Source organism: Micromonospora sp. CPM1 (assembly GCF_023896895.1).
Taxonomy (GTDB): domain Bacteria; phylum Actinomycetota; class Actinomycetes; order Mycobacteriales; family Micromonosporaceae; genus Micromonospora; species Micromonospora tulbaghiae.
In genome coordinates, this window is record NZ_JAMHIU010000015.1 from 56,099 (window position 1) to 110,821 (window position 54,723).

A 54,723-nucleotide genomic window follows, 5' to 3' on the forward strand; every position below is an offset into this window, starting at 1 on the left:
GCGCCACCGACTACGTGCGCAAGCCGGTACGCGCCGAGCGGCTGGCCGAGTCGCTGCGCCGGGTGGTCGGCTCCCGGGTGGTGCCGTCGCATCCGGCCGCGCTGGCCCGGGCCGAGGAGGATCCGACCATCCCGATCGAGCTGGCCGGCACCACCCGGATGCTGCCCCGCTCGGCGGTGCGGTGGGTGGAGGCGCAGGGCGACTACGCGCGGCTGCACACGGCGGAGGGGTCGCACCTGGTCCGGGTCTCGCTGGCGACGCTGGCCGAGCGCTGGGCCGACGCCGGGTTCGTCCGGATCCACCGTTCCTACCTGGTGCAGCTGCGGCTCATCGCCGAGCTACGGCTGGTGAACTCCGGCTACGTGGTGGTGATCGACGGATCCGAGCTGCCGGTGAGCCGGCGGCACACCCGGGAGCTGAAGGACAAGCTGGTCCGCGCCGCGAAACAGGACTGGAGTCGCTGACGGGCGGGGTCACCGTCGACGCTGACGTACAATGTACGGCAGACCGTACGACAGGGTGGAGGACCGCATGTCCGACGACCGCTTCGACGCCGCTACCGAATTCGACCGCCAGCTCGACCGCCTCGTCCAGCTCGGCTACCCGGCGCTGGCCGGACAGACCGAGGAGGAGTTCCGGACGCTGCTCACCCCACTGCGCGACGCGGCCGTGACCGGTGCCGCCGAGCTGGCCGGCCCCACCGACGCGCGGGTGCCGTTCCTGCTGGTGACCACGCGGGAGCTGGTGCCGGTGCCGGAACGGATCGCGCTCACCACGCTCGCCGGCAAGCGCAAGACCGGCGTCCTCGACCGGAACTTCCCCGCCGACGACCTGCCCACCTTCGACCCGATCAAGGAACTGGAGGTGCCGCCCGGGCCCGCGTACCTGCTCTTCGACGTGGACCGGGGCGAGGAGTACCGCAACGTGCCGCCGTCGGCCGCGCTCGAGGACATGACCGCGAAGGACCGGCTGCCGATCACCATCGACGAAGGGCTGGCGTTCGTCACGCTGCACCCGCAGGCGCTGGCGAGCAACAGGTGCTTCTCGCTCGTCGGGTCGCGCTGCGGCGACCGGCGGGTGCCGGCGCTCTGGATCAGCCAGGGCGCGCCGAAGCTCGGCTGGTGCTGGTTCGGCAACCCGCACACATGGCTCGGCTCGGCGACCGCGAACCCGGTACGGGTGGGGCTGGACTGACGCTGTCCACAACGACTCCACGCCATCCACCGGGTTATCCACAACCGTGAAGCGTTATCCACAGGTTGTGCACAGGGCTCGGAGCCGTGCTCTTGACAATCCCGCTGAGCGGGCGAGACTGCCGGGGGTGACCGGAGCCGAGGAACAGCAACCTTCGGGGCGGCCCGTCGGGGCCGCCCCGGTTCCCGGCCCGCGCGCGTCCCCACCCACCGCCGAGCCGGGAAGCGCTTCGGCGCCGGCCGCCGCGCCGAAGCGGACCCGGATCGTGCTGGCCGAGGTCTCGCGGACGGGCGACCCGGCCGACCGCACCCGATCCGAGCTGACCCAGCAGACCCCGGTCGGCGAGACGCTCGTGCAGGGGCTGATGCGCGCCCAGCTCTCCCTCGCCCTGCGGCTCAGCCTGCTGGTGCTGATCGGCCTCGGCGGCCTGCCCTGGCTGTTCGCCATCGCGCCCACCGTCGGCCGGGTCACAGTGCTCGGGGTCAACCTGCCGTGGCTGCTGCTCGGCGTGGTGTCCTTCCCGTTCCTGATCGTGGTCGGCTGGGCGTACGTGCGGCTGGCCGAACGCAACGAGCAGGACTTCGTCGACCTGATCCGACGGCCGGAACACTGATGTCCAACGGCTACGTGGTCCCGGCGATCGTCGCCGTCACCCTGGTCACCGTCGGCATCGGGTTCTACGGGCTGCGGCTGGCGCGGACCACCTCGGACTTCCTGGTCGCGTCCCGGGCGGTCAGCCCGACCTGGAACGCCGCCGCGATCGGCGGGGAGTACCTGTCGGCGGCGAGCTTCCTCGGCGTCGCCGGACTGATCCTCAAGTACGGCGTGGACGTGCTCTGGTACCCGGTCGGCTTCGCCGCCGGTTACCTCGCGCTGCTGCTGTTCGTGGCCGCGCCGCTGCGCCGCTCCGGCGCGTTCACGCTGCCCGACTTCTGCGAGGTGCGGCTCGGCTCGCGCCGGCTGCGGACGCTCGCCACCGTCTTCGTGATCTTCATCGGCTGGCTCTACCTGGTGCCGCAGTTGCAGGGCGCCGGGCTGACGCTGGCCACGCTCACCGGCTCGCCGTACCCGCTCGGCGCGCTGCTCGTCGCCGTGGTGGTGACCGCGAACGTGGCGCTGGGCGGCATGCGGGCGATCACCTTCGTGCAGGCGTTCCAGTACTGGCTGAAGCTCACCGCCCTCGCCGTACCCGCGATCTTCCTGGCGTTGCAGTGGCAGGCCGACGCCCGCCCGGCGGTGACCCCGCCCGACGGCCCGACGTTCCGGACCGCGACCACTGTCGTGGTCGAGCACCGCGCGACGCTCACCCTGCCCGACGGCGACATCCGGGAGGTACGCCCCGGCGACCGCCTGGAGTTCGCCGCCGGTGACCCGGTGCCGGAGGTGTCCGGCGCGGCGACCAGCGCCACCGAATGGCTGCTGCCGGACACGGCGGGCGAGGACGACCGGGGACTGTTCGCCACGTACTCGCTGATCCTGGCCACGTTCCTCGGCACGATGGGCCTGCCGCACGTGCTGGTCCGCTTCTACACCAATCCCGACGGCGCCGCCGCCCGCCGCACCACGCTCGTGGTGCTGGCGCTCGTCGGCGTCTTCTACCTGCTGCCCACCGTCTACGGCGTGCTGGGCCGCATCTACACCCCGCAACTGCTCGTCAGCGGCCAGACCGACGCGGTGGTGGTGCTGCTGCCCGGCGCGGCGCTCGGCGACGGCACCACCGGCCGGCTGCTCGCCGCGCTCGTCGCCGCCGGCGCGTTCGCGGCGTTCCTGTCCACCTCGTCCGGCCTGCTCACGAGCGTGGCCGGGGTGATCTCCACCGACGTGCTGGGCCGCGGCTCGGTACGCGGCTTCCGGATCGCCACGGTGATCGCCGGCGGGGTGCCGGCGGTGCTCGCCCTGAACGTCTCCGGGCTGGACGTCTCGCAGGTCGTGGGGCTGGCGTTCGCTGTCGCCGCGTCGAGCTTCTGCCCGCTGCTGGTGCTCGGCATCTGGTGGCGCGGCCTGACCGACCTGGGCGCCGCCGCCGGGGTGCTGGTCGGCGGCGGCGCGGCGGTCGGCGCGGTGCTGCTCACCGTGCTCGGCCCGCCGCTGACCGGGTGGCCGGCGACGCTCACCACCCAGCCCGCGGCGTGGACGGTGCCGCTGGCGTTCACCGTCATGGTGGTGGTGTCGATGGCGAGCCGGCGGCGGCTGCCCCGCGACGTCGGCGCCACAATGCTCCGCCTGCACACCCCGGAGTCGCTGCGTCTGTGACGCGGGCAGACCGGTCAGCAGCTGTCGGTGCCGACGCAGAGGCGGTTCACCACCCATCCGACGACGCGCCGGGCCTCGCGGGGCGTGGTCTGGTGGTCGACCCGCAGTTGAGCGACCAGGTCGCCCTGCCGCACCACGACCCAGCGGGCGGGCGTGCCGTCGATCTCGCCGCCCACGAGCACCGCGTCGTCGCCGCCGAGCGACTCGGCCAGGACGGAGAACGAGTCGTCCGGGTGCGCCGGCTCGCAGTCCGTGACCAACTGGCGGACCCGCTTCATGACGGTGGTGGCGGAGGTGCCCGAGTGCCGCGTCACCCGCTCGACGATCCAGTCGCTGGGCGAGTCGAACTGCACCGACCTGCTCGCCACCTGCCCGGTGTCCAGCGCCGGCGACTCGTTGTCGCAGTGGACGGTCGCGGACTCCAGGGACCAGTCGCCGTCCACCTTCGCCGGCGTCGTGAAGCCCTTCGGCAGATCGGCGAGCTGGAGCATCGCCGCCGCCGGGATCGTCCGGCTCGGCGGACGCCCGGTCGACCCGCCGGTCGTGCCGGACGGCCGTCCGATGGTGCGGTCCGGCGTCGGCGTCCCGCTCGCGGACGGCTCCGCGGACGGCGTGACGCTGCGCGTGGGCGCCGGCGTGCTGGGAACGACTGTGGCCGGAGGCACGGGTGGCGGTGCGACGTCGGGACGGGCCAGCGCCACCCCCGACGTGACGACACCCACCGCGACCGCGGCGGCCAGAGCGGCGGCGATCCGGGTACGCCTCGTCCGCTGCCGGCCGCGACGGCGCACCTGCTCCGTGGGGGCCCAGACGAGGTGCTCGGTGTCCCGGTACAGGTCCGAGAAGATCGGCTCAGGCATTGCGGATCTCCTCCGGCAGGGTCATGTCGAGCAGGGCGGCGAGGGCCTTGCGGCCCCGGGAGAGGCGAGCCTTGACCGTGCCGCTGGGTACGCCGGTCTGCGCGGCTATCTCCGCGACCGACAGGTCCGCCAGGTGATGGAGGACCACCGCCTGCCGCTGGTCCGCGGAGAGCTGCCGCAGCGCGGCGACCAGCGCCACCGTGTTCTCCGAAGGTGGCCGCACGGGCGGTGGTGGCCCGTGCCGCCGGTAGGCGACGACGCTGTTGCGGACCTTGCGCCACCGGTTGACCAGCAGGCGGTGCCCGACCGTACGCACCCACGCCTCCGGATCGTCGTACTCGCTCACCTGCGACCAGCGCTGCCAGGCCCGCGCGTACGCCTCCTGGGCGGCGTCCTGAGCCTCGGCCCGGTCGCCGCCGAGCGCGTACAGCACCGTCACCACGCGTTGTCTGCTGTTCCGGTAGAACTCCTCGAACCCACTGTCCGGATCCATGTCTCTCCCCGCTGCCGTCCCTGGGACTGACACCCACCGCCCCGGTCGCCGGTTGCCGGCCGTCGGTGATCCGACTCGTACCTCTCAGGGATGACGCGAGATCATCCTGGCGTCCGAGCAGCCGCTGGCCGGAGCCCGATACGGTCGGACCATGACCGATCAGCACCCGGCGCTGTCCCTCCGTGGTCTGGCCAAGCGCTTCGACACCAAGGTCGCGGTGGCGGGCGTCGACCTCGCCGTGCCGACCGGCTCGTTCTACGGCCTGCTCGGACCGAACGGAGCGGGCAAGACCACCACCCTCTCCATGGCCGTCGGCCTGCTGCGGCCCGACGCCGGTGAGGCGCGGGTGCTCGGGTACGACGTCTGGGCCGACCCGGTCCGCGCCAAGAGCCTGCTCGGCGTGATGCCGGACGGCGTACGCCTCTTCGACCGGCTGAGCGGGGCGGAGCTGCTGGCGTACCACGGTCTGCTGCGCGGCATGGACCCGGCGGTGGTCGACCAGCGGGCGGCGGAGCTGCTGGACGTGCTGGCGCTCTCCGACGCCGGCCGCACGCTGGTGGTCGACTACTCGGCGGGCATGAAGAAGAAGATCGGGCTGGCCTGCGCGCTGCTGCACGGTCCGCGCCTGCTGGTGCTGGACGAGCCGTTCGAGGCGGTCGACCCGGTCTCGGCGGCGCTGATCCGCGACATCCTGCACCGGTACGTCGGCGGCGGCGGCACGGTGATCTTCTCCAGCCACGTGATGGAGGTGGTCGAGCGGCTCTGCTCCCACGTGGCGATCCTGGCCGAGGGCCGGATCAAGCGGGTCGGCACGCTGGCCGAGGTGCGCGGCGACCGGTCGCTGGAGGACGTCTTCGTGGAGGTGGTCGGCGGCCGGACCGCGACCGGCGAGGAGCTGTCGTGGCTGTCCCGGTGACCGTCCCCGACCGTCCGGCCCGGCGGGTGTCGCCCTGGCACTTCGTCCGGCTCAAGCTGCGGGTGCTCGGCAACAACTTCCGGGGGCAGACCTGGCGGGTCGCGCTGTTCGTCCTCGGCCTGCTGTTCGGGCTCTGGTTCGCCGCCGTCGGGTTCTTCCTGCTGGCCGCGCCGGGGCTGGCCGGCGAGTCCCGGTACGCACTGATGATCGCCGCGTTCGGCGGTGGGCTGCTGACGCTCGGCTGGCTGCTCCTGCCGCTCGTCTTCTTCGGCGTGGACGAGACGCTCGACCCGGCCCGGTTCGCGCTGCTGCCGCTGTCCCGCCGCACCCTGGTCACCGGCCTGCTGGCCGCCGCCCTGGTCAGCGTGCCGGCCCTGGCGACGGCGATCACGGCGGCCGGGCTGGTGGTCACCGCCGGCGCGCTCGGCGGCTGGGCCGCCGCCCTGGCCGGCGCGCTGGGCGTGGTCCTCGGGCTGCTCGTCTGCCTGGCCGGTGCCCGCGCGATCACGAGCGCGTTCGCGACGATGCTGCGCTCCCGCCGGGTACGCGACCTGGCCGCCGTGCTGCTGGCGGTGCTGGCCGCCCTGCTCGGGCCGTTGCAGTTGCTGGTGCTCGCCGCGGTACGGCAGACCGACTGGGACCGGCTGGACGGCGTGGCCCGGGTGGTCGGCTGGACGCCGTTCGGCGCACCGTGGACCGCCGGTGTCGACGTGGCGGAGGGCCGCGCCGGCGCTGCCGTGGTGAAGCTGCTGATCGCGGTCGCGACGCTCGGCGTACTCCTGGTCTGGTGGTCGCGGTCGCTGGAGTCGGCGATGGTGGGCACCGCGAGCAGCGGCCCCGCGCGGACGCCGCGCGGCGTGGCCGGCGGCGCGGTCGCGCAGCTCTTCCCCCGCGCGGTGGGCTGGACCCGGCGGGACCGGTTCGGCGCGCTCGTCGCCCGCGAGTGCCGCTACTGGTGGCGGGACGCCCGTCGCCGGGCCAACCTGATCACCGTCGCCGTGGTCGGCGTGTTCGTGCCGCTGATGGTCAACCTGGGTGGCCCCGCGTTCCTGTCCGAGGGCGGCGCCGCGTTCGACCAAGCCACCGCCGACTCGTCGCCGGCGATGGTCAGCCTCACCATGGTCTTCGTCGGGGCGCTGGCGTCGTTGACGCTCGCCAACCAGTTCGGCTTCGACGGCAGCTCGTACGCCGCGAACCTGGTCGCCGGTGTGCCCGGGCGGGTGGAGCTGCGGGCCCGGATGGTCGCGTTCTCGATCTACGTGGTGCCGATGCTCGTCGTGATCGCGGTCGCGCTGGCGATCGTCCTCGGCCGGCCCGAATGGCTCGGCGTCATGGGCGGCGCGTTGTTCGCCGCGTACGGCTGCGGGCTGGCGATCAACGCGTTCGTCTCCGTGCTCGGCGCGTACTCGCTGCCCGAGTCGAGCAACCCGTTCGCCATGAACAGCGGCGCCGGATTCACCAAGGGGCTGCTCACCCTGGTCTCCATGGTCGGCTCGGCGGTGGTGGCGGTGCCGTTCGTGGTGGCCGCCGCGCTGCTCGGCGACGTGTGGCTCTGGCTGGCGCTGCCGGTCGGCCTGGCGTACGGCGGAGGCGCGGCACTGCTCGGCGCGTACATGGCGGGGGACACGCTCGACCACCGGCAGCCGGAGCTGCTGGCCGCTGTCACGCCGAGGCGCTGATGCCTGTCGTCGAAGCGGTCACCACGGTCCCGGTCCCGCCGGAGCTGGCGTTCGCCGTCTCCCAGACCACCGCCCCGGTGCGGTACCGCTGGGATCCGTTCGTCCGCGAGCAGCACTTCGTCGACGGCGCGACGCGGCCCGGCCGGGGCGTGCGCACGTACACCCGGTCCCGGCACGGCCTGGTCATGGTCAGCGAGTACGTCTCCTGGTCGCCGCCGACCAACGTCGGCATGAAGATGGTGCGCGGACCGTGGTTCTTCGAGCGGTTCGGCGGCGGCTGGCGGTTCGCGCCCGGCCCGGATCCCGGCACCACTGTCGCGACGTGGCGGTACAACTTCCGCTGCCGGCCGGCGTTCCTGCGCCCGATTGCCGAGCGGATCGGGGAGTGGTTGCTCGGGCGCGACATCCGCCGCCGGATCGCCGGGTACGCGGCCGGCTGCGCCGACCCGGAGGTGCTGGCCGCCGCCCGCCGCCTGCTCACCGACGACTGAGCCGCGCGTCCCGGGCTGCCGTCAGGCGGTGCGGCGCATCGCCGCGTAGACGTGGTGGCCGTCGCCGACGCTGGTCATGGTGACCAGCTCCCAGCCGTAGTTCGACAGGTGCTCCACCGCTTCCATCAGCGGCTGGAACGCCCTGCGGCCCCAGGTGTTGTTCGCCCTGACCAGCAGGTGCCGGTGTGGATAGGCACGCAGGTCGACCTGGCCGCCCAGGATGGCGTCGGCGGCGACGACCCGTTCCTGGGCGAGCTGCTGCGCGGGAATGAGAGCCATGCCCGGCAGGGTAGGGCGTTCCGTCGAACCTCGCGCGGGGACGGGCGGCACAATGTTTCACGTGAATCCAGAGCCGGGCGCGCAGATCCACTCCACCGATCCGTTCGCGGCGCCGGCCGCGCAACGCTCGCCGGTACGCCGGCTGCGCGGACGGCTGGCCGCCCCGGTGACGCTCTGGACCGCACCCGGTCCGGCCGGGCTGACCGTCTCCTCCACCCTCGTGGCCGAGGGCGAGCCGGACCGGCTGCTCGGCCTGGTCGACCCGGAGTCGGACCTGTGGGCGGCCGTCGAGGAGGCGGGGCGGTTCGCGGTGGCCCCGCTGGGCCCGCAGCACCGGCAGCTCGCCGACCGCTTCGCCGGCCTGTTCCCGTCGCCCGGCGGCCTGTTCGCGCTGGACGCCTGGACCGAGACGCCGTACGGCCCGGTGCCCGCGGACGCCGGCGGCTGGGCGGGCTGCCGCCTGGACACCGCCCGCGAGTACGGCTGGGGCCTGCTGGTCGAGGCCACCATCGAGTCGGTGGACCTCCCCCGGGACACACCCCCGTTGCTGCACTACCGAGGCCGCTACCACGACCTCCCCGGCTGACCCCCTCGCGCCGACGATCATGAAGTTGGCCGCGTTCGGCGTCCGATTTGTCGCCGTCAACCTCATGATCGACGAGGTCGGGGTGACCGGTTAGCGGAGTGATGTGGGTCACTGGGCGCAGTGGGGGTGCCGTTCGGCGCAGCCGTCCGCCGCCCGGCGGCGGAGCCTTCCCGGGTCGGGAGCGCGCTCTCTACCGTGCGCGAAACTCCCCCACGCCTGCGAAGGTGGTGATCCACAGATGTCCACGGACACACCCGCGTCCGCACCCGCCGAGTCGGCGGCGGAACGGTACCTAGCCGTCCAGCGGTCGGACGAGTTCGCCGGGTTGCGTCGCGCGCTGCGCGGCTTCGTCTTCCCGATGACCGTCGCGTTCTTCCTGTGGTACGCGCTCTACGTCATCCTCTCCGCGTACGCGCGGGGATTCATGGGCACGAAGCTGATCGGCAACATCAACGTCGCCCTGGTCTTCGGCCTGCTCCAGTTCGTCTCCACGTTCCTCATCGCCTGGCTCTACTCGCGGTTCGCCAGCCGCCGGATCGACCCGGTCGCCGACCGGATCCGCGACGAGATGGGGGAGGTGACCCATGAACACGGTCCTCGCGGCTGAGGCGGGCAGCACCACCGCCCGGAACCTCACCATCACGCTGTTCCTGGTCTTCGTGGCGATCACGCTGGCGATCACCGTCTGGGCCAGCCGGCAGACCAAGACCGCCACCGACTTCTACGCCGGCGGCCGGTCCTTCTCCGGCTTCCAGAACGGCATGGCGATCGGCGGCGACTACATGTCGGCGGCGTCCTTCCTGGGCATCGCCGGCATCATCGCGCTCTACGGCTACGACGGCTTCCTCTACTCGATCGGCTTCCTGGTCGCCTGGCTGGTGGCGCTGCTGCTCGTGGCCGAACTGCTGCGCAACTCCGGCCGGTACACGATGGCGGACGTCCTGGCGTTCCGGATGCGGCAGCGGCCGGTCCGGACCGCGGCGGCCGTCTCCACAATCACCGTGTCGATCTTCTACCTGCTGGCCCAGATGGTCGGCGCCGGCGCGCTCGTGGCCCTGCTACTCGGCATCAAGCCGGGCACCACGTTCCTCGGCATGGACGCCGACACCGCCAAGGTCGCCACCATCATCATGGTCGGCGCCCTGATGATCATCTACGTGACGGTCGGCGGCATGAAGGGCACCACGTACGTCCAGATCGTCAAGGCGTTCCTGCTGATGGGCGGCGCGCTGGCGATGACGCTGCTGGTGCTCGCCAAGTACAAGTTCAACCTGTCCTCGCTGCTCGGCGACGCGGCCAGCGCCTCGGGCAAGGGAGCGGCGTTCCTCGAACCCGGGCTGCGCTACGGCGTGGAGACACCCGGCGACGCGCTGAAGACGTTCTACAGCAAGATGGACCTGCTCTCGCTGGGCATCGCGCTGGTCCTCGGCACGGCCGGCCTGCCGCACATCCTGATCCGCTTCTACACCGTGCCGACCGCACGGGCGGCCCGTAAGAGCGTGCTCTGGGCGATCGGCATCATCGGCACGTTCTACCTGCTCACCCTGGCGCTCGGCTTCGGCGCTGCGGCGATCGTCGGCGGGTCGGAGATCACCGCGCAGGACAAGGCGGGCAACACCGCGGCACCACAGCTCGCCGAGAAGCTGGGGATTGACTTCCTCGGCGGGGACCTGGGCGGCGCGACACTGCTGGCGATCATCGCAGCGGTCGCGTTCGCCACGATCCTCGCCGTGGTCGCCGGCCTCACCCTGGCGTCGTCGTCCAGCCTGGCGCACGACTTCTACGCCAACGTGATGAAGAACGGGCAGGCGTCGGAACGGCAGGAGGTGAACGTCGCCCGGATCTCCGCGCTGGTTATCGGCGCGGTCTCGATCGTCCTGTCGATCTACGCGCAGAGCCTGAACGTGGCGTTCCTGGTCGCGCTGGCGTTCGCGGTCGCCGCGTCGGGCAACCTGCCGGCGATCCTCTACAGCCTGTTCTGGAAGCGGTTCAACACCTCGGGCGCGGTCTGGGCCATCTACGGCGGCCTGCTCGCCGCCGTGGTGCTCGTCTTCTTCTCGCCGGTCGTCTCCGGCGCGCCGACGGCGATGTTCCCCGACCACGACTGGCACTGGTTCCCGCTGTCGAACCCGGGCATCATCTCGATCCCGTTCGGCTTCCTGTGCGGCTGGCTCGGCACGATCCTGTCCAAGGAGAGCGACGAGGAGAAGTACGCGGAGCTGGAGGTGCGCTCGCTCACCGGAGCCGGCGCCCACTGAGCACCACCGTCGAGCGGGGCCCCTGCCTTACGCGGGGGCCCCGCCTCGCGTGTATAGGCTGGCCGCCATGAAGGTCGCTCCCCGCTTCGGTACCGGACACCGCATCCTCGTCACCGGCGGCGCCGGTTTCGTCCCGTCCCACCTGGTCGACCGGCTCGTCGAGCGCGGCTGCGACGTCGTGGTGCTGGACAACTTCGTCACCGGGTCCAAGGACAACGTGGCCCACCTGCTGGACAAGCCGACCTTCACGCTCGTCGAGGCGGACATCTCCGACGGCCTGCCGAACCACCCGGCGATGACCGAGCGGTTCGACGCGATCCTGCACATGGCGTCCCCGGCCAGCCCCACCGACTTCGAGAAGCTGCCGGTGGAGATCCTCCGGGTCGGCTCGGTGGCCACGCTGGCGCTGCTGGAGCGGGCCACCGACGACGGCGCCCGGTTCCTGATGGCCTCCACCTCGGAGGCGTACGGCGACCCGAAGGAGCACCCGCAGCGCGAGACGTACTGGGGCAACGTCAACCCGATCGGCATCCGCAGCGTCTACGACGAGGCGAAGCGCTTCTCCGAGGCGGCCACCATGGCCTACCACCGGAGCCGGGGCACCGACACCGCGATCGTACGGATCTTCAACACGTACGGTCCGCGGATGCGCCCGGACGACGGCCGGGCCATCCCGACGTTCATCTCCCAGGCGCTGCGCGGCGAGCCGATCACGGTGCACGGCACCGGCAACCAGACCCGCTCGATCTGCTACGTCGACGACCTGGTGCGCGGCATCCTGCTGCTGCTCGACTCGACCCAGACCGGCCCGATCAACTGCGGCACCGAGCACGAGATGTCGATGCGGCAACTGGCCGAGACGATCGTGTCACTCACCGGAAGCACGTCCGAGGTGAGCTACATCACTCGCGCCTCCGACGACCCGGAGATGCGCCGCCCGGACCTGACCCTCGCCCGCGAACTGCTCGGATACGAGCCGAGCGTCACGCCCGAAGACGGCCTCCGACGCACCATCGAGTACTTCCGCGGGCGGCTCGGGTACTGAACCCGACGGGAACGCGGCTGACACTGGCGCGCGTACGAGGGCGACGGTGGCCCGGCCGACCTACCCTCGGTTACATGTCAGCGACCTCGTCTGCCGGCGCCCCGATCCCCCGACACCTGAGCCGGGGCGCGGGTCGCGCCCAGGTTCCCGGCTCCGGCCGGGCCGCCACCGGGCGCGCCCGGCCCTCGGAGACCAGGTGGTACCCCGACCACGACGAGGCACCCCGCTCGGGCGGGCCCGGCGGCCCGGTGGGACCGACCGGTCCCGGTGGTCCGGGCGGCGGCGGTCCGGGCGGGTCCGGCCGGCGTGGTCCGCGGCCGCGCTGGGGGCGCATCGGCCTGGTGGCCGGCGTGGCGGTGCTGGTGCTGGCGCTGCTCGGCGGCCTCGGCGCCTGGTTCTACGCCCGCAACCTGGACGACGACCTGGCGCGCACCGACCCGTTCGCCGGGATCACCGGGGGGCGGCCGGTCAAGCAGGTCGACGGCGCGTTCAACATCCTGCTCGTGGGCAGTGACTCGCGGGATCCGGACGCCCCGGTCGACGGGAGCGGCAAGTGGCGCGCGGACACCGTGATCGTCATGCACATCCCGGCCGACCACAAGAGCGCCTACCTGGTCTCGGTGCCGCGTGACCTGTACGTGCCGATCCCGGAGAGCGCGGGCGCGTCGTGCGACTCCAGCTCGCGCAACAAGATCAACGCGGCGTTCGCGTTCGGCGGCCTGCCGCTCGCGGTGAAGACCGTGGAGTGCTTCACCGACGTACGGATCGACCACGTCATGGCCATCGACTTCGGCGGCTTCAAGGAGGTCACCGACGCGCTGGGCGGGGTGGACCTCAAGGTGGAGCGGACCATCACCTCGATCCACAAGCCGTACCGGACGTTCACCAAGGGCGTGAACCACATGAACGGCGCCGAGGCGCTGGACTGGGTCCGGCAGCGCAAGCAGTTCCCGGACGGCGACTTCGCCCGGATGCGGCACCAGCAGGAGTTCCTGAAGGCGCTGATGGACAAGGCGGCGAGCACCGGGACGCTCACCAACCCGAAGAAGCTGAACGACTTCCTCAAGGCGGTGACCGCCGCCGTCACGGTCGACCAGGGATTCTCGTTGACCGACATGGCAGTGCAGTTCCGCAGCCTGCGGGGCGAGAACCTCACGTTCGTCACCAGCCCGCACCTGGGCGGCCAGACCATCGACGGCCAGTCCGTGGTGGTCTCCGACCGGGAGAAGGCGCTGGCGATGTACAAGGCCATCGCCGCGGACCGGATGGCCGAGTGGATGCAGGCCAACCAGAAGGGTTCGGGCGACAACGCGGGCGGCTGACGCCGGCACGACATGACCGGTCTCGCGCTCTACGACCTCGCCACCACGGAGGCCAACCGCCGACCGGCTCCTTACCCCTGCCCGTTCGGCCACAACCCAAAGGTGTTGGCCGGTATTGACGGGAATTGCGCCCCTACGAGGTCGCGAGAACGGGAACAGATACGTAAAGTGGTCCCGCCCCCGATCACCGAGCTGGAGCACGCATGTCGGTCCAGACCAGCCGTCGCCCGCAGTCACCGGCACCCGGATCATCCGGGCGGGTCCCTCCGGTCATCCCCACACAGCCCGGTTCCGGCGGTCGCGGTCCCGGCGGTGGCAAGAAGAAGCGCACCAAGCGCAAGGACCCGCTCTGGGCGAAGCTCACGCTGGTGCTCGGCGCCGTGCTGATGGTGACCAGTGGTGTCGCGATCGTCGGCAGCAAGGCGGTCATCGGCCAGGCCACGGACAACATCGCCCAGCGCAACCTGCTCGGCGGGGCGGGCAAGAGCGAGGCCGAGGGCGGCAACAGCCTCGAAGGCCCGATCGACATGCTGCTGCTCGGTGTGGACGCCCGCGAGCGCTGGGCCGCCGATGACGTCCGGTCGGACACGATCATCATCCTGCACATCCCGGCCAGCCACGACCAGGCGTACCTGATCTCGATCCCCCGGGACACCGAGGCGCGTATCCCGGCGTTCGAGAAGAGCGGTTACAAGGGCGGCACCGACAAGATCAATGCGGCCTTCTTCCACGGCGCCCAGAACGGCGGCGGCTGGGAGGGCGGCGCCCAGCTGATGGCCAAGACGATCAAGTCGATGACCGGCATCGGCTTCGACGGCGCCGCGATCATCAACTTCGGCGGCTTCAAGAGCGTGATCGACGCGCTCGGCTCGGTGCGCATCTGCGTGAGCCACGAGGTCAAGTCGCACCACATGTCGTACGTCGACGGCAAGGCGATGTGGAACGCCGACGCGAAGAAGACCGGCAAGCCGTACAAGGCAGTGGTGCACAAGAAGGGCTGCCGGGAGATGGAGGGCTGGGAGGCGCTCGACTACTCCCGCCAGCGCTACGGCCTGCCGAACAGCGATTACGACCGGCAGCAGAACCAGCAGCAGCTGATCAAGGCGATGGCCAAGAAGGCCACCGAGGGCGGCATGCTGACCAACCCGCTGAAGCTCAACTCGCTGATGAAGGCCGCGGGCAAGGCGTTCGTCCTGGACACCGGCGGCGTGCCGATCGCCGACTTCATCTTCACGCTCAAGAACCTCAACGGGAACGACCTGGTCACGCTGCGGACCAACGGCGGCACCTTCGCCGGCAACGGCAACGGCCGGGAGACGTTCAACGAGACGACGATGGACATGTTCCAGGCGGTCAAGAGCGACAAGCTGGCCGACTTCGTGGTGAACAACCCGGACGTCCTGTCCACCCGTAAATGACCTGCTGACCTGCACGAAAGCGGTACCGGTCGGCCGATCCCCCCGTAGCCTGACGTGAGCGGGTCTCATGTCGCGGCTACGGGGGGATCGTCACGTCCAGACCAGCACGGAACCGACGCGGGCGGGGTGGACCCGCCCGCTGGGCCCGGTTCCTGCTCGGCGCCGGGCTCGTGCTGGTCCTGCTCGCCACGCTCGGCGTCGCCGGGCTGCACTGGCTCACCTCGCGCTACGACCGCACGGTGGCCAAGGAGCAACTGCTCGACCCGGCCGCCCGGAACAAGCGGACCGACCTGGACGGCGCGCTCAACTACCTGCTGATCGGCTCGGACCACCGGCCCGGTGCGAACCCGGAGGACCAGCGCTCCGACAGCATCCTGATCGTGCACGTGCCGGCCGGGATGCGGCAGGCGTACCTGATCTCCGTGCCGCGCGACCTGCTGGTGGCGCTCCCCGCGGCGCCCGGCTTCCCCGGCGGCCAGGACAAGGTCAACGCCGCGTACGAGCACGGCGGCGGCGGTGAGGGCGGTGCCCGGCTGCTCAGCACCACCCTGAGCCGGCTCACCGGGATCCGCTTCGACGGGGCGGCACTCGTCGACTTCTCCGGCTTCAAGCAGGTGATCGACCAGCTCGGCGGCATCCGGATGTGCGTGGACACGCCGGTGCGCTCGATCCACACCCGGCACCAGTTCGACGCCGGCTGCCAGCAGATGGACGGCGCGCGGACGCTCGACTACGTGCGGCAGCGCTACGACCTGCCCGGCGGCGACTACGACCGGCAGCGGCACCAGCAGCAGATGCTGCGGGCGGTGCTCGACCGGGCGGGCGAGACGCGGCTGCGCAGCGACCCGGTCAAGCTGGACCGGGTGCTCCGCGCGGCCGGCGGGGCGCTGACCGTCGACACCAACGGCGTACCCCTGGACGAGCTGTTGTTCGCGCTGCGCGGCCTGCCCGCGGACGCCCTGCGCGGGGTCCAGGTGCCCTCCTACCCGCAGACCATCGACGGCGTCTCGTACGTGGTGCTGGACAACGGCGGCGGCGGGCTGTTCACCGCGCTGCGCGACACGCGCGTGCCGGAATGGGCCGGCGCCAACCCGCGCTGGGTCAACCGGCTCTGAGCGACGAGGGCGACTAGGCTTGGTGACCGTGTTCGGAGCCTCACTACCCAGCGTCCCCGCGTCGGCCGTGCCCGACGACGTCTACCTGCTCGACGTCCGCGAGGACGACGAGTGGGCCGCCGGCCACGCGCCGGCCGCCCATCACCTGCCGATGACCGAGCTGCCCGCCCGGCTCGCCGAGATCCCGCAGGACCGCGACGTCGCGGTGATCTGCCGCTCGGGCGGACGTTCCGCCCAGGTGGTCGGTTACCTCATGCGCAACGGCTGGGACCAGGTGCGCAACGTCGACGGCGGGATGGGCGACTGGGCCGCCGCCGGCCGTCCGGTGGTCACCGACGACGGGCAGCCGGGCCGGGTCGCCTGAGTCGGTGACGCGGCCATGACCGTCCCCCTGGTCTTCGCCCATCGCGGCGCCTCGTACGACCTGCCGGAGCACACGCTCGCCGCCTACCTGCGCGCTCTCGACGAGGGCGCGGACGGGCTGGAGTGCGACGTCCGGCTGACCCGCGACGGGCACCTGGTCTGCGTGCACGACCGCCGGCTGGATCGCACCAGCAACGGCCGTGGGCTGGTCAGCGCGCGGACGCTCGCCGAGCTGGAGGCGCTCGACTTCGGCTCCTGGCACCGGGCCGCGACGCTCGCCGAGGACGACGCGCCGCTCGACGAGTCGCACACCCGGCTGCTCACGCTGGAGCGGCTGCTCGACGCGGTGCTGGCCGCCGGGCGCCCGGTCCGGCTGCTGATCGAGACCAAGCACCCGTCCCGCTATCGGGGCGAGGTCGAGCGCCGCCTGGTCGAGATGCTGCGCCGGTACGGGCTGGCCGAGCCCCGCCCGGGCCATCTCGTCCAGGTGACGGTGATGTCGTTCTCGCCGCTCGCCGTACGCCGGGTCCGGGAACTCGCCCCGGCGCTGCCCACGGTGCTGCTGCTGGAGGTGCTGCCGCGTCTGCTGCCGCTGGGCCGGCTGCCGTTCGGCGCCCGGATCGCCGGCCCTGGTGTGGATCTGGTCCGGACCCGCCCGCGGCTGGTCCCCGCGCTGCGCGCCGCCGGCAACGCGGTGTACGTCTGGACCGTCAACGAACCGGAGGACCTGGAACTCGTGCTGGAAGCGGGCGTGGACGGGGTGATCACGGACCGGCCGGCCCACGCGCTGGCCCGGTTGGGCCGGTGAGTCCCGTCGATCGGTACCGGGGACGGTCGACCGGCCGGGGGTGTCACGGACGCGGACGGCGCGGCACACTCGGGACATGCCGGAGCGAACCGACTACCCCGCCTTCATCGCCGGCCACACCGCAGTGATCAACATGATCAACTCGGGCGAGTCGGGTCTCGCCGTGCTCACCCGTCTGCTCCGCGAGGTCGAACCGTCGGTCGGCGCGGCCGGCCTGGTCTTCGTGGAGTTCACCCCGGCCGGGGGCCGGGTGATAGCGGCGACCGGCAGCGCCGAGTTCGTCCTCGGCCGCCCGCTGCCCGCCACCGATCCGGCCACCGTCTGCCTGCTCGCCGGCCCGCCGGTACGGGAGGTCCGGGTCGACGCGATCCCCGGTGCGCTCGCCGACGAGGTCGCCGGCCGGGGCCTCTGCCGGATGATCGTGGCGCGCGCCGAGATCGGCGGGCTCACCATCGGCAGCCTGCACGCGCTCTACCCGCTGGGCGAACCGCTGCAACCCTCGCAACGTGCCGTCATCGGCTACATCGCCGCCTGCATCGCCCACATGTACGGCGACCAGACCGGCCTGCCCGTACACGGGGACGGCCCGGTCGTGGCGGCGCTCGCCGACGGCCTCGCGGTGGTGGACCGGGACGGACGGGTCCGGCTCTGGAACCCGGCCGCGGTCGAGGTGACCGGCCGGCCGGCGGAGGAGGCGCTGAGCCGTCCGCTGCCGTTCCCGCTGCCGCCGCCCGGCCAGGTGCTCGACCACCGGCTGCCGGACGGCCGCTGGCTGCGGATCACCTCCGGCGAGCTGCCCGGCCCGAACGCGCTGCGGGTGGTCAGCTTCCGCGACACCACCGACCAGCAGCGGCGCGACCACGACCGGGACCTGTTCGTCGCGGTGACCAGCCACGAGCTGCGTACCCCGGTCACCGTGATCAAGGGGTACGCGGACACGCTCACCGACCACTGGGACTCGCTGAGCGACGGCGACCGGAGGCAGGCCGCCCGGATCATCGGCCAGCGCGCCAACGAACTGGCCCGCCTGGTGGACCGGCTGCTGACCGCCGCCACGGAGAACCGCCCCGGCGGTGAACCGGCCGCGCCGTTCGACCTGGTCGACGCGCTGCGGTCGGCGGTGGCCGACCTGCCGGCCGACGTCCGGCACCGGGTCGTGCTCGACCTGCCCGCCGACCTGCCCAAGGCGCTCGGCGACCGGCACAGCCTCGCCACGGTGCTCACCGAGCTGGGCACCAACGCCGGGAAGTATTCGCTGCCGGACACGCCGATCGAGATCACCGCCGAGGCGAACGAGCGGACCGTCTCGTTCCGGGTGGCCGACCGGGGCATCGGCATCCGGCCGGAGCACGTGGAGCGGGCCTTCGACCGGTTCTGGCAGGGCGAGTCCGGCGACCGCCGCCGGTATCCCGGCGCGGGGCTCGGTCTCTATCTCGTCCGCCAGATCGTTGAACAGCAGAATGGATGGGTATCCCTCCGGCCCAGAGCCGGTGGCGGTACGGTCGCAGAGGTGCGGCTGCCCCGGGGTTGACCGGGGCGCTCACGGGCGGGGAAGGAACGACGTGTCGACTGGTCCGGCCGAACGGTCGTGGTGCGTGGTGGTGCCCCACGACGCCACCGGCGCGCGCCTGGCCCGGCACCGGCTCGCCGACGAGCTGGCCGGTGTCGTACCCCCGGTCCTGGTGGCCGACCTGGTCGCGGTCCTCGCCGAACTGGTCGGCAACGCGGTCCGGCACGCCGACGCGCTGCCCGGCGGCGTCGTCCGGGTCGCCTGGCGGCTGCGGACGACCGAGCAGGGGCCGAGTGTCGAACTCCGGGTCACCGACGGCGGTGCCGGCGCCGGCCCGTGCATGCGTACCGCCTCGCCGGACGCGGCGGACGGGCGAGGGCTGCACATCGTCGCCGGGCTGGCCAGCGGCTGGGGCGTGGAGCGCGACGGCCTGGGCCAGAGTGTGTGGGCCCGGTTCGACCCGGTCCCGGTGCAGCGGACGGATCTGGTCGCCGCCGGCTGACCGACGCGGCGGGCGGGTCCGGCACCCACCGCCGAGACCCGGCATCTAGGCTGTCTCGCCATGGGCGAGCGGAGCGGAGCGGGCGCATGAGCAAGCGTCGGAAGAACCAGCGGGCCGGTGAGGCCACCCCGAAGCGGGAGAAGGTGCGCGACGTCTTCGTGCCCCGGCCGTTCGAGGGCCTCGCCGACGAGCCGGAGTGGATCGCCCTGCGCGAGCTGGTCCCGGCCGCCTCCGCGCCGCTGCGGCTGACCCCGGAACTGATCGAGGAGTACGGCGACCGGCCGGTCACGCTGGCCACCGTGCTGCCGATGGCCGCCCCGGCGATGACCAAGCCGGACGGGCGGGTCTTCATCGGCCTGCAACGGCACCAGCAGTCCGGCGACGTCTCCCGTGACCTGGCCGACGCGCTGATCTCCGCGCTGCGGACCGAGCCGGGCGGCCAGGTGAGCGTGCCGCCGCTGCCCGGGCCGGGCCCCCGCCTCCAGGACATCCTGGTGGACGGCCCGCTGGAGATCAGCATGCACGAGGGGTTCGACTTCTGGCTCGACCCGGGCGCCGCCGACGACCCGAACGTCCAGGCGTCTCTGGAGCGGGCCAACTCGGCGATCTACCCGACCGTGAAGCTGGCCGCGGCGCGGGCCGCCTACTGGTGCCAGGTGCCGGAGAAGGCCCACGTGCGCCTGGTCCTGCCGGAGGACGAGGACACCGCGCTGGACGCGCTGTCCCGGCTCGCCGCCGCGGGCGCGCTGACGCTCGGCGACGACACGAAGTTCGCGGGCATGTTCCGGGCCCACGGGCGCCTCGCGCCGGTGTGGGACCTGCCGGAGGACACCCCGGCCGCCGAGTGGGAGGCGCCGGTGGCGGAGTTCGCCAAGCGCTACGCCGAGGCGGTCGCGGAGCGGGAGCCGCTCGACGCGGCCGGCCGCCGGGCCCGCCAGGGCCTGCTCGGCCGCCAGCTGACGCTGCGCTGACGTCTCCGGGTCAGGCGGCCCCGCCCTTCTCCCGCACCAGCGGGCAGGACATGCAGCGCGGGCCGCCCCGCCCGGAGCCCAGCTCCGACCCGGCGATGGCGATCACCTCGATGCCGGCCCGTTCCAGTTGCGCGTTGGTCTCCACGTTGCGCTCGTACCCGACGCAGAGCCGGGGCGCGAGCGCGAGCGTGTTGTTGCCGTCGTCCCACTGCTCGCGTTCGGCGGTGACCGGGTCGAGGCCGGTGTCGATCACCCGGAGTTGGTCGAGGTCCATCGCGTCGGCGGCGGCCCGCAGGAACGGCGCCGGGCCGTCGACCCGCAGGTCGTCGCCGTCCGCGCCGGCGATGACCGTGTACGCGGACAGCTGGTCGGCGACGTTCGCGTACATCAGGACGGCGTCGACGTCGACCATGGTGCAGATCGTGTCCAGGTGCATGGTGGCGCGCTCCTGGGCGATCGGAACCACCAGGATGGTGTGCGCCAGCCCGGCCGCGAACACCTGCCGGGCCAGCCGTTCCGCGCCGGCCGGGGTGGTGCGCTCGCCGACGCCGACGGCGAGCACCCCGGGCGCGAGCAGCAGCACGTCGCCGCCCTCCAGGTGCTCCAGCCGGGGGTGGTAGACGAACTCGGTCCCGACGAAGCGCGGGTGGAAGCGGTAGATCGCGTCGGTGAGCGTGGTCTCCCGCCGTCGGGCCGGCATGGCCAGGCTGGTCACTCCGACCCGGTCGCCGATCCAGACCGACGAGTCGCGGGTGAACAGCAAATTGGGCAGCGGGTCGATGACGAAGTCGTGCCGGTCCATGAGCGTCCAGACCAGACCGCCGGGGCGGTCGGCGCCGATCCGCAGTTCCTCGTGGGCGAGCCCGGCGGTGAGCACGTCGGCCAGCCCGGCCGGGTCGAGGTACGCCAGATGGTCGGCGACCCGGCGCCGCAGGGTGTGGCCGAGCCGGCGGGACCGCAGCACCTGGTCGGTCAGCTCGGCCCGGGCGTCCGCCACGGCGAGCGTCTCGACCAGCAGGTCGGCCAGGTAGAGCACCTCGACCCCGCGGGACCGCAGCGCCGCCGCGAACGCGTCGTGCTCCTCCTGCGCGCGTCCCACCCATGGGATAGCGTCGAACAGGAGACTGTCGTTGTTCCGCGGGGTGAGGCGGGCCAGTTCCGGTCCCGGGCGGTGCAGCAGCACCGTCCCGAGCCGGGCGACTTCGCTGTCCACATAGTGGGTCACTCCCGCAGCCTAGGGCAGGCTTGCGCACCATCCGGAAAAGAAGTGTGAATGAATATGGCATTCATCCACACTCACTCCGGCGGTCCAACTTGCCGAGCCCCCGGGGGCGCAACGTAGGGTAGTGGAGACATAACTTCGAGAGACCTTTTGCCGGAGGTCGCGATGACTGTCTTTCCCGCTCGTCGAGCCGTACCGAGCAGGGCACTGCCGCCCCGCACGGTGCCGCACTCCCGGGTCGAGCCCACCTCGGTGCTCGAGCCGGCCCGACCGACTCCATTGGAGTGGGCCCGGCGTCGCCGGGCGGAGCGGGGGGCCCGCCGGTTGGAAGCGGCAGGGGCCCGCGCCCTGGGCCAGCTCGATCACCTCGGTCCCGCCTGGCACGTCATCGAGTGGCCCCGGACGGACCCGGCGGACATGCTGCTCGACCGCGGCCGCGACGACCGGGCCGGGTTCCTGGCCATCGGCCCGAGCGGTCTGTTCGCGGTCACCATCGCCGACCACGGCCGGGCCCGGGTGCTCGTGGCCGGAGACGTGGTCCAGATCAACGGCAAACGCCCGCCGTACGTGGCGGAGGCGCGCCGGGACGCCAAGCGGGCCAGCAAGGCCCTCTCCGACGCGGTCGGCCTGCCGATCCCGGTGACCCCGGTGCTGACGTTCGTCGGCTCCGGGGTGATCAGCGTCTACGGCCTGCCGAAGGACTGCCTCATGGCCACCCACCGCGAGCTGGACCGCCTGCTCGTGGCCGGCGGGAACCGGATCAGTCCGGCCACCGCCGAGAAGCTCTCCCGCGTCGCGCAGGCGCCGGCCACGTGGTTCAACGGCACGTACCGTCCAACCGCCGACTACCGGTGGTATGACGAGGGCCGAACGGCCGCTGACAAGCGAGCCGCCCACCGGTAACGTCTCCGGCGACGCCACGCGGCCCACGGCACCGCCCCCGACTGGTTCCGTCGGTCCGCGCCGTCGCCGGCCGCCCGGCAGCCGATGCTTCCGCCGCACCGACCGGCTAGCGTGGACAGACCGTCGGTGTACATAGGAGGCGCGGTGGCCCACGTCGAACTCTCACTCTCGGAAGTGTTCGCGCCCGCGGCATCCACCGAGCAGGAGTCCGACAACTTCGGGCAGTGGTCCGGCATGGTCTCCCGGGCCGCCGAACCGTGCCTGCTGATCGACGAGGGCACCACCGTCGTGGCGATCTCCTCGTCCGGCTGTGACCTGCTCTGCCTGGGCGCCCCGGAGGACGTGATCGGCCTGCCGCTGCTGGAGGGCGGCCTGCGCCTGGTCGACTTCACGGCGAGCCCGAGCGAGCTGACCGAGCAGGAGACCGACAAGATCCCGCCGCTGCTCGCGCTGCACTCCGGGCGGCTCGCCCGCGGCCTGCTGCGGGTGCAGGGGCCCGGCTCCGACGCGGGCCGCACGGTCGACGCCATCTCCACGCCGGTGCTGACCGACGGCGCGGTGGCCGGCTCGCTCACCTTCCTCTCCGCGGTCTGACCCCCTCGCGGTCCGACCGGCGCGCTTCACCCCGGGCCGGTCCTGCTCCTACGATGGCCTCGGTCCCACCACACGACGACACCCCTCGATGCCCGAGGACGCCCCCGTGCCCCGCACCCCACACCCCCGACGCCGCCACCGCCCGCTGGCGCTGCTGACGCTGCTCGCCCTCGCCGCCTGCGGCACCCCGCCGGAGCTGCGCGCGCCACCCGCCGCCGCCACGCCCGTCCCGGTCCCGTCCACGTCCGCCACGCCCAGCCCGAGCGCCACCCCGACCCCATCGGCGCCGGTCCTCCCGCCCACGCCCTCGCCGTCCGCGCCGTCCTCGGCGGCGCCCTGCCGGGGGCGACCGTCCGGCGACCGGATCGTCGCGCTCCTGCGCGGCTCGGCAGGCGTGCTGCCCCGCGACGTCAAGGTGACGGTGGCGACCGGTCCGCTCTGCGCCGAGGGCTGGCAGTACACCGTGCTGACCGTCACCGGGCACGAGGAGTTGCAGGTGGTCACGCGCGGCGAGACCGGCACGCCGAGGCTGGTCACCGCCGGCACGGACGTGTGCGGCGTCGAGGTACGGACCGTGGCGCCGGCCGGCATCCGTACCCTGGCCTGCGACGGCACGCCGGGTGCGTAGGCTGGTCGGCATGCCGGGAACACCGCCGACCCGCTTCGTCTACCTGGGCCCCGAGGGCACCTTCGCCGAGCAGGCCCTGCGTACGGTGCCCGCCGCCGAGCGCGGGGACCGCACGCCGGCCCGCAGCGTCGGTGAGGCGCTCGACGCGGTACGCGCCGGGGAGGCGGACGCGGCGCTGGTGCCGCTGGAGAACTCCATCGGCGGCGCGGTCGGGGTGACGCTCGACGAACTGGTCGAGGGCGACCCGCTGGTGATCACCCGCGAGGTCGTCCTGCCGGTGGAGTTCGTGCTGGCCGCCCGCGCCGGCACCACACTGTCCGACGTCCGCTCCGTCGCGGCCCACCCGCAGGCGTCCACCCAGTGCCGGGGCTGGCTGCGGGAGCACCTGCCCGACGCCACAGTGGTCGACGTGCTCTCCAACGGCGCGGCCGCGGCCGGTGCGGCGAGCGGCGAGTACGACGCCGCCATCTGCGCCCCGATCGGCGCGACCCGGCACCGGCTCGCGGTGCTGGCCGACAAGATCGCCGACCACCCGGACGCGGTGACCCGGTTCGCGCTCGTGTCCCGCCCCGGGCCGCCCCCGCCGCCCACCGGCGACGACCTCACCTCGCTCGCGGTGTGCCTGGCCCACGACCGGGTGGGAGCGCTGCTGGCGGTGCTGATGGAACTGGCGGTGCGCGGCGTGAACATGACCCGGATCGAGTCCCGCCCGACCGGCGAGGCGCTCGGCCGCTACGTGTTCTTCCTGGACTGCGCCGGACACGTCGCCGACGTACGCCTCGGTGAGGCGTTGCAGGGGCTGCGCCGGGTCTGCGCCGACGTGCGGTTCCTGGGGTCGTACCCCCGGCACCGCTGGAGCACGGCGGCGGGTGACCAGCAGACGCCGGTGCCGCCCGGGCTCACCGACGCCGACTACGCCGACGCGGCGGCCTGGGTGGCCCGGCTGCGGGCCGGCGAGCTGAGCTGACCGGCCCGGGGCGACCTCGGCGGACGCCCCGGGCACCGGAAGGTCACTGAAGCAGGCCGCCGAGCACGCCGCCCTGCTGCTGGGAGCCGCTGCCGGCCACCGGAGGCTCCTCCGAGGGCTGGACCACGACGAAGCCCTGACCGGCGAAGCTCATCGTGAACGCCTCACCGGTGCTGCGGCCGAGCAGCGTGCCGAGCCCGAGCTGCTCGGCGCGGTGGTAGCCGGTCTGGAGGTTCGCCGACCAGCAGACCGCCGCCTGCGGGTCCACGTACGTCGGCGCGTCCACGTTGAGCACCACCGGGGTGCCCTTGGTGGTGATGGCGATCCGGCCGTGGCCGGTGAAGACGCAGTTGAACAGGCCGGACGAGGACGCGAAACCGGCGCCGCCGACCATCTTGATGTCGTACTGGAGCGTCGAGTCGAACGCCAGCACGCTGGAGCCGTTGATGGACAGCGCGTCGCCCGGCTCCAGGTCGATGACGTGCACGTCCTTGGCGAAGTCGGCGAGGAAGACGTCGCCGCGCCCGGAGACCTTCATCAGCGGCACGCCCTCGCCGGTGAGCCGCTGCTTGATGAACTTGCCGATGCCGCCGGAGCCGAGCGCCTGGAACTGCACCTGCCCCTGGTAGGCGACCATCGACCCGACCCGGGCCATCGCCTCGCCGTTCAGCTCGATCTTCAGCATCTTGGAGTTCTGCAACCGCATGCCCGGCTGCTGGGACTCCTTCTCAAGGTTCTCCGCGGAGAACAGCGCGCTGCGCATGGGTTTTCCTCCTGCATCAGGATCTGCCTGATCCGCAGGTTAGGGGACCGGCGCAACCGCCGGAATCAGCCGGGCGGGGACGCGCCGGAGGCCGGTCAGCCCCAGCCCAGGGCGTGCAGGCGCTCGTCGTCGATGCCGAAGTGGTGGGCGATCTCGTGCACCACGGTGATCGCCACCTCGTCGACGACGTCGTCGTCGGTGTCGCAGATCGCCAGGATCGGGTTGCGGTAGATCAGGATGCGGTCGGGCAGCACGCCGGAGTAGTCCCAGCCGCGAGAGGTGAGCGAATGCCCCTCGTACAGGCCGAGCAGGTCCTCGCCCGGCGGCGGGTCGTCCTCCACCAGGATGACCACGTTGCTCATCAACCCGAGCAGTTCCTCGGGCACCTCGTCGAGCGCCTCGCCGACCAGTTCCTCGAACCGGTCCCGGCTCATCTCCACGGCCACGCGGCCCGGTCACTCCCTCCGGATCGGGCACACCGCACGGCGAGGGCGCCCCGCAGGACACCCCCGCCGTGCCGTACGCGATGTCAGGCCAGACGGGCGTTCAGCGTGATCTGCGCGCCCGGCGACAGCAGCCGGGAGATCGGGCAGTTCTCCTTGGCCGCCTCGGCGAGCTTGGTGAACTCGGCCTGGTCGATGCCCGGAACCTGGCCCACTGTCTCCAGGTCGATGCGGGTCACCGTCATGCCGGCGTCGGTCTTGTCGAAGTGCACCTTGGCGGTGGTCTCCACCGCCGTCTCCTGGGCGCCGGCGTCGGCGAGCTGCTTGGAGAGAGCCATCGAGAAGCAGCCGGCGTGTGCGGCGCCGATCAGCTCCTCGGGGTTGGTGCCCTCGCCCTCCTCGAAGCGCGACTTGAAGGAGTAGTTGCCGGACAGGCCGCCCTTGCCGGTGCGGACGGTGCCGGACCCCTCGGTGAGGTTGCCCTGCCAGCGAGCGGATGCGGTACGGATAGGCATGGCACCGACGCTAACCGAAAGCGGGCCGCCCCGCACCGGACCTCGGGGTCGCGATCCCGGCCGTCGGGAGCGGGCTGTGCCATGATTCGACGCAGGCCCGCGTACGGGAAGGGTGGCCATGTCGCAGGATCTCCCCGTTCCCCGGCAGGACAAGCGAATCCCCCTGCAGGACAACCGGTCCGACGACACCACGATCGTCGAGTGGGGCGACGCCGAGCCGGAGTCGTCCGGCCGGGCCGCGCGCTCGCTCGCCGCGCTGGGCCGGGACCGCCGCCTGCCGCCCGTGCTCACCGGGCTCGGCGCCGTGGCCGCGATCGCCTCGCTGCTCGGTGAGTGGCTGGCGATCACGGTGCCGGCCGAGGCCCGGGGCGACGACGCGCCCGCCCGGCTGACCGGCGGCATCTCCGAGATCGGCGGGTTCGGTACGGCGTACCTCGTGGGCCTGCTCGGGCTGTCGGTCGCGGTGGGGCTGGCGCTGCGCGGTGCCCCTGCGGTACGGCAGCACGCCCGGCTGGCCGGGCTGGGTCTCGCGGCGGGCTTGCTCGGAGTGCTGGTCGCGACCGCCGGCTCCCTCGAACAACTGGCCCGGCGCATCCTGTTCTTCGTCGGCGAGCAGCGCCTGGAGGTCGAGCACGGACGCGGTCTGGTCAGCGCGTTCGTCGCCGTCGCGCTGCTGGCGGCCGCGCTGCACCTGGCCGGCCGGTCGGCCGGCGGGACGCCCGCCGACGGGGAGCCGGACGACGACCGGCCCGACCGCCGCCGCCGGACGGACGAGGACGACGTGCCACCGGCCCCGGCGGATCTGACGGTGCAGCCCACGGTGCCGTTCGCCGGCCCCGAACGGTCCTACTGAACCAGGTTCGGCGGCCACCGGAGCTTCGCCGCCGATTCGCCGGAAAGCCGTGGTTGCCGCCCGTTCCGCGAGATACGGTTGCTGCCCGCCGTCCCATGGTCGCGGCACCGAGGACCTGGTCGGCCGGCGTGACGGCGGCGGGCGAAGGAGGAACCATGACCCGCCCGGGACTGCCCAAGCTGATCGCCACCGACCTCGACGGCACGCTCGTGCGCAGCGACGAGACCGTCTCCGCGTACACCCATCGGGTGCTGGACCGGGTGCGGTCCGCCGGGATCCCGGTGGTCGGCGCGACCGGCCGTGGACCGCGCCTGACCGAACTCACCCGCAACGACATCCGGGCCGCCGACTTCCTGGTGATGGCCGGCGGCGGCCGGGTGGTGGACCAGAGCGACCCGGAGGGGCCCCTGGTGCTGCGGGACGAGCGGCTGCCCGGTGAGGTGCTGGCCCGGATCCTCACCGACCTGGAGGCGGCGGTCGGCCCGCTCACGGTGATGGTGGAGGCGTCGGACGAGCACGACGCGCCGCTCTGGGGCGACTACCACCCGAGCTGGCCCTACCCGGACCGGTTCGAGGCCCGCAGCCGGGTCGAGTGCCTGTCCTGCGACGTGATCAAGGCGTTCGCGCGTACCGCCGACCACCACGTGGACGAGCTGCTGGCCGCGGCGCGGGCGATCGTGCCACCGGACGTGGCCACGCTCACCCAGGCCGGGCTCGACTTCGTCGAGATCTGCCCGCCCCGCACCGACAAGGCCAGCGGGCTGAGTGTCATCGCCGAGCGGCTCGGCGTGGACCCGGCCGACGTGCTGGTCTTCGGCGACCAGCCGAACGACCTGCCGATGTTCGACTGGGCCGGCTGGGCCCGGGTGGCGGTGGCGAACGCCCACCCGGAGGTGCGCGCCGCGGCGGACGAGATCACCTTGCGCAACGACGACGACGGCGTCGCGGTCTACCTGGACCGGCTACTCTCCCGGTGATGGAAGATCCACCTCGCCTCGTCGCCTCCGACATCGACGGCACGCTGCTGCGCGACGACCGGACGCTCAGCGCGCGTACCGCCGCGGTGCTGGCCCGCATCAACGCCGCCGGCACGCCGGTGGTCCTGGTCACCGGCCGTCCGATCCGCTGGCTCCAGATGGTGTACGAGCAGCTCGCCGAGCCGCTGCCGGCGATCTGCGCCAACGGCGCGGTGGTGTACGACCCGGTCACCGACCAGGTGCTGCGGGCCGACCCGCTCGCCCCGGAGCTGCTGGCGGAGGTGGCCCGGCGCCTGCGCGCCGAGGTGCCCGGGGTCAGCTTCGCGGTGGAGATCGTGGACAGCCGGCAGATGCGGCACGAGGCGCACTACCCGCTGCGCTGGGACGCCGACCTCGACGCGATCCGGGCCGTCGAGTCGCCCGAGGAGCTGCTGTCCGCGCCCGCGGTGAAGCTGCTGGCCCGGGCCGGTGAGCAGGACCCGGACGTCTTCGTGCAGGTGGTGGCGGGCGCGCTGGAAGGGCTGGCCGAGGCGACCCACTCGTCGTACAGCGGGCTGATCGAGATCTCGGCGGCCGGCGTCACCAAGGCGGCCGGTCTGGCCTGGTACGCGGAGCGGCTCGGCATCGGCGAGCGGGACGTGCTGGCCTTCGGCGACATGCCCAACGACGTGCCGATGCTGGCCTGGGCCGGACGGGCGGTGGCTGTCGCCAACGCCCACCCGGCCGTACGCGAGATCGCACACGAGGTCACCGGGCCCAACACCGAGGACGGCGTCGCGGCGTACCTGGAGAAGGTCTTCGGGGTGGACTGAGCGGCCGTGGCGCGTGACGCGCCCCGGCCGACGGGTCACAGGTACTGGCCGGGCGCGTGGCCCTCGCCGCCGGGCATCCCCGGCATGCCCGGAATCACGCCGCCCGGGCCGCTCGGCAGCGCCTGGCGGCCGGAGCGCATCTGCTCCAGCTGGACGCGGGCGGCCATCTGCTGGGCCACCAGCGCGGCCTGGATGCCGTGGAACAGCCCCTCCAGCCAGCCCACCAGCTGGGCGTGCGCGATGCGCAGCTCACCCTCGCTCGGCGCCTGCTGCTCGGTGAACGGCAGCGAGATCCGCTCCAGCTCCTCGCGCAGCTCGGGGGCGAGGCCCTCCTTCAGCTCGACGATCGAGCGCTCGTGGATCTCCCGCATCCGGTGCCGGCTCGCGTCGTCGAGCGGCGCCGCCTTCACCTCCTCCAGCAGCTGCTTGATCATGCTGCCGATCCGCATCACCTTGGCCGGCTGCTCGACCAGACGGGTCGGGTCCTCGCCCTTGCCCTCGTCGGTCTGCACCGTGCCGACCGGGCGGCCGTCCGGCCCGACCACCACCACGGTGCCGGGGATGCCATCGTTGCCCTGTTCGTCGTCGTGTCCGGCGGAGTGCGCTTCGGTCATGGCACCCATCTTTACCCACGCCGACCATGTGCACGCGGCCGGACCGGTGGACGCTACCGTCGCCGCATGCTCTCCGACCCGCGCGAGGTGCTGACCCGCCCGTCCCCGCCCCCGGATGCCACGGTCTCCTACGGCGACCACCCGGACCAGTGCGCCGACCTGCGCCTCCCGGCGGGCGACGGGCCGCCCCGGCCGCTCGTGGTCGTGGTGCACGGCGGCTTCTGGCGGGCGGAGTACGACCGGACCCACACCGGCCCGATGGCGGCGGCGCTCGCGGCGCTCGGCCACCCGGTCGCGCAGATCGAGTACCGGCGGACCGGCCGGCCGGGCGGAGGGTGGCCGCACACGCTCACCGACGTCCGCGCCGGGATCGCCGCGCTGCCGGAACTCGCCGCCGCCGCGCTGCCCGGCCGGGTGGCGCCCGTGCCGCCGATCCTGGTCGGTCACTCCGCGGGCGGGCACCTGGCCCTGTACGTGGCCGCGCACGCCCCGGAGACGGTCGGTGGGGTGCTCGCGCTGGCACCGGTGGCCGACCTCGCGCAGGCGTACCGGCTGGACCTGGACGAGGGGGCGGTGGCCGCGCTGCTCGGCGGCGGCCCGGACGACGTGCCGGACCGGTACGCGGCGGCCGATCCATCGGTATTGGTACCCGTCCGAACACGTACAGTAGTAATTCATGGTGATCGAGATATGCAGGTTCCGATCGCGATCAGCCGGTCCTGGATAGCCGCAGATCAGGCCGCTGGAGGCTCGGCCACGCTCGTTGAGCTGCCCGAATGTGAGCATTTCGGGCTGATCGCACCGGGCTCCACCGCATGGCCCCGGGTCATCGAGGCGTTGCGGTCGCTTCACGATGATCTTCCGGGCATTGACGCAGCGTCGTCGACCAGGTAGAACGCCGAAGGGGTGTGCACCATGGCCGCCCCGTCGGGAAGGAAGTCGGTGGCACAGATGAACCGCAGGCGGGCCCTGCAACTGCTGGCCGCGCTGGGCACCACCGGACTGGCGGCGGGGTGCGGCTCCGGGGACGACTCCGGGGAACAGGCCGGATCCGGCAGCCCGATCAAAGTCGGACTGATCGTGCCCGGCAGCGGGGCGAACAAGGCCATCGGCGACGAGATCACCAACGGCTTCCAGCTCTTCCTCAGCATGCGCGGTCAGCAGATCGCCGGCCACCCGGTCACGCTCGTGACCGCCGAGGAGGGCGACACCGCCGCCACCGGCAAGGCCGCCGTCGACCGGCTGCTCAAGGAGGGCGTGCTCGCGCTCACCGGCGTGGTCAGCCCGACCGTGATGACCGGCATCAAGGACGCGGTCGAGGAGGCCCGGGTGCCCCTGCTGGGCTCCAACGCCTCCCCGTCGACGCTCCAGGGCGTCGTCTACATCTGGCGCACGTCGTACGTGCTGACCGAGCCCGGCGAGGCGCTCGGCGAGTACCTGCGCCAAAAGCTGGACGCCTCCAGCCGGATCGCCATCTTCGGCACCCGCGGCCCCGGCAGCCAGGACGTCATCGAAGGGCTGCGGCGCGCGTACGAGCGGGGCCGCCGGCTCACCGAGGACCCGATCTTCACCGAGGACGACCCCAACCCCTCCCGGTCGCTCTACTCCGGGCCGATCCGCAAGGCGCTCGGGCGCAAGCCGGACGCGGTGTTCTGCCACTACTCCGGCGCCCAGGCGGTGCAGTTCGTCAAACAGCTATACGCCCAGGGCTACCGGGGACCGATCTACGCCCCCGGCTTCCTCACCGAGGGCACCGCGCTCGACCAGCTCGACGACGGGGAGAAGGGCCGCGAGCGCAAGCTCATCGAGTCGTACGGCATCGAGACCGCGCTGAACTACTCGGCCGACCTCAACAACACCGCGAACCGGATCTTCGCCTCGGCCTACCGGAAGACGTTCAACTCGGCGCCCACCACGTACGCGATGGCCTCCTACGACGCCGCGCTGGTGCTGGACAAGGCGATCCGGCTGGCCGGGGGGAACCCCTCGCCGCAGCAGGTCAACCTGGCGCTCGGCAAGGTCGGCCAGGTGGACAGCCCGCGCGGCACCTGGCAGTTCAACCAGACCCGTACGCCGCAGCAGAAGTGGTACCTCCGCCGGGTGCAGACCGACGGCCGGCTGCTCTCCAACGTCGTGATCAACGAGCTGGCGACGCTGGGCTGACCGGCCCCCGTACACGCGCAAGGGCGGTCTCCCACCGGAAGGCCGCCCTTCGCGTCGAGGCGTGGCTCAGTGCCGCAGCTCGGCGATGCAGCACTTCACGCTGCCACCGCCCTTCTTCAGCTCGGCCAGCTCCACCGGGACCGGGTGGTAGCCGGCGGCCTTCAGCTTGCCGGCGAGCCGGGTCGCCTCGTTGTTCAGCACCACGTTGAGCCCGTCGCTGACCAGGTTCAGGCCGAACGCCAGGGCGTCCTCGTCGTCCGCGACGATCCCGTCCGGGAACAGCTGGGCCAGCACCTTCTGACTGGCGGCGGAGAAGGCCCCCGGGTAGTAGACGATGTTCTCGTCGTCGATCGAGGCCAGCGCGACGTCCAGGTGGTAGAAGCGCGGGTCGACCAGGTGCAGCGAGACCACCGGCCGCCCGAGCGCCTCCTGCGCCTCGGCGTGCGCGGCCGGCTCGGTCCGGAAGCCGTACCCGGCGAGGACCAGGCCGCCGTGCGCCTCCGGCAGGTACGCGAAGTCGCCCTCACCCTCGTTGGTCTCGCTCGGCGCGATGAACCGCCAGCCGTGCTGCTCGTAGAACGCCCGGTGCGCGGCGGCCTCGGCGGACCGCTGCTCGTGCTTGAACCGGGCACCGTAGACGGTGCCGTCGACCACGAACGCGCCGTTGGCCGCGTAGACCATGTCCGGCAGGCCCGCCTCGGGAGTCAGCAGGTGCACCTCGTGGCCCAGCCCGACGAGCGTCTCGCGCAGCCGGTCCCACTGCTTGACCGCCAGGTCGGCGTCGACCGGCGTGGTCACGTCCATCCACGGGTTGATCGCGTACTCGACCGTGAAGTGCTCGGGCGAGCACATGAGATATGTCCGCTTTCGCGAGACTCGCTGCTGGTTCACGGTCACCAAGAGTAGGTACGGTACAACTTTGGTAACAGCCACAAGCATTGCTTCCCAGGAGCAGAACGTTGCAGATAGACGCGGTCGACCAGCGAATCATTGCGTTACTCGTCGCGGATGCCCGCGCCTCGTACGCGGACATCGGCAGCCGGGTGTCACTCTCCGCCCCCGCCGTCAAACGACGGGTCGACCGACTCCGATCCGCCGGGGTGATCCGCGGGTTCACCGCCGTCGTCGACCCGGCCGCCGTCGGCTGGACCACCGAGGCGTTCGTCGAGCTGTTCTGCGCCGGCCGGACCACCCCGGCGCAGATCGGCGCCGCCGCCCGCCGGCACCCCGAGGTGGTCGGCGCGTACACCGTCTCCGGCGAGGCGGACGCGCTCGTGCACCTGCGCGCCGCGGACATCTCCCACCTGGAGGAGGCGCTGGAACGGCTGCGCGCCGAATCGTTCGTCACCTCGTCCCGCAGCACCATCGTGCTCTCCCGGCTGGTCGAGTCCCCCGGCGTCGGACCGTCGACGCCTTGACCTCAACCTCGCTTCATGTCGTGCACTGGTGACCGGCTCGAAGCGAGGGGGCGGTATGCGTGCGGTGTGGCTGCGGGAGTTCGGCGGACCGGAGATGCTCGTGCCCGGGACGGCACCCGACCCGGCACCCGGACCGGGCCAGGTGCTCGTCGACGTGGCACACGCGAACATCACGTTCGTCGAGACCATGTTCCGGGCCAGCGGGTTCGGGCCGTTCGGCGCCGAACTCCCGGTGATCCCCGGTAACGGGGTCGGCGGCACGATCACCGCACTGGGACCGGACGTCGACCCGGCGCTCGCCGGCCGCGTCGTGGTCACCGCCACCGGCGGCACCGGCGCGTACGCCGAGCGCGTCGTGGTCGACCAGGGCGCGCCTGTCGCCGTACCCCCGGGTTTGGCGCTCGACACGGCGGTGGCGCTGATGGCCGACGGCCGGACCGCCCTGATGCTGGCCCGCGCGGCCGGGCTGCGGCCGGGCGACCGGGTCCTGGTCGAGGCGGCGGCCGGTGGGGTCGGATCGCTGCTCACACAGCTGGCGGCGGCGGCCGGCGCCACCGTGGTGGGCGCCGCGGGCGGCGACCGCAAGGTGGACGTGCTGCGCGCCGCCGGCCTCGACGTGGTCGTCGACTACCGGCGGGCCGGCTGGACCGGCCGGGTCCGGGACGCCGTCGGCGCCGTCGACGTGGTGTTCGACGGCGTGGGCGGGCCGCTCGCCCGGGAGGCGTTCGACCTGCTGGACCCCGGCGGACGGATGCTCAGCTTCGGGCTGGCCGGCGGCGCCTGGGCGGACATCCCGGCCGAGTCCGCCGCCGCACGCGGAGTCACGCTGCTGAGCCCCCGGCCCGGCCCGGACGAACTGCGCGCCCTCACCGAGGCGGCACTCGGCGAGGGCGCGGCCGGGCGGCTACGTCCGCTGATCGGGCAGCGCTTCCCGCTGGAACGGGCCGCCGCCGCGCACGCCGCGATCGAGGCCCGGGAGACGGTGGGCAAGACGCTGCTCGACGTACGGTAGCCGCGTTCAGAGGTACATGCCGGTGCGGTGCTCCTCGGCCCGGGCCGGCTTGTCGCCCTCACCGAAGAAGCGCTTGCCGCCGAACTCGCCGTGCAGGCGGTCGTCCAGCTCGTCGGCGAGACCGGTCATCACCTGCACCGCGAGCATCAGGTGGGTGGCCTGGAAGTTGCGGCCGAACACCGGGATCGACGCCCACACCGTGTCGTCCGCACAGTAGAGCCGGCCGATCGGCATCCGGTTGGTCAGCTCGGAGAGCTTCACGTAGAGGCGCTCGGTCGGCTCGACCTCGGTCAGCACCGGCGAGAACACGTCCACCAGCGGCGGGTTGTCACGTACCCGGACGAAGACCATGGCCGAGCCGGCCCGGATGTTGATGTCGCCGTCGGAGTCGACCTGGAGCTGGTCGGACGCCGACTTCAGCATGGTCGACACGACGGTGCGGACCCGCTCCTCCAGCGCCAGCACGTCGTTCTCACCGGACTGCGCGGCGGCCGCCGCGGCCAGCGCCTCGTCCAGGTCGGCCTCGACGTCGCGGTCCGGGCCGAACTCGCTGCGGGCGGTACCGAGCGGTTCCACCGGCAGCGCCTCGCCCTCGGCGTCGTGCACGAGGTAGACGAGGAAGGCCGGATGCGGGGCGCCGTAGACGTCCCGCAGCGTCCGGGACAGCACGGCGGCCAGCCGGGTCGCCTCGTCGACGCCGCAGTCCAGCCCGAACTGCTCCCCGGAGCCCGGCACCACACCCGGCGGCGACCAGCCGAGCGCCACCATGTCGGCCACCGCGGCCCGGTCCAGCCGGTAGCCCTGCGGCAGCGTGGCGTTTCCGACCGCGCGGGCCGACAGACGCCCCTCCTCGCCCGCGTCCACGCTCACCGAGTAGACGGCGTCGCCGGTGCCCGAGGCGGTCGGGTCGAGCGTGACCTCCAGGTGCCCACCGGCGGGCAGCCCGCGCAGCCGGTCGGCGAGCGCCCGGGCGAACTCCCGCCAGGCCTCGGTGACCTTGGCCCGCAGATCAGCAGTGGTCGGCTCGTCGAGCAGGATCGACTCGTGGTGCTCCGGCGCGCTGCCGGTGGCGTGGTGCTCCGGCGTGCCGCCGCTGGCGTGGCGCTCCGGCGTGCCGCCGCTGGCGTGGTGCTCCGGCGTGCCGCCGGCAGGCTCGTCGACCGGCGCCGAGGGGTGGTCTGCCGTCATGATCGCCTCCGTCCGTTCCCGCCACCCTACCCACGCGCGAAGGGGACCGAATCCCGCGCGAGGCGCTAATCCCCAGGTGTGGAACCGCCCAGGTCCACCGGCCAGGAACCGGCCAGGGCGCTGAGCCGCTCGGCCGCCGCGGCCGGGTCCGCGCCGCGCCCCACCGCCAGCCCCAGCAGGTACGCGGTGACCGGCGCACCCGGCCGGACCACCTGGTGGGCCACGTCCCGGGCCACGTCGAGCACCGTCGGCACGGGCACCCCCGCCGGGTCCAGGTCCAGTTCGGCGCAGACCGCCGTGACCCAGTCGTCCAGCACCGTCATCTCGTCCACTCCTCCGCCCGGCGTACGTCCTCGTCAGTGTCGCAGTCGAACCAGGGCGGCGGCCCCGAGCCGGACCAGGACACCTCCCGTACGGCGACACCGGCCAGCAGCCCGCGTACCGGCGCCCCGTCGAGCGAGCCGCCCCGCGTCGCGGCGAGCCGGTCGAGGGCGGCCCGCAGGGCCGGCAACCGCCAGACCGCGCAGAGGTGCTGGCGGCGGCCGTCGCCGTCCACGTAACAGGCGAGCGCGGCGTATCGACCGTCCAGGGTCTCCCGCCGGGCGGCGGCAGGTGCGTCTTCCGGCCCGGCGGCTGGCGCAGGCGGCGGGTCGTCGCGGGAGTGACGGGCGTCGAGCGCGGGCGCGTCGTCGCGGGACTGACAGGCGTCGAGCGCAGGCGGCGGGTCGTCGCGGGAGTGACGGGCGTCGAGCGCGCGTCGCAGCTCGGCCACCGCTGCCGTGGTGAGTAGCGGCAGGTCGGCGGCGAGCACGGCGACTGTCGTCGTACCGGGGTCGAGCCACGCCAGCCCGGCTGCCGTAGCGGCCACCGGACCGCCCCCGGGCGGCTCTTCCCGGGCCGTCCGGACTCCCCTGGGCAGCGGGCCGGACGAGCCAACCACGATCCGCTGGTCCGCGTCGGCCACCGCGTCCAGCACCCGGTGCAGCATCGGCCGGCCGCCGACCGCCCGGGCCGGCTTGTCCACCCCGCCCATCCGCCGGGCCGCGCCACCGGCGAGCAGGATCGCCGCGTACCCCGTCACCGCCTCACAGTAGCCACAGCCACGACCGCCGCCTCCCGGCTCGGATCGGCGCCCGGCGTTGTTCGGCGGTTTTCCGACGTTGATCCACTGCTTTTCGCCGGAGTGGTGGCATCCATTGGCCTCCGACACCGCCACTTCGCCGAACTCGTGTCGATCATCGGGGTTGGGTCGGCCGAGGCCGGCCGGGCGGGCCGGCCGGGGGCCGGGGTGGGTGGGGTGGGTGAGGGTGGGAAGACCTGGGGCGAGGTGCGGGCGGCGGGGTGGCCGGGAAGGATGGCGGCATGGGACGGGCGACGGATCGACGTGGTGTGCTGCGGATCGACCTCGACGCGGCCGGGGACGGCCGGGGGCGGATCCGCCGGCAGGACACCCTGGCCGTGGAGGAGCCGCTGGAGATCCGCGTCGGCGCGGCCGGCCCCGGCCGACGCCGGCCGCTGGCGGTGACTATGCGTACGCCCGGCGACGACCTGGACCTGGCCATCGGCTTCCTGCTCACCGAAGGGCTGATCCGGTCGGCGGAGGACGTGCACACCGCGCAGCTCTGCGCCGGGGCGGAGACCCCGAACACCTACAACGTGGTCGACGTGGTGCTCTCGCCCGGCGTGCCGGAACCCGTCACCGACCCTTCGCGCAACTTCTACACCACCAGCTCGTGCGGCGTGTGCGGCAAGGCGAGCATCGAGTCGGTGCGGACCCGCTCGCAGTTCGCGGTGCAGGACGACCCGCTGGTGGTCACCGCCGACCTGCTCGCGGGGCTGCCGGACCGGCTGCGCGCCGCGCAGCGTGCCTTCGACCGCACCGGCGGCCTGCACGCCGCCGGCCTCTTCACCCCCGACGGGGAACTGGTCGTGCTCCGCGAGGACGTCGGGCGGCACAACGCGGTGGACAAGGTGCTCGGCTGGGCCACCCGGGAAGGGCGGCTGCCGCTGGCCGGGCACGTACTGCTGGTCTCCGGACGGGCCAGCTTCGAACTCACCCAGAAGGCGTGGATGGCGGGCGTGCCCCTGCTCGCGGCGGTGTCCGCACCGAGCACGCTCGCGGTCGAGCTGGCCGAGGAGGCGGGGATGACGCTGGTCGGCTTCCTGCGCGGGCCGACCATGAACGTCTACACCGGGGCGGCGCGCGTCGGCGGCTGACGGCTCACCGGCGCGGCCGTCGTCGGCGGCGCCGCAGCACCGCGCCGTCGTCGGAACCGGGCCACCCGTCCAGCGCGGACGGGGCGACTCCGCGCCGGAGTGCCTCGTCGAGCAGCACCGCGAGCGAGTAGCCGGGGTGGGCGGACAGCACCCGTTCCAGGGCGACAGCCGCCAGTGCCCCGTGCCCCGAGCGCCAGGCGGCGAACGCGAGCAGGCAGCCCGGCGCGGCGATCAGGTCCGGCTCGGCGCGTCGCAGCACGTCCGTCCAGAGGCTGATGTCCTCGTCCCGGCCGTCGGTGCGGGACCAGGCGTGGTCGCGTACCGCGACGTGGGTGAGGACCACTGTCAGCCAGGCCACCTCGTCGTCGTCCAGCCGCTCGCCGCGCCGCTGCCGCCGGAAGGCGGCTCGCACGGCCGCCGTGCCCGCCGTCCGCACGGCCCGCGGCTCCCCACCCGATCCGGCACCGCCGTCCGCGACCGGCGACCGCCCATCCGACCCGGGACCGCCGGCCAGGACCAGCGGCTCCCCACCCGACCCGGGACCGTCTGCCGAGACAAGCGGCTCCCCGCCCAGCCCGGGACCGTCCGCCGGGACCAGCGGCTCCCCGCTCAGCCCGGGACCGTCGGCCGAAACCGGGACGGCCTCGCCCAGCCCGGAGCCGTCGCCCGGAACCGGGGACTTCACGTGCGGCCCGGAGCCGTCGGCCGGTGCTCCGCTGACCGGGCTTTCCGCCGACGACGAGGACGGCCGTCCGGTGAGCGCGGCCAGGCGGAGGCGCGCCCGCCCGGTGGCCCGGCGCATGGCGAGCCGGACCGGCCCGTCGAGCGGGGACACCTGCGCCGCGAGCGCGGCCCGGTCGGGCAGGGCCACCTGACCGGCGAACACCGCCGCCGCGCTGACCTGGCTGGCGGCCGGGTCGTACGGGGTGCCCTCGGGCGGGCAGCAGGACGGCTCGGCGCACAGGTACGAGAACCAGCGGCCCTCGGTGACCCGCAGCGCGTCGAGCACCACCACCCCGGTGGCGGTCAGCGCGTCGCCGATCGCGTCCACGACGCCTGTCACCCGGGCGGCCGGACCGTAGCCGACGACAGTGGCGGCGTCGGCGTCCTGCCGGGCCACCACGTGCGCCAGGTGCCGGGCTGCCGGGCCGGGGTCGGCTCCCGGCGCGGGCAGGTCGCCGCGGGCGGCGAAGACGACGCGCCGGCCGCGTACGGCGACCACCACGACGCTGTCGTCGGGATGGAAGCCGAGCAGGTAGGGCACGGCCGCGACCATGTCGGCCGGCGAGCGGACGGAGAGGCGCGCTGGCTCGGTGGAGTTCATGCCGGGAGCGTGGGCGGTCGCGGGTCACCGCGTCCGCCCCTGTGGACGACACGCGGTCCGTCCACAGATACGGAGCGTATCGGTCCAGGTCAACGGTGATCGACGGCGCTTCTCGGCACACGGATGTCCGAGGTAACCGCTACCTTGCGCTCATGGACCTGGCATACCTGCGGGCACACCCGGAGCACCTGCCGACCTTCCTGACCCACCAGCGGATCCGGGAGACCCCGGTCTCCGGCGGTGACATCTGCGCGGCCTCCCGGCTGACGCTCGACGACGGGCACTCGGTGTTCGCCAAGACCTGGCCCGAACGGGCGGCGCGTGCGCTGCCGGAGGGCTTCTTCGCCGCCGAGGCGGCCGGGCTGCGCTGGCTGCGCGAGGCCGGCTCGGTGCCCGTACCGGATGTGCTCGTCGCCCTGCCCGACCTGCTGGCGCTCGACTGGGTGGAGCCCGGCGAACCGACGCCGGAGGCCGCGGAGGCGTTCGGCCGCGACCTGGCCGGGCTGCACCGGGCCGGGGCACCCGCGTTCGGCGCGGACTGGCCCGGGTTCATCGGCGCGCTGCCGCAGGACAACACGCCCGGCCCCGGTCCCTGGCCCGACTGGTTCGCCCGGCACCGGCTCCTGCCCTACCTGCGCATGTCGGTCGACGGCGGCGCGCTCGACGACGCCGGGGCCGCGCTCGTCGAGCAGGTCGTCGACCGGATCGGCGAGTTCGGCGGTGACGAGCCGCCGGCCCGGCTGCACGGTGATCTCTGGCCCGGCAACCTGCTCTGGGGCGCCGACGGCCGGGTCTGGCTTGTCGACCCGGCCGCGCACGGCGGCCACCGCGAGACCGACCTGGCGCAGCTCGCCCTGTTCGGCGGCTCGCCGCACCTGGACCGGATCACGGCCGCCTACCGGGAGGCGTGGCCGCCGGCCGACGGATGGCGGGAACGGGTGCCGCTGCACCAGTTGCATCTGCTGCTCGTGCACACCGCGATCTTCGGCGCGGCGTACGCGGACGCGGTGCGCTCGACCGCCCGTGCCGCCCTCCGTGGGCCCGACCGCGCTACGGTCGACAGATGAGCGCCCCCGGGACGAGCGACGGCGTCCTCGCCGACCGGTACGGCCGTGTCGCGCGGGACCTGCGGGTCTCGCTGACCGACAAGTGCAACCTGCGCTGCACCTACTGCATGCCGGCCGAGGGTCTGCCCTGGCTGGCCGGTCCGCAACTGCTCACCGACGACGAGATCATCCGGCTGGTGGGTGTCGCGGTGTCGCGGCTCGGCATCACCGAGGTGCGTTTCACAGGCGGCGAGCCGCTCATCCGCCCGGGCCTGCCCGGCATCGTGGCGGCGGTCGCCGCGCTCACGCCCCGGCCGCGCATCTCGCTGACCACCAACGGCATCGGCCTGGCCCGGATGGCGCCGGCACTGCGCGCCGCCGGGCTGGACCGCGTCAACGTCTCGCTGGACACGCTGGACCGCGACCGGTTCACCGCGCTGACCCGCCGTGACCGGCTCGCCGACGTGCTCGCCGGGCTGGCCGGCGCGGCGGAGGCCGGGCTGACCCCGGTGAAGATCAATTCGGTGCTCATGCGCGGCACGAACGACGACGAGGCGCCGGAGCTGCTGCGGTTCGCGCTCGCGCACGGCTACGAGCTGCGGTTCATCGAGCAGATGCCGCTCGACGCCCAGCACGGGTGGGACCGCTCGACCATGGTCACCGCCGACGAGATCCTGGCCTCGCTGCACGCCGCGTTCGCGCTGACGCCGGACCCGTCCGAGCGGGGCGCGGCACCGGCCGAGACGTGGCTGGTGGACGGCGGGCCGGCCCGCGTCGGGGTGATCGCCAGCGTGACCCGGCCGTTCTGCGGCGACTGCGACCGCACCCGGCTCACCGCCGACGGCCAGGTGCGCAACTGCCTGTTCGCCACCGAGGAGTCGGACCTGCGCGGCGCGTTGCGCGACGGCGCCGACGACGAGGAGCTGGCCCGCCGCTGGCGTGCCGCGATGTGGGCCAAGCGGGCCGGGCACGGCATCGACGACCCGGCGTTCCTCCAGCCCGCGCGCTCGATGTCGGCGATCGGAGGCTGAGGATGGAACTCACGGTCCGCTACTTCGCCGGCGCCCGCGCGGCCGCCGGACGATCCGAGGAGACCGCATCCGCCGGCCGGTCCCTGGACGAACTCCTCGATGACCTGGCCGCCCGGCACGGCGAACGCCTCGCGGTGGTGCTGAAGGCGGCGAGTTTCCTGGTCGACGGCGTGGCCTGTCATGATCGACGGGCACTGTTGCCGGCCGGGGTGACGGTGGACGTGCTGCCGCCCTTCGCAGGCGGCTGAGGGGGACACACGTGCTGGCCATGGCGACATTCCTGGGCTTCGTCGTGCTCGTGATCGGCCTGATCCACTTCTACCTGTGGAAGCGGCTGGTCCGGGACACCACGCGCCCCGGACGGTGGCGCCGGGCCGGTGGCGTGGCGATCGCGGCGCTGGCGGTGCTCGTACCGGTGACCATGGCCGGCACCCGCAACGGCTGGTACTGGCTGGCCTGGCCCGGCTACCTCTGGGTCGCGCTGATGTTCTACCTGCTGGTGCTGCTGCTGGTGCTGGAGGTGCCGACCGCGGTGGTCCGGCTGGTGCTGCGCCGCCGGGCCCGCTCGGCGGTCGCCGTGGGCCCGGAGCCCGAGCCCGCACTCGTGGGCGCGGCGACGGCGGAGGGCGCGACGCCGCCGCCGGTCGACCCCGCCGACGCGCCGCCGGCCGGTACCCACGCGCCGGACCACGACCCCTCCCGGCGACTGCTGCTCGCCCGCGGAGCGGCGATCTTCGCCGGGCTCACCGCTGCCGGAGTCACCGGGTACGGCGTCCGCACCGCGATGGGTCCGCCGCAGCTCGACCGGGTGCAGATCCCGCTGGCGAAGCTGCCCCGGAGCATGGACGGCCTGCGTATCGCCACGGTCTCCGACATCCACCTCGGGCCGTTGCGCGGCCGGGCGCACACCGAGCGGATCGTCGCGATGATCAACCGGATGGACGCCGACCTGGTCGCCGTGGTCGGTGACCTGGTCGACGGCACGGTGGCCGAGCTGGGCGAGGCCGCCGAGCCGCTGCGTGACCTGCAGTCCCGGTACGGCAGCTTCTTCGTCACCGGCAACCACGAGTACTACTCCGGCGTGGAGGAGTGGGTCCGCGAGGTGGACCGGCTCGGCCTGCGCGTGCTCCAGAACGAGCGGCAGGAGATCCAGGCCCGGGGCGGCGTGCTGGACCTCGCCGGGGTGAACGACGTGAGCGCCGCCGGCACCGGGGTGGCCGCACCCGCCGACTACGCCGCCGCCCTCGGCGACCGTGACCCGAGCCGGCCGGTGGTGCTGCTGGCGCACCAGCCGGTGGCCGCGCAGGAGGCCGCGAAGTTCGGCGTCGACCTCCAGCTCTCCGGGCACACGCACGGCGGCCAGATGGTGCCGTTCAACCTGGCGGTGAAGCTCGAACAGCCGGTGGTCTCCGGTCTCGGCGAGGTCGACGGCACGAAGGTCTACGTCACGAACGGCGCCGGTTTCTGGGGCCCGCCGGTGCGGGTGGGCGCGCCTCCCCAGGTGACGCTCGTCGAGCTGCGCGCTCAATAGCGTGCATGGGCCGCCGAGTCCAGCACCGCATTGCTCAGGTCACCCGTACGCGTGGCGACGGGCGGGCGGGGGACCGGACGTGACAGGATGCGGCGTGCCTCCGTTCAGCGCCGCACCCCCCGGTGGCCTCCCGCCGTACGTCGCGGATCTGCACATCCACTCGAAGTACTCCCGCGCGTGCAGCCGCGACCTGACCCTGCCGAACCTGGCCTGGTGGGCCCGGCGTAAGGGCATCGGCGTGCTCGGCACCGGCGACTTCACCCATCCCGCCTGGTACGACCACCTGCGCGAGACACTGCACCCGGCCGAGCCGGGCCTGTACCGGCTCTCGCCCGAGGCGGAGCGGGACGTCGCCCGGCGCCTGCCGCCCCGGCTCGCCAGTGAGGCGGAGGCGGACCCGGTCCGGTACATGCTGAGCGTGGAGATCTCCACGATCTACAAGCGCGACGACCGTACGCGCAAGGTGCACCACCTGATCTACCTGCCGGACCTGGACGCGGTGGCCCGGTTCAACACCGCGCTGGGCCGGATCGGCAACCTCGGCTCGGACGGCCGGCCGATCCTCGGGCTGGACTCCCGCGACCTGCTGGAGATCACGCTGGAGGCGAGCCCGGACGGCTTCCTGGTGCCCGCGCACATCTGGACGCCCTGGTTCTCCGCGCTCGGCTCGAAGTCCGGCTTCGACGCGATCGCCGACTGCTACGCCGACCTGGCCGAGCACATCTTCGCGGTGGAGACCGGCCTGTCGTCCGACCCGGAGATGAACTGGCGGGTCGGCAGTCTGGACCGCTACCAGCTGGTGTCGAACTCGGACGCGCACTCGCCGCCCGCGCTGGCCCGGGAGGCAACCGTCCTCACCGCGGCCCGCGACTACTTCGCCATCCGCGAGGCGCTGCGTACCGGCGACGGGCTCGCGGGCACCGTGGAGTTCTTCCCGGAGGAGGGCAAGTACCACGCCGACGGGCACCGCCTGTGCGGCGTGAACTGGTCGCCGGAACGGACCCGCGAGGCGGGCGGGCGCTGCCCGGAGTGCGGCAAGCCGCTGACTGTGGGCGTACTCAGCCGGATCGAGGAGCTGGCGGACCGGCCGGCCGGGCATCGTCCGGCGCACGCCCGCGAGGTGACCCATCTGGTGCCGCTGGCCGAGATCCTGGGCGAGCTGAACCGGGTCGGCGCGCGGTCGAAGAAGGTCGAGGGCAAGCTCAACGAGCTGATCGCCGCGCTCGGCCCGGAGCTGGAGATCCTGACGCGTACGCCGGTCGAGGAGATCGGCCGCGTCGGCGGCGAGCTGCTCGCGGAGGGCATCGGCCGGCTGCGCCGCGGCGAGGTGCGCCGGGTGCCGGGCTACGACGGCGAGTACGGCGTGATCACGCTGTTCGACCCGGCGGAACTGGGCGCCTCGGGTGCCCGGGCCGGGCAGGAGACGCTGTTCGACGTACCGGTGCCCGCGCAGCGGCGGCCCGCGGAGCCGGCGCCCAAGCCGAAGGCCAAGCGCCCGGCGGCGGCCCGGCCCGAGCCGAAGCGGACGCCGCCGCCCGCGCCCCCGATCGCGCCGCCGCCGTCCCCGCACGAGCCGTTCGAGCCGATGCTCGCCGGCATGGAGGAGGTCGGCACCGGTCTGCTGGACCGGCTGGACGCGATGCAGCGGGTGGCCGCGTCGGCGCCGGGTGGCCCGCTGCTGATCGTGGCCGGTCCGGGCACCGGCAAGACCCGGACGCTCACCCACCGGATCGCGTACCTGTGTGCGGAGCTGAACGTCTTCCCGGACCAGTGCCTGGCGATCACGTTCACCCGGCGGGCGGCCGAGGAGCTGCGGCACCGGCTGGACGGGCTGCTCGGCCCGGTCGCCGAGGACGTCACTGTGGGCACGTTCCACTCGCTCGGCCTGACCGTGCTGCGGGAGAACGCGGCGGCGGCCGGGCTGCCGGCGGACTTCCGGATCGCCGACGACGCGGACCGGGCGGCGGCGCGCGCCGAGGCCGGTGACGACGACGAGCGGTACACGGCGCTGCTGCGCAAGCGGGATCTGGTCGACCTGGACGAGCTGCTGACGCTGCCGGTGGCGCTGCTGAAGGGCGACCGGAAGCTGGTCCGGGAGTACCGCGAGCGGTGGAAGTGGATCTTCGTCGACGAGTACCAGGACGTCGACGCGGTGCAGTACGACCTGCTGCGGCTGCTCAGCCCGCCGGACGGCAACCTGTGCGCGATCGGTGACCCGGACCAGGCGATCTACTCGTTCCGGGGCGCGGACGTGGGTTACTTCCTGCGCTTCTCGCAGGACTTCACTGACGCGCGGCTGGTCCGGCTGAACCGCAACTACCGCTCCTCCGCGCCGATCCTGGCCGCCGCCGTGCAGGCCATCGCGCCGTCGTCGCTGGTGCGCGGCCGGCGTCTCGACCCGGCCCGGCTCGACCCGGAGGCGCCGCTCGTCGGCCGGTACGCGGCGAGTTCCGCCCATGACGAGGCCGACTTCGTGGTCCGTACCGTGGACGAGCTGGTCGGCGGCCTGTCCCACCGCTCGCTCGACTCGGGGCGGATCGACGGGCGGGCCACCTCGCTGTCCTTCTCCGACATCGCGGTGCTGTACCGCACCGACGCGCAGGCCGCGCCGATCGTGGACGCGCTTGCCCGGGCGAACATCCCGGTGCAGAAGCGCTCGCACGACCGGCTGCGCGACCGTCCCGGCGTGCCGGCCATCGCCCGCGAGCTGCGCCACGCCGGTCTCGACGGCTCGCTCGCCGCCCGGGTACGCCAGGCCGGGCAGATCCTGGCCGAGCGCTTCGCGGTGCCCACGCTGGACGGCTCCGGCGCGGTACGCCCCGAGGACGTCCGCACGGCGGTGGACCTGCTCACCCCGCTGGCCCGGCGCTGCGGCGACGACCTGGAGCTGTTCCTCAACCAGCTCGCCACCGGCGCGGAGGTGGACGCGCTCGACCCTCGTGCCGAGGCCGTCACGCTGCTCACGCTGCACGCCGCGAAGGGCCTGGAGTTCCCGGTGGTGTTCCTGGTCGGCGCCGAGGACGGTCTGCTGCCGCTGCGCTGGCCCGGCTCCGAGCCGGACGACGACGCGGTGGCCGAGGAGCGGCGGCTGTTCTTCGTCGGGCTGACCCGGGCGCAGGACCGGCTCTACGTCAGCCACGCGGGCCGGCGCGCCCGGCACGGCGCGGAACGCGACACCCGCCCGTCGCCGTTCCTCGACGTGATCGATCCGGCGCTGTTCGAGCGCCTGGACGCGACCGAACCCCGCCGCCCGAAGGACCATCAGCTCCGGCTGATCTGACGGCACCTCTCAGGTGAGGACGGCGGCGAGCCACGCGCCGCCGAGCAGCGCCGGGCCGAACGGCACCGGGGTGTCCCGGCGTACCCGGCCGGCGGCGAGCAGGACGAGCACCGCGACTCCGGCGAGCACGTGCGGCAGGAGCAGCCCGAGTCGCAGCGCCGGCCAGCCGAGCCAGCCCAGCGGCAGCCCGAGCGCGGCGGCGAGCTTCACGTCGCCGAAGCCGAGCCGGGCGCGGGGCAGCAGCGCCAGCAACGCGTACCCGGTGAAGGAGAGCGCGGCCCCGGCCACCGCGACGGCCAGGCGGCGCGGTTCACCGGAGGTCGCCGTGGCAGCGGTCAGGCCGAGCCCGCCGGCGAGCGCGACCACGCCGACGAGCGGGTCGGGCAGCCGCAGCGCGGACACGTCGGTGACCGCGAGGACCAGCCCGGCGGCGGCGACCAGCAGCAACGCGGGCAGCGCCGGCTCGCCGCCCCGGGCGGCGGCGAGCCCGCCGAACACCACGGCGCCGGCCAGGGCGAACGCGCCCCGGCGCCCAGCGCCGTCGGCGGGCACTGGGACGAACGACCGGCCGACCGGCACGGCCGCCCACCCGGCCGTCGCGCCGAGCAGCGCGACCCCCGTCACCAGCAGCGCCGACACGGGCCGGGACGCTACCGCCGGGCAGGTTCTCCGGCTGCCCCGTCGACGGCTGGTGGCGGGGACCGGCGGGGTCGCTCGGTGCTCACCACCACCGCCACGCCGACCACGATGACCGCGCCGCCCATCAGCACCTGCGAGGTGATCGGTTCCGCGACGAACAACGCGCCGAGCGCCACCGCGACCACCGGGTTCACGTACGCGTATGTGGAGACCAGGGAGATCGGCGCGTGGGCGAGCAGCCAGACGTACGCGGTGAACGCGACGAGCGATCCGGCCACCATCAGGTAGGCCATCGCCGCCCAGGACCGTCCGGTCACGTCGGCGAAGGAGAAGCCGCGCAGCTCGCCCCGGGCCACGCCGACGAGCGCGAGCACCGCCGCGCCGGCCACCATCTCGTAGACGGTGGCCACGAACGGGTCGGCGGGCATCAGGATCTTCCCGGACAGGTACGAGCCGACCGACCAGCTCGCCGCCGCTGCCACCACTGTCAGCGCGCCGGCCACCGGCACGCCGTCCACCCCGTCGCGGGGCAGCACGAGCAGGACCAGGCCGGCGAAGCCGAGCGCCACCCCGAGGAACGTCCACGGTCGCGGCCGGTCCCCGCCTGCCGTGCGCAGCAGCACCACGAGCAGCGGCACCGTGGCGACGAGCAGCGCGGCGACACCGGAGGGTACGGCGGTCCCCGGTGGCCCGGACTCGGCGAGCACCACCAGACCGTTGCCGCCGGCCAGCAGCAGCACGCCGACGAGCGCGGCGGAGCCGACGCGGCGCGCGGGCACCCGCAGAGCGCCCGGTCCGCGCCGCAGGCGCAGCACCACGGCGAGCACCACCGCGGCGGCGGCGAACCGCATCGCCGCGGAGATGAGTGGCGGCAGGGACTCGACCGCGACCCGGATGCCCAGGTAGGTCGAGCCCCAGAGCAGGTAGACCAGCACGAGGGCGGTCCAGATCAGCGCGGTGCGGGCCGGCGGCGTCGCGGAATCGACGACGTTCGTCGCACTCGTGGGGCGTGAGCTCATCGTGGGACCACGCTACGGTGACCACGGCGTCGGCGTCCCCAGTTGGTGGCCGGCCTCTCAGCACTGGCGTACGCAGGAGGCGTTCATGTCGAACTTCGGTCCACCGGGCGGCGGCTCTCCCGAGCCCTGGGGGCGGCCCGACGACGGCTACGCCCCGCAGCCCGATCCCCGCTACGCGCCGCAGGGCGACCCGCGTTACGCCCCGCAGCCCGACCCGCAGTACGGCCCGCCGCCGGGCGCGCGGCCGTACGGGCCGCCGGCCGATCAGTACGGCCCGCCCGCCGACCAGTACGGGCCGCCCGCCGACCAGTACGGCCCGCCCACGCAGCAGTACGGGCCCGCCGACCGGTACGGGCCGCCGACGCAGCGCTACGAACCCGGTCCGGCCTGGTCCCCCGGGCCGCCGCAGCAGGGCCACCCGGGCGACCCCTACGCCGGGCCGCAGTACGGCGGTGGCCAGCCGCCGTACGCCGAGCCGGCGCCGCCGAAGCGCGGGAAGGGTCCGCTGCTGGTGGTCGTGATCGTGCTTGCCGTGCTGCTGCTGGGCGGCGCCGGGGCGTACTGGATGGTGGGCCGGGACGAGCAGACCCCGACCGGCGGTACGACCGCTGCCACCCCGCCGGCCGCGGATTCGAGCGAGGCGCCGCCGAGCGATCCGGCCGACACGACGCCCACGACGGCGGCCCCGGCCTCCTCCACCGATCCGCGCTTCGTCAAGGCGGGCCAGTGCGTCGCCAACGAGGGTGGCGGCGGCCAGCCGAAGCTGGTGATCGCCGACTGCGCCCCGAAGACGTACGAGGTGCTGCGCCGCATCGACGGTGCGACGAGCGGCAAGAAGGACGCGGAGGCGAAGTGCGGGAAGGTGGCCGGCTACACCGACTGGTACTTCTTCGACAGCGAGCTGGACACGCTCGACTTCGTGCTCTGCCTGAAGCGCCGCTGAGCGCCGGCAGCCTCGCCGGGCACGCTGCGGATCAGGGCCGGTAGCCAAAACTAGGGCTGTCTAGCATCCACGCTAGACAGCCCTAGTTTTATGTCGAGGCCGACACGCGGTAGCCGCCTCTACGCGCATCTAGCCTGGTCGCTAGAGAACCCGATACTGTGCGATTCGTGGATCCGGTCCGCAACCCGTACGCACCGGGCGCCGGCCAGCGCCCGCCCGAACTCGCCGGGCGGGGGCGGGAACTGGACGTCTTCGACGTGGTGCTGGAACGGATCGCGCGCGGTCGCCCCGAACGCAGCCTGATGCTCACCGGCCTGCGGGGAGTGGGCAAGACGGTCCTGCTCAACACGCTGCGCTCCGAGGCGATCAACCACCTCTGGGGCACCGGCAAGATCGAGGCCCGGCCGGACCAGTCGCTGCGCCGGCCGATCGCCGCCGCGCTGCACATGGCGGTCCGCGAACTGGCGCCCCGGCACCGCGCCCCGGACCGGATCGACGCGTTCCTCGGCGTACTCAAGGCGTTCGCGCAACGCTCCGCTCCCACCGGGCGCGGCGGCGCGGCGCCCAAGCTGCGCGACCGCTGGCAGCCCGGCATCGACGTGCCGGCCAGCAGCGGACGCGCCGACTCCGGCGACATCGAGATCGACCTGGTCGAGCTGCTCAGCGACGCGGCGGCGGTCGCCACCGACGTCGGCACCGGCATCGCCGTCTTCATCGACGAGATGCAGGACGTCGGCGCCGAGGACGTCTCCGCGCTCTGCGCCGCCTGCCACGAGCTGTCCCAGCTCGGCGCGCCGCTCATCGTCGTGGGCGCGGGACTGCCGCACCTGCCCGCAGTCCTCAGCGCCGCCAAGTCCTACTCCGAGCGGCTCTACCGCTACCAGCGCATCGACCGGCTCGACCGGATCGCCGCCGACCAGGCGCTCTGCGCGCCGGCCGAGCGGGAGGAGGTCGAGTACGAGCAGAAGGCCCTCGACCTGCTCTACGAGAAGTCCGGCGGCTATCCCTACTTCGTCCAGGCGTACGGCAAGGCCACCTGGGACCACGCGCCCCGCTCACCGATCACGGCGGCGGACGTCCGGGTCGCCGCGCCCGAGGCGGAGGCCGAGCTGGCGGTGGGGTTCTTCGGCTCCCGGTTCGAACGGGCCACCCCCGCCGAACGCGAGTACATGCGCGCGATGGCCACGCTGGCGCTGGTGGACGGTGAGGAGGGCGGCCGGGACGACATGGACGCTGCGGTGCCGACCGCCGAGATCGCCCGCGCGCTCGGCCGCAAGCCGGCCAGCCTCTCCCCGGCCCGGGACGCGCTGATCAAGAAGGGGCTGATCTACTCCGGCGAGCGGGGAACCGTGGCGTTCACAGTGCCGCACTTCGGCCGCTACCTGCGCACCCAGCCCGCCTGACCGCTGCTCTAAAACGGCCTCAGACCCGCGACCACGGCGGCGGGAAGACCACCTCGCCGGCCGGCGGTGGCGGCTCACCGCTCGCCGACGGCGGCAGCACCAGCGCCTGCCACGGCTCCCCCAGCCCCGACCAGGGACTGGTGAGGCCCAGCCGGTCCGCCGGGCCGAACCCGAACCGCCGGTAGTAGGCCGGATCGCCCAGCACCACCACCAGCCGTTCGCCCAACTCGGTCGCGGCGTCCAGCGCCGCCTGCACCGCCGCCGTGCCGTGCCCCAGCCGCTGCCGGTGCCGGGCCACCGCCACCGGACCCAGGGCCAGCGCCGGCCAGGTGCCACGTTCGGTGCGTACGCCGACGCGCGTGAGCAGCGCGTACGCCACTACCTCGCCGCCGTACTCGGCGACCATGGCCAGCTCCGGAACCCACGCCGGGCTGTGCCGCAACTCCTCGACCAGGCCGACCTCCGGTGGGGTGGCCACGTCGGGGCGGGCGAAGGCGGCGGCCAGCACCCGGGCCACCGGCGCCTCGTCGGCGGGGCCCTCCGGGCGCAGTCGCAGCATCGTCACCCGCGCGACCTTACCGAACGCGACCGGTCCATCCGCGACGGTCGCTGAAATCGATACCGATCGGACGTCCACGTCGGCCGATACCTTTCGTGTGTTGCGGGGATGACGACGCCCCCGACGGGGTAAGACTGAGCCATGAAGCCCGTGCGCTCCCTCGCCCGAGTCATGTTGAGCGGCATCTTCGTGGTCAGCGGCGCCCGCAACCTGCGCAACCCCGAACGCCTGGTGCAGGCCGCGGAACCGGTCACCGGGAAGGTCGCCCCGCTGATCCAGAACGTGCACCCCCGCATCCCGACCGACACGGTCTCGCTGATCCGGGCCAACGCCGCCACCCAGCTCGTCGGCGGCCTGATGTTCGCCACCGGCCGGTTCACCCGTCCGGCCGCGCTGGTGCTCGCGGCCACGCTGATCCCGACCACCGCCGCCGGTCACGCCTTCTGGAACAACGACGATCCGGCCGCCCGCAACAACAACCAGATCCACTTCCTGAAGAACCTCGGCCTGCTCGGCGGCCTCCTCCTCGCCGCCGCCGACACCGAGGGCAAGCCGGGACTGCGCTGGCGCGCCGGCCACCGGATCGACCACTCGCGCCGGTCGGTCAAGCGTGCGGTCCGCACCGCGCGACGCGAGGCGAAGATCGCCGTACGCTCCGCGTCGACCGCCCGCCGCATGCCCGGCTGACAAGCGTTTTCGTACGGCCGCCACCCCCCGCAAGGCCACCAATCACCTGAACCGTCCGAGACCCGTTAACGCGGTGGAAATGTCAAAAACACGTGTGGGATCGGACACGGTCGCGTAACGCGGGAGGCAGCAACGTGAGGCGCCGTTCTAGGCTCCGTTCTGGACCTGGACGGGTACGACGACCTTGGTACGGGGGTGGCCACGCCATGCCGACGACAGTCGGTAGACGGACCAACCGCCTCGCCCCGACCTCCCGCGTCGACCGCCGGATCGTCATGCGTCTCGGCGTCGTCGCCGCCGTGTCGTACGCCGCGTGGCTCGCCATCGGAGCCTTCGGACGGCCGTACAACTTCTTCGACATGAAGATCTACCACGGCGCCGTGCTGTGGTGGGCCGGCGGCAACGAGCTGTACGACTTCGTCGCGCCCTCGACCACGCTGGGTTTCACCTACCCGCCGTTCGCCGCCCTGGTCATGCTGCCGATGTCCTGGCTGCCGGTCGACGGCGCCGGTTTCGTCAACGCGCTCGCCAGCATCGGCGCGCTCGCTGTCGTCCTCGCCGCGCTGCTGCGCCCCATCGTGGACCGGCTCGGCTGGCCGCTCTGGTTCACCGTCGGCATCGCCACCCCGCTCGCGGTCGCCATCGAGCCGTCCCGGGAGACGCTCGGCTACGGGCAGGTCAACCTGCTGCTCTTCGTGCTGGTCATGGCGGACATGGTGGGCCTGCGCTGGCGGGCCAAGCGGGGCACCCACTACGAGACGGCCGACTCGCCGCTGGCCCGGTTCGTCTACAGCGGTACCTGGGCCGGTGTGGGCATCGGGCTCGCCACAGCGGTCAAGCTCACCCCGGCGTTGTTCGTGGCCTACCTGATGCTCACCCGGCAGTGGCGGGCCGCGCTCACCGCCGTCGGCACCGCTGTCGGCGTGACCATCGCGACGTTCGGCGTACTCGGTGAGGAGTCCCGCGCGTACTTCACCGGCGTGCTGTGGCAGACCGAGCGGGTCGGCGCGGCGGACATGACCGCCAACCAGTCCCTCGCCGGTCTGCTGGCGCGGCTCTACGACTCGATCGAGACGCCCGGCCTGCTCTGGCTGGCGTTCTCGGTGCTGATCCTCGCGCTGGGCCTGTCCCGGGCGATGAGCGCCCGCGCCGACGGCGACGAGCTGACCGCGTTCACGCTGGTCGGGCTCACCGCCAACGTGATCAGCCCGATCTCCTGGTCGCACCACCTGATCTGGGTCATCCCGGCGATCATCGTGCTGGCCGACGCCGCGGTACGCCGCCGCGAAGCCAGCCGCGGCCTGCCGCCACGTGGCACCGGCGGACCGTCGGCCAACGGCGTGCCGGCACTGCGCCCGCCGATCTGGTACCCGACGCTCACCGGGCTCCGCCACGGCGTCGGCGCGCTCGGGCTCTACCTGCTGTTCCTGATCTCACCGATCTGGCCGTACGAGCACCAGCTCCCCGAGGTGTCCCACTACCAGGACGGCCTGTTCGGCGCGTTGATGGAGAACTCCCTGGCCATCGCGCTGATCGTGCTCGTCGCGGCGCTGCCGTGGCGCCCCGGCGCCGAACCGGCGTTCTACCACGAGCGGCTGGGCCGCACCGCCGCGCTCGCCGCTCGGCGCTGAGCGTTCAGGGGCAGTTCACCCACTCCTCGGTGCCGTCGTCGAAGACCTGGCGCTTCCAGATCGGCAGCCGCGCCTTCACCTCGTCGACCAGGCGTGCGCAGGCGGCGAACGCGGCCGCCCGGTGGGCCGTGCTGACGGCCGCCACCAGTGCCACGTCCCCGATCTCCAGCGGGCCGATCCGGTGCGACACCGCAACCGCGTACACCTGCGGGTCGGCCGCGACCTCGGCCGCTACCTCGTGCAGCACCGCCTCGGCGGTGGGGTGGCCCTCGTACTCCAGCCGGGTGACCCCCCGCCCGTGGTCGTGGTCGCGGACCACGCCCTGGAAGGACACCACCGCGCCGGCCCGGCGGTCGGCGACCGCCGCCTCGTGCGCGGCCAGGTCGAGCGGCCGGTCGGTCACCGCGCCGAGCACCACGCCTGCTTCCACTGTCACGACGTCTCCCGTCGGCTCGTTCGTCGCGCTCACCCGAATCGCTCCCCGTGGGTCAGTGGCAGCGGCACGAGCGGCACCCGGTCGCCGGCCGCGCCGCTGGTGCCGGGCCGGATGACCGCGAACCCGTCCGCGCCGGCCAGCCCTCGCAGCATCGCCGAGCCGACGTGCCGCACCGGGTACGCGGTGCCGGCGACGCGGTCCCAGCGGGCCAGCGCCAGATGGGTGTAGTCGCCACGCCCGGGAATCGGCTCGGCGAGCGTCACGTGCGGCAGCACCGGCATCGGCCGGCCGGTGAGACCGGCAAGCAGGGGCGCGACGAGCGACACGAGCGCCACCACCGCTGACTGCGGGTTGCCGGGCAGGCCGGCCACGAACCGCACCCGCCCGTCGCCGTCCACGAGCCGGGCGAGCAACATCGGGAAACCGGGACGTACCGCCACGGTGTTCACCACGTAGTCGGCGCCGAGCGCCTCCAGCGTCGGGTGCAGGTGGTCGACCGGACCGTGCATGGTGCCGCCGGTGGTGCAGACCAGGTCGGCGTTGGCGAGCGCGCCCCGCAGCGCCGCCACGTGTGCGGGCAGCGTGTCGGCGACCGGGCCGACCACGTCGGCCGCGCGCACCTGGCAGCCGTAGCGGCGCAGCCAGGCCGGCACCGACGGACCGAGCGCGTCACGGACCCGGCCCGCGCCGGGCGGACCGGAGGTGAGCAGTTCGTCGCCGAAGACCAGCAGCGCGGCCCGGGGTGGGCGGCGGACCCGCAGCGTGTCGAGCCCGCAGGAGGCGGCCAGGCCCATCACCGCCGGGTCCACGGGGGTGCCGGCCGGCAGCAGTTGCTCCCCGAGGCACGCCTCCTCGCCCGGCTCCCGCCACTCCGGCGCCGTGCGGGGCGTGCCGGACACCAGGCCGTCCGCCGTACGCGTCGACTCCTCGATCCGTAGGATCGCCGTCGTCCCCTCGGGAACCATCGCGCCGGTGGCGATCTCCACCGTGCTGCCGTCGGCCTCCAGCGGAGGCGCGGTGTGTCCGGCGAGCACCCGCCCGACAACCCGCCACGGCCCCGGGCCGCGCACCGCCCAGCCGTCCACGCTGGAGGTCGGGAACGCGGGCAGGTCGGTACGTGTGGTCAGCGGCTCGGCCAGGGTGTGCCCGTCGGCCTCGGCCAGCGGACGGGCGACCGCGGGAAGCGCGGCGGACAGGCCCACCGCGTACACCCGGGAGCGGGCCTCCTCCCACCCGGCCGGGGGTGGCGTGCCCGCCTCGGCCGTGGCGGCTTCGGTTTCCGTGCTCATCCGGCGAGCCTAGCGCCGGGGCACGTGTCTCGCGGGTTCAGTGGTCGCCGCCGCGAAGCTGGTCGACGGCGTGCCGCAGGATCGGCCCGAGCACGGCCAGGCCGTCCCGGGCGCCGCCGCGCGAGCCGGGCAGGTTGACCACGAGCGTCCGGCCGGTCACCCCGGCCAGCCCTCGGGACAACGCCGCCGTCGGCACGGTGTCGCGGCTGTGCGCGCGGATCGCCTCGGCGATGCCGGGGATCTCGTAGTCGAGCAGCGCGCGCGTCACGTCGGGCGTGCGATCGGTCGGGGTGATGCCGGTGCCACCGCTGGTCAGCACCACGTCGACGCCGTCGGCACGGGCCGCGCGCAGGGCGTCGCCGACCGGTTCGCCGTCCGGCACCACCACCGGAGCGTCGACCTCGCACCCCAGCTCGCGCAGCCCGGTCACGAGCAGCGGGCCGCTGGTGTCCTCGTACACCCCCGCGGCGGCCCGGTTGGACGCCACGATCACCCGGGCCCGGATCACGGCCGGTCCTCCGGCCGGACCCACTCGCCGGTCTTGCCGCCCTCC

60 protein-coding genes (2 of these 60 only partly in view) are annotated in these 54,723 nt (G+C 73.4%); 40 read left to right on the forward strand and 20 right to left on the reverse strand.

Annotated features, from left to right (window positions below):
- The 4 genes from M8C11_RS19375 to M8C11_RS19390 all read left to right on the forward strand — a co-directional run.
- A protein-coding gene (locus M8C11_RS19375; protein ID WP_252451760.1) for a LytTR family DNA-binding domain-containing protein crosses the window boundary here: on the forward strand, positions 1-464 show its 3' portion. It extends 304 nt beyond the left edge of the window; 464 of the gene's 768 nt are visible here — the last part of the coding sequence; the start codon falls outside the window, past its left edge; its stop codon occupies positions 462-464.
- A gap of 67 nt (positions 465-531) precedes the next feature.
- Entirely contained in the window at positions 532-1,194 is a 663-nt protein-coding gene (locus tag M8C11_RS19380) for a DUF5701 family protein (RefSeq protein ID WP_252451762.1), read from the forward strand.
- Between the two features lie 262 nt (positions 1,195-1,456).
- On the forward strand, positions 1,457-1,807 hold the full coding sequence (locus M8C11_RS19385) for a hypothetical protein (RefSeq protein WP_176739863.1): 351 nt from the start codon (positions 1,457-1,459) through the stop codon (positions 1,805-1,807).
- Positions 1,807-3,447 (forward strand): cation acetate symporter, encoded by a 1,641-nt coding sequence (locus M8C11_RS19390; protein WP_252451764.1) that lies wholly within the window; start codon positions 1,807-1,809, stop codon positions 3,445-3,447. The genes M8C11_RS19385 and M8C11_RS19390 overlap by 1 nt, the downstream gene beginning before the upstream one ends.
- A gap of 14 nt (positions 3,448-3,461) precedes the next feature.
- Here the strand turns inward: M8C11_RS19390 and M8C11_RS19395 are convergent, their stop codons facing one another.
- A complete protein-coding gene (locus M8C11_RS19395; RefSeq protein WP_252451767.1) occupies positions 3,462-4,307 on the reverse strand; it encodes a hypothetical protein in 846 nt (281 codons plus the stop codon).
- Positions 4,300-4,800 carry a SigE family RNA polymerase sigma factor gene (locus M8C11_RS19400; RefSeq protein ID WP_187690268.1) on the reverse strand — a complete coding sequence of 167 codons (501 nt, stop codon included), beginning with the start codon at positions 4,798-4,800 and terminating at the stop codon, positions 4,300-4,302. The genes M8C11_RS19395 and M8C11_RS19400 overlap by 8 nt, the downstream gene beginning before the upstream one ends.
- 151 nt (positions 4,801-4,951) lie before the next feature.
- Here M8C11_RS19400 and M8C11_RS19405 point away from each other — a divergent pair, with 151 nt between their 5' ends.
- From M8C11_RS19405 to M8C11_RS19415, 3 genes are read left to right on the forward strand one after another with little or no spacing between them, the layout of a single operon-like run.
- The gene (locus tag M8C11_RS19405) at positions 4,952-5,716 is read left to right on the forward strand and encodes an ABC transporter ATP-binding protein (RefSeq protein ID WP_013289292.1); all 765 of its coding nucleotides are present in this window, start codon (positions 4,952-4,954) and stop codon (positions 5,714-5,716) included.
- A complete protein-coding gene (locus tag M8C11_RS19410; protein ID WP_252451770.1) occupies positions 5,701-7,395 on the forward strand; it encodes an ABC transporter permease in 1,695 nt (564 codons plus the stop codon). The genes M8C11_RS19405 and M8C11_RS19410 overlap by 16 nt, the downstream gene beginning before the upstream one ends.
- On the forward strand, positions 7,395-7,886 hold the full coding sequence (locus M8C11_RS19415; protein WP_252451773.1) for an SRPBCC family protein: 492 nt from the start codon (positions 7,395-7,397) through the stop codon (positions 7,884-7,886). Before M8C11_RS19410 ends, M8C11_RS19415 begins: the two co-directional genes overlap by 1 nt.
- 21 nt (positions 7,887-7,907) lie before the next feature.
- On the opposite strand, the gene M8C11_RS19420 is transcribed toward M8C11_RS19415, so the two are convergent.
- Positions 7,908-8,165 (reverse strand): hypothetical protein, encoded by a 258-nt coding sequence (locus M8C11_RS19420; protein WP_252451776.1) that lies wholly within the window; start codon positions 8,163-8,165, stop codon positions 7,908-7,910.
- Between M8C11_RS19420 and M8C11_RS19425 the strand changes: the two genes are divergently transcribed.
- The 12 genes from M8C11_RS19425 to M8C11_RS19480 all read left to right on the forward strand — a co-directional run bounded on the left by M8C11_RS19425 (position 8,155) and on the right by M8C11_RS19480 (position 20,063).
- On the forward strand, positions 8,155-8,751 hold the full coding sequence (locus M8C11_RS19425) for a flavin reductase family protein (protein WP_308212757.1): 597 nt from the start codon (positions 8,155-8,157) through the stop codon (positions 8,749-8,751). The genes M8C11_RS19420 and M8C11_RS19425 overlap by 11 nt on opposite strands.
- 238 nt (positions 8,752-8,989) lie before the next feature.
- Entirely contained in the window at positions 8,990-9,358 is a 369-nt protein-coding gene (locus M8C11_RS19430; RefSeq protein ID WP_252451779.1) for a DUF485 domain-containing protein, read from the forward strand.
- On the forward strand, positions 9,336-11,009 hold the full coding sequence (locus M8C11_RS19435) for a cation acetate symporter (RefSeq protein WP_252451781.1): 1,674 nt from the start codon (positions 9,336-9,338) through the stop codon (positions 11,007-11,009). Before M8C11_RS19430 ends, M8C11_RS19435 begins: the two co-directional genes overlap by 23 nt.
- 67 nt (positions 11,010-11,076) lie before the next feature.
- Entirely contained in the window at positions 11,077-12,054 is a 978-nt protein-coding gene (locus M8C11_RS19440; protein WP_120572581.1) for an NAD-dependent epimerase/dehydratase family protein, read from the forward strand.
- A 74-nt stretch (positions 12,055-12,128) separates the two neighbouring features.
- The gene (locus tag M8C11_RS19445; protein ID WP_252451783.1) at positions 12,129-13,376 is read left to right on the forward strand and encodes an LCP family protein; all 1,248 of its coding nucleotides are present in this window, start codon (positions 12,129-12,131) and stop codon (positions 13,374-13,376) included.
- Positions 13,377-13,579: 203 nt separating this feature from the next.
- On the forward strand, positions 13,580-14,794 hold the full coding sequence (locus tag M8C11_RS19450; protein WP_120572579.1) for an LCP family protein: 1,215 nt from the start codon (positions 13,580-13,582) through the stop codon (positions 14,792-14,794).
- A gap of 179 nt (positions 14,795-14,973) precedes the next feature.
- Positions 14,974-15,909 (forward strand): LCP family protein, encoded by a 936-nt coding sequence (locus tag M8C11_RS19455; protein WP_052166194.1) that lies wholly within the window; start codon positions 14,974-14,976, stop codon positions 15,907-15,909.
- A 28-nt stretch (positions 15,910-15,937) separates the two neighbouring features.
- Complete coding sequence (locus M8C11_RS19460) at positions 15,938-16,273, forward strand: rhodanese-like domain-containing protein (protein WP_026268379.1); 336 nt, start codon at positions 15,938-15,940, stop codon at positions 16,271-16,273.
- 15 nt (positions 16,274-16,288) lie between these two features.
- Positions 16,289-17,080, forward strand: a complete 792-nt coding sequence (locus M8C11_RS19465; protein ID WP_252451785.1) for a glycerophosphodiester phosphodiesterase family protein — start codon at positions 16,289-16,291, stop codon at positions 17,078-17,080.
- Positions 17,081-17,156: 76 nt separating this feature from the next.
- A complete protein-coding gene (locus M8C11_RS19470) occupies positions 17,157-18,611 on the forward strand; it encodes an ATP-binding protein (RefSeq protein ID WP_252451787.1) in 1,455 nt (484 codons plus the stop codon).
- A 31-nt stretch (positions 18,612-18,642) separates the two neighbouring features.
- Positions 18,643-19,092, forward strand: coding sequence for an ATP-binding protein (locus M8C11_RS19475; protein WP_252451789.1), 450 nt, complete (start codon positions 18,643-18,645; stop codon positions 19,090-19,092).
- An 86-nt stretch (positions 19,093-19,178) separates the two neighbouring features.
- Complete coding sequence (locus M8C11_RS19480) at positions 19,179-20,063, forward strand: DUF5926 family protein (RefSeq protein ID WP_252451791.1); 885 nt, start codon at positions 19,179-19,181, stop codon at positions 20,061-20,063.
- A 10-nt stretch (positions 20,064-20,073) separates the two neighbouring features.
- Here M8C11_RS19480 and M8C11_RS19485 read toward each other — a convergent pair whose 3' ends face one another.
- Positions 20,074-21,288 carry an arginine deiminase gene (locus M8C11_RS19485; protein ID WP_120572574.1) on the reverse strand — a complete coding sequence of 405 codons (1,215 nt, stop codon included), beginning with the start codon at positions 21,286-21,288 and terminating at the stop codon, positions 20,074-20,076.
- A 162-nt stretch (positions 21,289-21,450) separates the two neighbouring features.
- Between M8C11_RS19485 and M8C11_RS19490 the strand changes: the two genes are divergently transcribed.
- From M8C11_RS19490 to pheA, 4 genes are all read left to right on the forward strand, one after another.
- Positions 21,451-22,188 carry a hypothetical protein gene (locus tag M8C11_RS19490; protein WP_120572573.1) on the forward strand — a complete coding sequence of 246 codons (738 nt, stop codon included), beginning with the start codon at positions 21,451-21,453 and terminating at the stop codon, positions 22,186-22,188.
- Between the two features lie 144 nt (positions 22,189-22,332).
- Entirely contained in the window at positions 22,333-22,782 is a 450-nt protein-coding gene (locus tag M8C11_RS19495) for a hypothetical protein (protein ID WP_120572572.1), read from the forward strand.
- A gap of 88 nt (positions 22,783-22,870) precedes the next feature.
- Positions 22,871-23,410, forward strand: a complete 540-nt coding sequence (locus tag M8C11_RS19500) for a hypothetical protein (protein WP_252451793.1) — start codon at positions 22,871-22,873, stop codon at positions 23,408-23,410.
- A 10-nt stretch (positions 23,411-23,420) separates the two neighbouring features.
- Positions 23,421-24,377, forward strand: a complete 957-nt coding sequence (gene pheA / locus M8C11_RS19505) for a prephenate dehydratase (protein ID WP_120574083.1) — start codon at positions 23,421-23,423, stop codon at positions 24,375-24,377.
- Positions 24,378-24,420: 43 nt separating this feature from the next.
- Here the strand turns inward: pheA and M8C11_RS19510 are convergent, their stop codons facing one another.
- The 3 genes from M8C11_RS19510 to M8C11_RS19520 form a co-directional block, all read right to left on the reverse strand.
- Complete coding sequence (locus M8C11_RS19510) at positions 24,421-25,140, reverse strand: AIM24 family protein (protein WP_064448083.1); 720 nt, start codon at positions 25,138-25,140, stop codon at positions 24,421-24,423.
- 95 nt (positions 25,141-25,235) lie between these two features.
- Positions 25,236-25,580, reverse strand: a complete 345-nt coding sequence (locus M8C11_RS19515; RefSeq protein WP_181726620.1) for a metallopeptidase family protein — start codon at positions 25,578-25,580, stop codon at positions 25,236-25,238.
- Positions 25,581-25,669: 89 nt separating this feature from the next.
- Positions 25,670-26,098, reverse strand: a complete 429-nt coding sequence (locus M8C11_RS19520) for an OsmC family protein (protein WP_013289315.1) — start codon at positions 26,096-26,098, stop codon at positions 25,670-25,672.
- A 118-nt stretch (positions 26,099-26,216) separates the two neighbouring features.
- Here M8C11_RS19520 and M8C11_RS19525 point away from each other — a divergent pair, with 118 nt between their 5' ends.
- The 3 genes from M8C11_RS19525 (at position 26,217) to M8C11_RS19535 (ending at position 28,740) form a co-directional block, all read left to right on the forward strand.
- Positions 26,217-26,951: a hypothetical protein gene (locus M8C11_RS19525; RefSeq protein ID WP_252451796.1), complete on the forward strand. Its 735-nt coding sequence runs from the start codon at positions 26,217-26,219 to the stop codon at positions 26,949-26,951.
- Between the two features lie 155 nt (positions 26,952-27,106).
- Positions 27,107-27,928 carry an HAD family hydrolase gene (locus M8C11_RS19530; protein WP_091413415.1) on the forward strand — a complete coding sequence of 274 codons (822 nt, stop codon included), beginning with the start codon at positions 27,107-27,109 and terminating at the stop codon, positions 27,926-27,928.
- On the forward strand, positions 27,928-28,740 hold the full coding sequence (locus M8C11_RS19535; protein WP_187691744.1) for an HAD family hydrolase: 813 nt from the start codon (positions 27,928-27,930) through the stop codon (positions 28,738-28,740). The genes M8C11_RS19530 and M8C11_RS19535 overlap by 1 nt, the downstream gene beginning before the upstream one ends.
- A gap of 35 nt (positions 28,741-28,775) precedes the next feature.
- Here the strand turns inward: M8C11_RS19535 and M8C11_RS19540 are convergent, their stop codons facing one another.
- The gene (locus M8C11_RS19540; protein WP_120572567.1) at positions 28,776-29,363 is read right to left on the reverse strand and encodes a bacterial proteasome activator family protein; all 588 of its coding nucleotides are present in this window, start codon (positions 29,361-29,363) and stop codon (positions 28,776-28,778) included.
- 57 nt (positions 29,364-29,420) lie between these two features.
- Here M8C11_RS19540 and M8C11_RS19545 point away from each other — a divergent pair, with 57 nt between their 5' ends.
- A complete protein-coding gene (locus M8C11_RS19545; protein ID WP_252451799.1) occupies positions 29,421-30,248 on the forward strand; it encodes a S9 family peptidase in 828 nt (275 codons plus the stop codon).
- Between the two features lie 48 nt (positions 30,249-30,296).
- Positions 30,297-31,517 (forward strand): ABC transporter substrate-binding protein, encoded by a 1,221-nt coding sequence (locus tag M8C11_RS19550; RefSeq protein ID WP_120572565.1) that lies wholly within the window; start codon positions 30,297-30,299, stop codon positions 31,515-31,517.
- A gap of 66 nt (positions 31,518-31,583) precedes the next feature.
- Here the strand turns inward: M8C11_RS19550 and ddaH are convergent, their stop codons facing one another.
- Positions 31,584-32,417: a dimethylargininase gene (gene ddaH, locus M8C11_RS19555; protein ID WP_199733089.1), complete on the reverse strand. Its 834-nt coding sequence runs from the start codon at positions 32,415-32,417 to the stop codon at positions 31,584-31,586.
- 59 nt (positions 32,418-32,476) lie between these two features.
- On the opposite strand from ddaH, the gene M8C11_RS19560 reads away from it, so the two are divergent.
- On the forward strand, positions 32,477-32,935 hold the full coding sequence (locus tag M8C11_RS19560) for an Lrp/AsnC family transcriptional regulator (RefSeq protein ID WP_013289323.1): 459 nt from the start codon (positions 32,477-32,479) through the stop codon (positions 32,933-32,935).
- Between the two features lie 55 nt (positions 32,936-32,990).
- A complete protein-coding gene (locus M8C11_RS19565) occupies positions 32,991-33,947 on the forward strand; it encodes a zinc-binding dehydrogenase (protein WP_252451820.1) in 957 nt (318 codons plus the stop codon).
- Positions 33,948-33,953: 6 nt separating this feature from the next.
- Here the strand turns inward: M8C11_RS19565 and M8C11_RS19570 are convergent, their stop codons facing one another.
- The 3 genes from M8C11_RS19570 to M8C11_RS19580 all read right to left on the reverse strand — a co-directional run bounded on the left by M8C11_RS19570 (position 33,954) and on the right by M8C11_RS19580 (position 36,216).
- A complete protein-coding gene (locus M8C11_RS19570) occupies positions 33,954-35,135 on the reverse strand; it encodes a YbjN domain-containing protein (RefSeq protein ID WP_252451823.1) in 1,182 nt (393 codons plus the stop codon).
- Positions 35,136-35,200: 65 nt separating this feature from the next.
- The gene (locus tag M8C11_RS19575; RefSeq protein WP_091415945.1) at positions 35,201-35,458 is read right to left on the reverse strand and encodes a DUF6457 domain-containing protein; all 258 of its coding nucleotides are present in this window, start codon (positions 35,456-35,458) and stop codon (positions 35,201-35,203) included.
- Positions 35,455-36,216 carry a molybdenum cofactor guanylyltransferase gene (locus M8C11_RS19580; RefSeq protein ID WP_252451825.1) on the reverse strand — a complete coding sequence of 254 codons (762 nt, stop codon included), beginning with the start codon at positions 36,214-36,216 and terminating at the stop codon, positions 35,455-35,457. Before M8C11_RS19580 ends, M8C11_RS19575 begins: the two co-directional genes overlap by 4 nt.
- A 281-nt stretch (positions 36,217-36,497) precedes the next feature.
- Here M8C11_RS19580 and fdhD point away from each other — a divergent pair, with 281 nt between their 5' ends.
- Positions 36,498-37,352 (forward strand): formate dehydrogenase accessory sulfurtransferase FdhD, encoded by an 855-nt coding sequence (fdhD, locus tag M8C11_RS19585; RefSeq protein ID WP_121683399.1) that lies wholly within the window; start codon positions 36,498-36,500, stop codon positions 37,350-37,352.
- Between the two features lie 4 nt (positions 37,353-37,356).
- Here fdhD and M8C11_RS19590 read toward each other — a convergent pair whose 3' ends face one another.
- A complete protein-coding gene (locus M8C11_RS19590) occupies positions 37,357-38,676 on the reverse strand; it encodes a DUF4192 domain-containing protein (protein ID WP_252451827.1) in 1,320 nt (439 codons plus the stop codon).
- Between the two features lie 152 nt (positions 38,677-38,828).
- Between M8C11_RS19590 and M8C11_RS19595 the strand changes: the two genes are divergently transcribed.
- The 5 genes from M8C11_RS19595 (at position 38,829) to M8C11_RS19615 (ending at position 45,564) form a co-directional block, all read left to right on the forward strand.
- A complete protein-coding gene (locus M8C11_RS19595) occupies positions 38,829-39,743 on the forward strand; it encodes a fructosamine kinase family protein (protein ID WP_252451829.1) in 915 nt (304 codons plus the stop codon).
- On the forward strand, positions 39,740-40,753 hold the full coding sequence (gene moaA, locus M8C11_RS19600) for a GTP 3',8-cyclase MoaA (RefSeq protein WP_121683402.1): 1,014 nt from the start codon (positions 39,740-39,742) through the stop codon (positions 40,751-40,753). The genes M8C11_RS19595 and moaA overlap by 4 nt, the downstream gene beginning before the upstream one ends.
- A 2-nt stretch (positions 40,754-40,755) precedes the next feature.
- The gene (locus tag M8C11_RS19605) at positions 40,756-41,001 is read left to right on the forward strand and encodes a MoaD/ThiS family protein (protein WP_013289332.1); all 246 of its coding nucleotides are present in this window, start codon (positions 40,756-40,758) and stop codon (positions 40,999-41,001) included.
- 20 nt (positions 41,002-41,021) lie between these two features.
- Entirely contained in the window at positions 41,022-42,284 is a 1,263-nt protein-coding gene (locus M8C11_RS19610) for a metallophosphoesterase (protein ID WP_252451831.1), read from the forward strand.
- A 94-nt stretch (positions 42,285-42,378) separates the two neighbouring features.
- On the forward strand, positions 42,379-45,564 hold the full coding sequence (locus M8C11_RS19615) for a UvrD-helicase domain-containing protein (protein ID WP_252451833.1): 3,186 nt from the start codon (positions 42,379-42,381) through the stop codon (positions 45,562-45,564).
- A gap of 9 nt (positions 45,565-45,573) precedes the next feature.
- Here the strand turns inward: M8C11_RS19615 and M8C11_RS19620 are convergent, their stop codons facing one another.
- Both M8C11_RS19620 and M8C11_RS19625 read right to left on the reverse strand, forming a co-directional pair.
- Entirely contained in the window at positions 45,574-46,203 is a 630-nt protein-coding gene (locus M8C11_RS19620) for an A24 family peptidase (protein WP_252451835.1), read from the reverse strand.
- Positions 46,204-46,214: 11 nt separating this feature from the next.
- On the reverse strand, positions 46,215-47,222 hold the full coding sequence (locus M8C11_RS19625; protein ID WP_244933168.1) for an EamA family transporter: 1,008 nt from the start codon (positions 47,220-47,222) through the stop codon (positions 46,215-46,217).
- 85 nt (positions 47,223-47,307) lie between these two features.
- Between M8C11_RS19625 and M8C11_RS30585 the strand changes: the two genes are divergently transcribed.
- Together M8C11_RS30585 and M8C11_RS19635 are read left to right on the forward strand one after the other, a co-directional pair.
- Positions 47,308-48,165: a flagellar basal body protein FliL gene (locus M8C11_RS30585; protein WP_308212758.1), complete on the forward strand. Its 858-nt coding sequence runs from the start codon at positions 47,308-47,310 to the stop codon at positions 48,163-48,165.
- Between the two features lie 167 nt (positions 48,166-48,332).
- Positions 48,333-49,568 carry an ATP-binding protein gene (locus M8C11_RS19635; protein ID WP_120572553.1) on the forward strand — a complete coding sequence of 412 codons (1,236 nt, stop codon included), beginning with the start codon at positions 48,333-48,335 and terminating at the stop codon, positions 49,566-49,568.
- 19 nt (positions 49,569-49,587) lie between these two features.
- On the opposite strand, the gene M8C11_RS19640 is transcribed toward M8C11_RS19635, so the two are convergent.
- A complete protein-coding gene (locus M8C11_RS19640; RefSeq protein ID WP_252451890.1) occupies positions 49,588-50,127 on the reverse strand; it encodes a GNAT family N-acetyltransferase in 540 nt (179 codons plus the stop codon).
- Positions 50,128-50,268: 141 nt separating this feature from the next.
- Between M8C11_RS19640 and M8C11_RS19645 the strand changes: the two genes are divergently transcribed.
- Together M8C11_RS19645 and M8C11_RS19650 are read left to right on the forward strand one after the other, a co-directional pair.
- On the forward strand, positions 50,269-50,814 hold the full coding sequence (locus M8C11_RS19645; RefSeq protein ID WP_120572551.1) for a DoxX family protein: 546 nt from the start codon (positions 50,269-50,271) through the stop codon (positions 50,812-50,814).
- A gap of 206 nt (positions 50,815-51,020) precedes the next feature.
- Complete coding sequence (locus M8C11_RS19650) at positions 51,021-52,445, forward strand: glycosyltransferase 87 family protein (RefSeq protein WP_252451837.1); 1,425 nt, start codon at positions 51,021-51,023, stop codon at positions 52,443-52,445.
- 4 nt (positions 52,446-52,449) lie between these two features.
- On the opposite strand, the gene M8C11_RS19655 is transcribed toward M8C11_RS19650, so the two are convergent.
- The 4 genes in view from M8C11_RS19655 to moaC are tightly spaced (at most 37 nt apart) and all read right to left on the reverse strand, a layout consistent with a single transcriptional unit that may run on beyond the window.
- Positions 52,450-52,875, reverse strand: a complete 426-nt coding sequence (locus M8C11_RS19655) for a molybdenum cofactor biosynthesis protein MoaE (protein ID WP_252451892.1) — start codon at positions 52,873-52,875, stop codon at positions 52,450-52,452.
- A 35-nt stretch (positions 52,876-52,910) separates the two neighbouring features.
- A complete protein-coding gene (locus tag M8C11_RS19660) occupies positions 52,911-54,170 on the reverse strand; it encodes a molybdopterin molybdotransferase MoeA (RefSeq protein ID WP_252451840.1) in 1,260 nt (419 codons plus the stop codon).
- A gap of 37 nt (positions 54,171-54,207) precedes the next feature.
- Complete coding sequence (locus M8C11_RS19665) at positions 54,208-54,678, reverse strand: molybdenum cofactor biosynthesis protein B (protein ID WP_013477514.1); 471 nt, start codon at positions 54,676-54,678, stop codon at positions 54,208-54,210.
- Positions 54,675-54,723: the end of a cyclic pyranopterin monophosphate synthase MoaC gene (gene moaC, locus M8C11_RS19670; RefSeq protein ID WP_252451841.1), read on the reverse strand. It continues 443 nt past the right edge of the window; 49 of the gene's 492 nt are visible here — the last part of the coding sequence; its start codon lies off the right edge, out of view — the gene reads right to left on this strand; its stop codon occupies positions 54,675-54,677. The genes M8C11_RS19665 and moaC overlap by 4 nt, the downstream gene beginning before the upstream one ends.

What these genes read in the sequence shown, in the direction of transcription:
- M8C11_RS30585 (WP_308212758.1), top strand. Translation starts at nt 47,308, where the DNA reads ATGTCGAACTTCGGTCCACCGGGCGGCGGCTCTCCCGAGCCCTGGGGG.
- M8C11_RS19605 (WP_013289332.1), top strand. Translation starts at nt 40,756, where the DNA reads ATGGAACTCACGGTCCGCTACTTCGCCGGCGCCCGCGCGGCCGCCGGA.
- fdhD (WP_121683399.1), top strand. Translation starts at nt 36,498, where the DNA reads ATGGGACGGGCGACGGATCGACGTGGTGTGCTGCGGATCGACCTCGAC.
- M8C11_RS19380 (WP_252451762.1), top strand. Translation starts at nt 532, where the DNA reads ATGTCCGACGACCGCTTCGACGCCGCTACCGAATTCGACCGCCAGCTC.
- M8C11_RS19405 (WP_013289292.1), top strand. Translation starts at nt 4,952, where the DNA reads ATGACCGATCAGCACCCGGCGCTGTCCCTCCGTGGTCTGGCCAAGCGC.
- M8C11_RS19535 (WP_187691744.1), top strand. Translation starts at nt 27,928, where the DNA reads ATGGAAGATCCACCTCGCCTCGTCGCCTCCGACATCGACGGCACGCTG.
- M8C11_RS19595 (WP_252451829.1), top strand. Translation starts at nt 38,829, where the DNA reads ATGGACCTGGCATACCTGCGGGCACACCCGGAGCACCTGCCGACCTTC.
- M8C11_RS19520 (WP_013289315.1), bottom strand. Translation starts at nt 26,098, where the DNA reads ATGCCTATCCGTACCGCATCCGCTCGCTGGCAGGGCAACCTCACCGAG.
- M8C11_RS19610 (WP_252451831.1), top strand. Translation starts at nt 41,022, where the DNA reads ATGGCGACATTCCTGGGCTTCGTCGTGCTCGTGATCGGCCTGATCCAC.
- M8C11_RS19650 (WP_252451837.1), top strand. Translation starts at nt 51,021, where the DNA reads ATGCCGACGACAGTCGGTAGACGGACCAACCGCCTCGCCCCGACCTCC.
- M8C11_RS19445 (WP_252451783.1), top strand. Translation starts at nt 12,129, where the DNA reads ATGTCAGCGACCTCGTCTGCCGGCGCCCCGATCCCCCGACACCTGAGC.
- M8C11_RS19395 (WP_252451767.1), bottom strand. Translation starts at nt 4,307, where the DNA reads ATGCCTGAGCCGATCTTCTCGGACCTGTACCGGGACACCGAGCACCTC.
- M8C11_RS19530 (WP_091413415.1), top strand. Translation starts at nt 27,107, where the DNA reads ATGACCCGCCCGGGACTGCCCAAGCTGATCGCCACCGACCTCGACGGC.
- M8C11_RS19440 (WP_120572581.1), top strand. Translation starts at nt 11,077, where the DNA reads ATGAAGGTCGCTCCCCGCTTCGGTACCGGACACCGCATCCTCGTCACC.
- M8C11_RS19565 (WP_252451820.1), top strand. Translation starts at nt 32,991, where the DNA reads ATGCGTGCGGTGTGGCTGCGGGAGTTCGGCGGACCGGAGATGCTCGTG.
- M8C11_RS19645 (WP_120572551.1), top strand. Translation starts at nt 50,269, where the DNA reads ATGAAGCCCGTGCGCTCCCTCGCCCGAGTCATGTTGAGCGGCATCTTC.
- M8C11_RS19465 (WP_252451785.1), top strand. Translation starts at nt 16,289, where the DNA reads ATGACCGTCCCCCTGGTCTTCGCCCATCGCGGCGCCTCGTACGACCTG.
- M8C11_RS19575 (WP_091415945.1), bottom strand. Translation starts at nt 35,458, where the DNA reads ATGACGGTGCTGGACGACTGGGTCACGGCGGTCTGCGCCGAACTGGAC.
- M8C11_RS19480 (WP_252451791.1), top strand. Translation starts at nt 19,179, where the DNA reads ATGAGCAAGCGTCGGAAGAACCAGCGGGCCGGTGAGGCCACCCCGAAG.
- M8C11_RS19435 (WP_252451781.1), top strand. Translation starts at nt 9,336, where the DNA reads ATGAACACGGTCCTCGCGGCTGAGGCGGGCAGCACCACCGCCCGGAAC.
- M8C11_RS19540 (WP_120572567.1), bottom strand. Translation starts at nt 29,363, where the DNA reads ATGGGTGCCATGACCGAAGCGCACTCCGCCGGACACGACGACGAACAG.
- M8C11_RS19510 (WP_064448083.1), bottom strand. Translation starts at nt 25,140, where the DNA reads ATGCGCAGCGCGCTGTTCTCCGCGGAGAACCTTGAGAAGGAGTCCCAG.
- M8C11_RS19470 (WP_252451787.1), top strand. Translation starts at nt 17,157, where the DNA reads ATGCCGGAGCGAACCGACTACCCCGCCTTCATCGCCGGCCACACCGCA.
- moaA (WP_121683402.1), top strand. Translation starts at nt 39,740, where the DNA reads ATGAGCGCCCCCGGGACGAGCGACGGCGTCCTCGCCGACCGGTACGGC.
- pheA (WP_120574083.1), top strand. Translation starts at nt 23,421, where the DNA reads ATGCCGGGAACACCGCCGACCCGCTTCGTCTACCTGGGCCCCGAGGGC.
- M8C11_RS19525 (WP_252451796.1), top strand. Translation starts at nt 26,217, where the DNA reads ATGTCGCAGGATCTCCCCGTTCCCCGGCAGGACAAGCGAATCCCCCTG.
- M8C11_RS19415 (WP_252451773.1), top strand. Translation starts at nt 7,395, where the DNA reads ATGCCTGTCGTCGAAGCGGTCACCACGGTCCCGGTCCCGCCGGAGCTG.
- M8C11_RS19400 (WP_187690268.1), bottom strand. Translation starts at nt 4,800, where the DNA reads ATGGATCCGGACAGTGGGTTCGAGGAGTTCTACCGGAACAGCAGACAA.
- M8C11_RS19545 (WP_252451799.1), top strand. Translation starts at nt 29,421, where the DNA reads ATGCTCTCCGACCCGCGCGAGGTGCTGACCCGCCCGTCCCCGCCCCCG.
- M8C11_RS19490 (WP_120572573.1), top strand. Translation starts at nt 21,451, where the DNA reads ATGACTGTCTTTCCCGCTCGTCGAGCCGTACCGAGCAGGGCACTGCCG.
- M8C11_RS19390 (WP_252451764.1), top strand. Translation starts at nt 1,807, where the DNA reads ATGTCCAACGGCTACGTGGTCCCGGCGATCGTCGCCGTCACCCTGGTC.
- M8C11_RS19425 (WP_308212757.1), top strand. Translation starts at nt 8,155, where the DNA reads ATGAGAGCCATGCCCGGCAGGGTAGGGCGTTCCGTCGAACCTCGCGCG.
- M8C11_RS19450 (WP_120572579.1), top strand. Translation starts at nt 13,580, where the DNA reads ATGTCGGTCCAGACCAGCCGTCGCCCGCAGTCACCGGCACCCGGATCA.
- M8C11_RS19430 (WP_252451779.1), top strand. Translation starts at nt 8,990, where the DNA reads ATGTCCACGGACACACCCGCGTCCGCACCCGCCGAGTCGGCGGCGGAA.
- M8C11_RS19590 (WP_252451827.1), bottom strand. Translation starts at nt 38,676, where the DNA reads ATGAACTCCACCGAGCCAGCGCGCCTCTCCGTCCGCTCGCCGGCCGAC.
- M8C11_RS19570 (WP_252451823.1), bottom strand. Translation starts at nt 35,135, where the DNA reads ATGACGGCAGACCACCCCTCGGCGCCGGTCGACGAGCCTGCCGGCGGC.
- M8C11_RS19500 (WP_252451793.1), top strand. Translation starts at nt 22,871, where the DNA reads ATGCCCGAGGACGCCCCCGTGCCCCGCACCCCACACCCCCGACGCCGC.
- M8C11_RS19640 (WP_252451890.1), bottom strand. Translation starts at nt 50,127, where the DNA reads ATGCTGCGACTGCGCCCGGAGGGCCCCGCCGACGAGGCGCCGGTGGCC.
- M8C11_RS19420 (WP_252451776.1), bottom strand. Translation starts at nt 8,165, where the DNA reads ATGGCTCTCATTCCCGCGCAGCAGCTCGCCCAGGAACGGGTCGTCGCC.
- M8C11_RS19660 (WP_252451840.1), bottom strand. Translation starts at nt 54,170, where the DNA reads ATGAGCACGGAAACCGAAGCCGCCACGGCCGAGGCGGGCACGCCACCC.
- M8C11_RS19625 (WP_244933168.1), bottom strand. Translation starts at nt 47,222, where the DNA reads ATGAGCTCACGCCCCACGAGTGCGACGAACGTCGTCGATTCCGCGACG.